The following is a 57,671-nucleotide window of genomic DNA, read 5'->3' as shown; positions in this document are numbered from 1 at the left end:
TACATGCTCCCGATGACACCTGCACCAAAAATTAAAATTCTATCTTGTTTTCCCGACATATAAACCACCTCTACTTATTAATATTCCCTTTTTATTATCCGACAACATGTTGTATGATGTGATTATAAATCTTCATTATTCCTTGATCAACCATCAGTTTTTTATGATTTGTCGGATGATATTCTTTTTCACTAGTAGGAGGGACACATGAAAAAGCAACCCCAAATAACGGAGAAAACGAGACAAAAATTTGTAGAAGTTTTTTGTGAGCTATATAGCCAAAAGCCGATTGAGAAAATTTCGATTCAGGAAATTTCGAATAAGTCAGGATATAACCGCAGCACCTTTTATCAATACTTTACTGACATTTACGAATTGTTAGACTCTGTTGAAAATGACTTATTGAATGACATGAAAAAAGAATTGGCGAATAAAGAGCTATCGAAGGATACGGTTCAAGATACGCTCAATTGTCTGGACAAAAAAGAACATCTCCTGGTTCTCAACGCCCTTTTGGGTGATTATGGAAGTGCCCGTTTTTTAAAACGCTTAAAAAAAGAAATCGCTTTGGATCAATTAGAATTAGACGTTCCTCAAAACCAATCCTTAACGCCATACTTCATTGAGTTTTACCTGACAACTGCTCTTTCTTTGTTTCGTCTTTGGCTCCAGCGTCAAAAGGATTTATCGTCAGAAGAATTTTTCAAGTTAGTGGAGAACCTATATTCAAGAGGGATTACGCCCTATTTTAAAGAATGAGTCTGTCATTCAAACCAAATCCATATGTTCTATAACAATAAAAAAGCGCGCAAAAGCTTGTTTACACAATATACTCCATAAAAACTGACCTAACTTACTCTTAAGGTGGACGATGTTATAGACCACGAGATGGGGCGTTATTGCTTATATATGTACGGAGTGAGAGATATGAACATCATTAATCAATATAGCAATGAGGATTTAGCAGATTTTCTACACAGTGCTATTATGCATCATTAATCTCAATTGTGAACAGGAAAATTGGGCTGAAAATAGGAAAACCACAGATTGAACTAACGGGAAACATGGGGAACTTCATCGTTATAGGACCCTTTATGAAGTATATTCATGCTGGCAATGGACAACGCTTAAGGTTAAGTATTATCTTATGCGGGAGGTCATCACTTCTTGAAATTTGAACTAGGACGTTGCTTACTGAATGAACGATTGATGGAATCCGGGAAGTCTGCGGAATGGCTGGCAAAAGACTTGCTTTTTAAACCGGAACGAGTTTACGACTTTATTGAAAACAAAAGAGTGATGCCACTCAAAATTGCCATATCGATCGCCGATTCCATCGGTTGTGATGTTCGTGCCTTGTATGAATTAATTCCGAATGATAATGAAGTAAAGGGAGATTAATGGAATAAGTGGTAGGTTGCATTAAGACTACGAATGTGATCTATTAAGCTAAGATAATGGGAAACGATAGCTCAATCAAAATAAAAAGGCAGCCGGTCAAATGATCGGCTGCCTTTTTATTAAGCTAATAAGCAGTTTACAGAAACGAAACTGATACATTTTGGATTCAGAAACCGTCTTTATACTGAAGCAGCAAAAGGAGGGGGGGGGGTTAGGCTAGCTAGGTAGGAATGATTGGAACAAATGAAAATGAATTTTTTTTAAAGGAGACTTGAGATGAGATTGTTTGAATTATTGCTATATTTGTCAAACATCAGTTTATTTGTATTAACAGTTGTATTAAAAAAAGGTCAGCGTATTATTCCAGTATTCGTTGCAAGCGGGATCGCCGCAGTTTTGCTGGTCATTCATTGGACGGTAGAAGGATACAGAGTTCAGCTGTTTTTCCCATATTGCATAACGGTCATTTTTTTAGCCATTTCAGGTTATAGTTATTTTAAAAAAAGCAGTTTCCAAAAAATCCCTCGATTCCTATTGGGTTCAGCTTATACCGCTATAGCGATCATGCTGGTCGGAACAGCTGTTCTCATGTATGCTTTTCCTGTATTTAAACTCCCTGAACTGACAGGGGAATTTAAGGTAGGAACGCAAACGTTTCATTTTGTGGATACCAATAGAGAAGAGATTTTTGATAAAGCAAGAGAGGGTAAAAGAGAATTGATGGTTCAGGTATGGTATCCGACTCAAGCTGGTAGTGGCAAGCGAACTGCTTTTATTCCCGATACGCGGATTTTAAGTTATATGGCCGCAAACTATGGTCTTCCCGGGTTTACTTTTCAACACCTGAAGTACGTATCCAGTTATGCATATTCGGTGGCGGAAATCTCTACGGCACAGACTTCATACCCACTGATCCTTGGGAATCCCGGCAACGGCTCTTCTAGATTCCTCCACACTTCGCAAGCCGAATATCTCGCGAGCCACGGATATATCGTGGCAATGATCGACCACACCTACAACACATTTGCAACCGAGTTTCCGGACGGTCGAATCACGACCAGCACAACCAACAACTTATTCTCGCCTGACCATAATTATCGGACGGAAAGCAGAAATCGCGACAAGTTAGGGAAAGTTTTAACCGACGATGTGGTGTTTGTGCTGGACCAATTCGAGCTTATCCAATCGGGGCAGATTCCAAGTCATCTAAAAGGCTGGATTGATCTCGACCATGTCGGGGTGTTCGGTCATTCTATCGGCGGAGCAACGGCTTATGACGCTTCTTACGATCCGCGAATCGCGGTTGGCATAGATCTGGATGGAGGGCTTTATCGTCTGCGTGAAAGAGAGGGACTGCGAAAGCCGTTTTTGTTCCTCAACTCGGAAAGCTATTTCGAAAAATTAAAAATGGTGATGGATAACCGGGTCTACACGGATGCAGAAATTAACCGTATGGGCTCAACCAGAGAGTGGGAGGATCAAGTAACGGAAGATAAAAAGTTGGAGCTTGAACGGATGCGCAAAGCGGTCGACGAAGGGGGACAAGTCCTCTATATCGAAAATACGGAGCATTTGAATTTTACCGACGTACAGTTCATTTCTCCGATTTTCAAAATGCTGGGCATTACAGGAAAGATTGAGCCCGATAGAGCGGACTCTGTTACCAATACCTATATGCTGAATTTCTTCGATATGTATCTGAAAAATCAAGACGGAATCTTAATGAAAGGACCAGATAGCCGCTTTCCGGAGGTGAAGTTCGTAACCTCGCTATAAATTACCGAGCAGGTTAATAAGATTGCAGTTCTTTTTGACTGAAGCAACATCATTACGCTTATGGGGAACGATCAATCCATACACGATCGCAGCCGTCTAGATGATCGGCTGTCTTTTTATTAAGCTAACGGCCACCCGTTAACTTTACCCTTTTAAGTACCGTAGCCGAAGTAGACAATCTTCTTGTCCACCGACATGTATATAACGAACTGTCCAAAGACACAAAAGTGCCAACATAAGCTACTCGACAAAAGCTTGTTAAATCAGGCTTTTCTTTTTTTTATGTAGGTACATTTGTGTCAAAAAAAATGCACAAATGTATCTACATTGTGGTTTATTGACTTAAAGTTACCTACATAGTCGCGCTATGATGGGGAAGGGATCCGTTCGGAGGTAAGTCACCACAGACCAGTCGGAAGGAGTGAAGAAGAAAGCTAAGAGAGCACATCGTTAACAGTGATTAGAAAATCTATTCTTTACCGATCGTTCTCAATATGTTACATTTACTATTAGGGAGGGAATCGAATGGCAAGAAGCAAAGAATTCGAAGAGAACGAAGTATTAGATAAGGCGATGAAGCTTTTTTGGGAACAGGGTTACGAGAAGACATCTTTGACAGATCTTGTAGAGCATATGGGAGTTCATCGAAGAAGTTTATATGACACATTTGGCGACAAGCATACGCTGTTTTTGAAAGCCATGGACCGTTTTCGCGATAAAGTGAATGCTGAGCTTTCAAGAGAAGTTAAACGTTCCAAGACTGCAACTGAGGCACTTCAGCTTATCTTTAGTTTCATAATAAATGGTGAAGAAGATTCGCCCTCAGGCTGTTTGATGGTGAATTCAGCGGTGGAATTAGCAATGCGCGATGCCAATGTGGATTTGAAGTCCATTGAATCGTTCACATTATCAGAGAAGCTGCTCAAAGATATTATTCTGTGGGGCCAGCAGGATGAAGAATTTAGCTTGGATTTCAATGCCGACGATCTAGCGGAACATCTGCATTCTGTTTTTGTGGGATTAAGGGTAATGACTAGGACCTCAGTGCCTAAAGAAAAATTACATCGAATAGCCGATTTATCAATTAAACTTTTATATAAGTAATTATTATTTAAATATAATTGCTTATGCATATTCTAGAATGATTGTTCTCATAACTGAGTCTTGTCTCGTTTAAAGATCTCTTTAAACGATCCTTCTTATATTTTTTTTAGAATGATCATTCCCATATAGTGAATAAACGATGAATAAAAGGAGTAACAAAAATGATAATTTCTGAACAAGTAGCATTTGTCACTGGAGCAAATCGAGGTTTTGGCCGCCATCTTACGCTGGAGCTTTTATCCAGAGGGGCTAAGGTTTATGGTGGTGCAAGAAATCCGGAAACCATTAACATTCCAGGCGTTATACCAGTAAAGCTTGATATTACCAACACTCAAGAAGTTGAAGCAGCTGTTATCCTCGCTAAGGACGTGACGCTTTTAATCAACAATGCAGGCTCAGCTACTGGCGCCACTTTGCTGGACGATAAGGTAGAAAAAATACATTTGGAGTTTGATACGCATTTCTTCGGTACGCTGTCCATGGTTCGTGCTTTTGCACCAATAATTGAAAAAAATGGGGGAGGATCTATTTTAAATGTTCTTTCCGCATTATCTTGGTTTAGTTCAGGAACTGTAGGTGCTTATTCAGCTGCAAAGGCTGCAGAGTGGGCATTGACGAACGATTTACGTTTAAATCTATATCCTCATAATATAAGAGTATCAGGATTACATGTGGGCTTTATGGATACAGACATGACAACCAGCTTAGAAGTCCCCAAAGCAAGCCCTGCAGATATCGCAAAAATAGCTATTAATGGCATAGAATCTGGCAGCTTTGAAATTATTGCTGATGATAACAGCCGAATGATACAAGGTGGACTTGCAGGTGGCGTTCCTGCACTGTACCCTCATCTTTCTTAATAACAATTTCATTTCTAATTTAATTCATAAAGGGGAATAATAAATGAACAAATTGTGGAGTAATACGAAAATTGGAAATATGGAATTACCTCATCGTTTAGCAATGGCACCTATGACACGTAGTAGAGCACAGAAGGACGGCACACCTGGAGAACTAAGCTCTCTTTACTATGCTCAGAGAGCATCAATGGGATTAATTATTAGTGAAGGTACACAACCATCTGATGATGGTCAAGGTTATTTAAATTCACCTGGCATCTATACTGAAAAGCAAATAGAAGGTTGGAAAAAGGTTACGGATGCGTTGCATGAAGCAGGTGGCTTTATGTATATACAATTAATGCATGTGGGCCGTATATCGCACCCCGACAATACTCCGCATCATCGACAAGCAGTTGCACCTTCTGCGATCGCACCTGGTGTAGAAATGTTTACTGCTAAAGGAATGCAGGAAATACCCGTCCCACGAGAGCTAAGTGAAGAAGATATTCAAAATACTATTGCAGACTTCCGAAGAGCAGCTGCAGCAGCTATTAAAGCAGGTGCTGATGGGGTTGAAATTCATGGAGCCAATGGTTATCTAATTAATCAATTTATTAGTGAAAATTCTAATAAACGAATCGATAAATACGGTGGATCTGTGGAGAACCGTGCTCGGTTTGCAATTGAAGTAACAAGAGCAGTCGTTGAAGAAATTGGAGCAGAAAGAACCGGTTTCCGTATTTCACCAGGAACACCTCTTGGTGGGATTGTTGAAGGCGCACAAGGACCAGAGGTTTATCGCCATCTTGTAAAAGAATTAGCTAATTATAATTTAGCATACCTCCATGTGATGCATTTAGGGAATGAAATACTGCTCCATGAAATTCGTTCAATTTGGACAAATCCATTATTGGTCAATCGAGTAGGGCGGGCACTTGAAGATATTAGTGTAGATATTGATAGTGGTACTGCTGATGTCGTACCAGTCGGTATCTGGTCTTTAGCTAATCCGGATTTTGTGGAACGACTAAAAAAAGGAACACCTTTAAATGAAGTTGATCCTAAAACATTATACTCTGGTAACGGAAGCTCAGGTTATACAGACTACCCTAGAATGGAAGAATTAAAAACTCAACATCAATAAGAATATGTGGAATCACAACTGGCGTACAACTGAAAATTGTACGCCATAAAATTTTCAAATGGAGAGGAAGCTGGTAGAACATGAGAGCTGCTCAAATACAATACTCAAAAGAAATTCATTTGGAAATAAACAATGTTAAGATACCGGAAATCGATAATCGTGAGGTACACATTAATTTTAAATGGCAGTATCCGAAGGATTACTGATTATGATTTCCCATTAACATTAGGTAATGAACTATCTGGTGTTATAGAAGCATGTGGTAAAGATGTTGTTAATTTTCAGGTTGGTAACCGAGTTTATACGAGGTTGCCGGTGAATAAAATAGGAGTTTTCGCTGAATATGTGGCGGTCAAAGATGAAGCTATATTTAAAATGCCTAAATATCGGATTAACTCGAACTTGTATCTCGAATATAAATTGACTGAATTAGAACAACATAAAAAATCCGTAGGCTATTACCTAATAGATATAGTACTTTTAATTGAAGAATTTTTTTGAAGATAGATTTTTTGTTATCATTATAGGGAGGATGACATCTATATTTATGTAGGTAACTTTTTGTCATTGTATGTCGGTGGACAACAACATAGTCCCATTAGAGCCCGCGCCAAGCGCGGGTTTTCTGTTTTAAGGGAGCAAGTTCTTGTCCTTTGCTCAGGACAAGAACTTGCTCCCATGCCGATAATGGACAAGAATATGGTACTATTGCCGATTTTATGTTCATCTAATTTTCTGATCTGATTTTTGCAGGCTATACCTTAGAACATCCATAGCAGTAAAAACAGATCTTTGTTACAAGCAGAAGAAAAGTTGAAACGTTTCCAAAATAAATATTGAAACGTTTCCATTTTGGTGATATTATAATTTCCATAGAGAGGTCGGGGGTGTTAAATGACAAGTATTAAAGATGTTGCAAACTTAGCAGGCGTTGCTGTAGGAACCGTGTCCAGAGTCATTAACAACTCTGGCGCTGTAAAACCCAAGACACGCAAAAAAGTGGAGGAAGCTATACAAGAACTGAATTACTTCCCTAATGAAGTGGCCAGGAATTTCAAGATGCAGAAATCTAAGATGGTGGCTCTACTACTTCCAAGTATCTGGAATCCATTCTTTTCTGAATTGGCTTATTACATTGAGGATGAGTTGGACCGGGAAGGCTTTAAGCTTATGTTATGTAATAGTGGAGGCAAGCCTGAAAAGGAGCTATATTATCTGGAAATGCTCCGGCAGAACAAAGTGGCTGGTATTGTTGGCATAACTTACAACGATATCGAGAATAATGTAAGCAACGACATTCCGATTGTAAGCATCGACAGGCACTTTAACAAGAAGATTACCTGTGTTACCTCAGATAATTTTGAGGGAGGACGTCTTGCTTTAAGAGAGCTGGTGAAAGCAGGAGCCAGGAAACCGGCTTTTATGGGGAGTGTCACTTCCGTTTTCAGCGAAACCATGAACCGCAGGCAAGGATTTATTCATGAAGCGGAGGCTTTAGGCATCGATTATGTGATCTACGAGAAGCCGGATCCAATAGTAGATGACAATGCCTATATTAACGAGTTCCTCAACGAACATGGCGATGTAGATGGTATCTTTGCCATTACCGATATGCTCGCTGCCAGCTATATTGACAAAGCACGCAGGAAGGGCATTCGTATACCAGAAGATGTGAAGGTCGTCGGTTATGATGGTATTCAGGATAATCCTTATTTTCATCCTATTCTATCAACAATCAGGCAACCGGTGGAAGAGATGGCACGCATGACAATTAGACTGCTCTATAACAAGATTGATGGCATTCCTTTAGATAAACAAGTTTATCGTATCCCCGTTAAATTCAAACAAGGTGAAACTACATGATCCCCTTTAATCGAAAAACTTCAGCTCATTCTGTGGAAGCACGTTACTAACTGATGTTTTTCACACTAAATTGGAAACGTTTCAAAAATAATTAAGATAGATCAGTTCTTATAAAAAGTTTTGGAAAACATGTGCACATCCGGGTGATTCTTGATAAAGATCTATCCAATGTTTTTTTCTAAATTTAAATTGGAAACGTTTCAAAAGTAATTAATTGTACACGAAAGGGAGAATACGCGTGAATTCAACAACTAACAGGGCGAATCATTCCATGATCAAACCAAAACGCAAACCATGGAGCAGGTTCAAACGCGACTACGAACTGTACCTGTTTTTACTGCCAATCATTATTCTTTACCTCGTATTTAAGTACTATCCGATGTATGGGGTGCAAATTGCATTTAAGGATTTCTCACCCAGCCAGGGGATCTGGGGAAGTGAATGGGTAGGATTTCAGCACTTTGTAGATTTCTTTAATTCCTATAACTTCTGGACAATCATCACAAACACGCTCTCACTCAGTTTTCTTTCGCTGTTATTTGGATTCCCGGCTCCAATCATTATCGCAATTATGCTGAATCAGATGCTGGGCAAGTCCTATAAGAAATTTGTACAGACTGTGATTTATGCGCCGCACTTTATCTCTACCGTAGTACTCGTTGGCATGCTTAATGTTTTTTTATCTCCAAACAGCGGAATCGTGAATCATATTATTACCTCGTTTGGCGGACAGCCTATTCTCTTCATGGCTGATGAGGGTTGGTTCCGTCCCTTGTATATCTTATCAGGAATCTGGCAGGAAACAGGCTTCGCCACGATTATCTATCTTGCTGCACTTGCGGGAGTCAATCCCGAGCTGCATGAAGCGGCCATTATGGATGGGGCGAGCAAATGGAAGCGTGTCTGGTATGTAGATATTCCCAGCATACTGCCGACGATCGTTATCTTGCTGATTCTCGCACTCGGCAACATTATGAGTATCGGTTTTGAAAAGGCTTTTTTGATGCAGAGTGATCTAAACTACGCCACCTCCAATATTATCCCTACCTATGTATATGAGATGGGGATTCAGAAAGCCCAATACAGCTTTTCTACGGCAGTCGGCCTATTCAACTCCCTTATTAATATTATCTTGATCTTCACCGTTAACCGGATCGCTAAAAAGATGACAGAGACCAGTCTGTGGTAAGGAGGAGACGATTATGAATCAATTATTGAAGCGAAAGAGCAGAGGGGATGTATGGTTTGACATCATCAATTACATTCTGTTGACCATTATTATGCTGCTAGTATTGTACCCGTTGTATTTTGTACTGGTTGCCTCATTCAGTGACCCCAATTACATTTACTCCGGTGAGGTCTGGCTATTCCCGAAAGGCTTCACGCTGGACGGTTATGAACGGATATTCAGTGACTCCTCCATTTGGATCGGATATGGCAACTCCATTCTTTATGCAACGCTGGGAACATTAATTGGAGTAGCCGTGACAGTATTTGCAGCCTATCCGTTAGCTCGGAAGGATCTGGCCGGGAAGTCTTTGATTATGTGGTTTTTGCTGGTTACCATGTTTTTCAGCGGCGGGCTGATTCCCACCTATCTGCTGATTAAAGATCTGCACCTGCTGAATACGATGTGGGCGCTGGTCATTCCCGGGGCAGGCGGTGTCTTTAACGTCATTATTGTAAGAACCTTTTTTCAGTCATCCATACCAGACGAAATGTGGGAAGCGGCTTCAATCGACGGATGTTCCAACACCAGATTCTTCTGGAGCATCGTTCTGCCGTTGTCCAAGTCCATCCTGGCGGTAATGGTGTTATACCATGTGGTCGGCTTCTGGAACGGATTCTTCGATGCATTGATTTACCTAAATGATGAGAGCAAGTATCCGCTGCAATTAGTGCTACGCAACATCCTTGTCCAGAATCAGGTCAACTCCGGCATGATGATCGATGTGGAATCCTATGCAGCCAAGATGCGTGTGACGGAACTGATCAAATACGGGGTAATTATGGTATCCAGTCTTCCGCTGTTGATTTTGTATCCTTTCCTTCAGAAGTACTTTGTTAAAGGCGTAATGATTGGCTCCATCAAAGGATAATACTTTGACGCGGTACTTGAAAGGGGGGATGCACAGCGTATTCAGAGCAATATATGAAAACAAAACAGGAGTAATTAGCTGGCGGGATGAACAAAAGGGAGGTTATCGAAAATGAGTTCTTTATTTAAAAATGCGGGGATTCTGGTATTAGCAGGAGCGTTTGCGCTGAGCGGATGTTCGGGTAACGGTAACGGGACAAACAATCAGGCGGAAAATTCCAATCAGAAAGACAATTTCAATGCAACCGGTCTTCCCGTTGTAAACAAACCAGTGTCGTTAAGAATGGTAGCCCCGAAGGCGGCCCTGGCACCAGAGTTCTCAGAGATGGAAATCTTCAAGCGGCTGGAGCAAGAAACCAACGTGAAGATTAATTGGGAGAACATTCCGGATACCGATTATACAGAAAAGAAAAACCTGCTTCTCGCAAGTGGCGATTTGCCGGATGCCTTCTATGCAGCCGGATTCACTGATTACGAGCTTATCAATTATGGTGAAGATGGAACGCTAATTCCGCTGGAGGATTTAATTGATCAATATGCGCCTAACCTGAAAGCGCTTCTGGAGCGTCGTCCTGATATCAAATCATCGATCACAGCGCCGGATGGGCATATCTACGGTCTGCCGTCCTGGGAAGAAAACAACCTTGGAACCAACCCTTTCTTTCACGTCATTAATAAAAGCTGGCTGGATAAGCTTGGCCTAAAAGTACCGAAAACGCTGGATGAATACACGGAAGCGCTGCTTGCCTTCAAAACAAAAGATCCGAACGGCAACGGCAAGCAGGATGAAATCCCGTTAAGCTTTATGCACATGCAGTGGTGCATGGATATTGCCGGACTATTCGGGGCCTTTGGTCTTCCGGATAATCTGGAACACCGTGTCGTCCGCGATGGAAAAGTCATTTTCACCGCAACTCAGCCTGAATATAAGGATGCTTTGAATTATTTCCATGAAAAATGGTATAAGCAGGGCCTGATTGATCCGGAATCCTTCACTCAGGATGCAGCACAGTATCTGGCCAAAGGTAAAACGACAGATGAGACGCTGGGATCTTATGTCTGGTGGGAAGCCGAAGAAGTTGTCGGAACCGAACGTGCCAAGGATTATGTGCTATTGTCTCCGCTTAAAGGCGCGGATAGCGAGCAGACGATTGGACGCGCTAATGGCGGCGGTCCGGGGCGCGGGTCTTTTGTCATTACCAAAGAGAACAGCAATCCAGAAATCACCATGCGTTGGATTGACCAGCAGTATGAACCTTACATGGCTGCTCAAATCCACTGGGGACCACTGGATGTCGTGTACAAGAAGGACGAAAACGGAAAACTGGTGAATTTACCGCTTCCTGAAGGAGCCTCAGCAGGTGAATTCCGACAGAAGGTTGCTCCGGGATCAGGTGCACCCGGTATCATTACTTTCGATGACTTCGGAAAAGTGGTAGATATGGAACCCCGGGCTCAGCAGCGCGCTGAGGACCTGGAGAAATACTACAATCCGTATATGGAAAAAGAAAACTATCCGAACATCTTCTTTGAGCCGAAGGAACTGGACACCATCAATAAGATTGAGCCGGAACTGATTAAATATGTAAATACCCAAAGAGGAAAATTCATTGTGGATGGCGGCGCAGATGAGGCGTGGGACAACTACATTAAAACACTGGAAAAGATGGGCCTGAATGAACTGATGGAGATCTATCAAAAAGGGCTGGATCGCTATAATGAAAATCTGAAAAAATAAATAGAAGTTAGGTGGGGAGAAACTATGCTTGATGTCATCGCTATAGGGGAAGTATTGATAGACTTTACACCGGCAGGCAGGACGACTGGGGGGAATGATCAGTTTGAATGCAATCCGGGGGGAGCTCCGGCTAACGTAGCCGCAGCGCTATCCCGCCTGGGGGCCAGATCAGCACTGATCAGCAAAGTTGGGGAAGACCAATTCGGTTCATTGCTGCAAAATGCTCTGCGTAACAGCGGGGTAGATGTAACAGGAGTTTCGGTTACCAATGAAGCGAGTACAACGCTGGCCTTTGTCCATCTGGACGATCAGGGGGACCGGTCCTTCAGCTTCTTCCGGAAACCGGGGGCGGATACCTTCTTACACTCGCAGGATGTTCCGCTGGCGCGGATTGAAGCATGTCAGGCGCTGCATTTTGGTTCGTTGTCGATGACCCATGAACCTGCTCGCACGGCTACCAGGACGGCAGTTCTTAAGGCGAAGGAAGCAGGAGTTCTACTGTCGTTCGATCCTAACATCCGGTTTTCTTTATGGGAGAGCAAGGAAGAAGCCAGACAGAATATTTTTTGGGGCCTGAATTATGCTGATATTCTGAAAATCTCAGAAGAAGAGCTTTCTTTTATAACCGGAACTAGTGATGTTGAACAGGGTTCACAAGAGCTCCAGCAGAACTTCGATATCATGCTCATTATCGTCACTCTAGCGGAAAAAGGCTGCTATTACCGTTTGGCTGGTCAAGAGGGATATGTACCGGGCTTTAAGGTCAAGACCATTGACACAACAGGAGCCGGTGATGCTTTTCTGGGCAGTATGTTATTTAAGATTCTGGAAAGCGGAAGCTCTTTACAGGATTTGACCAAGCTGCAAATCACCAACATGCTGACCTTTGCCAATGCCGCCGGAGCGCTGGTAACCACACGAAAGGGGGCTCTTGGGTCCATGCCAACGACAGATGAGATTAACGATATGATAGAGTCCAGCAAACAATTCAATGATGAGCGGTTCAGACCGGGGTTTCATTTCACACCTCCCTCAAACTGGGCAAACGATCCCAACGGATTAGTCTATTATGAGGGAAGCTATCATCTATTCTATCAACATCATCCTTACGGTAATAAATGGGGACCAATGCACTGGGGCCATGCTGTCAGTGAAGACCTGATTCAATGGGAGCACGCGCCTATTGCTCTATTCCCGGATGAGCACGGAGCGATCTTTTCGGGATGCTGTGTAGTGGATTGGAATAACAGCAGCGGCTTATTCGAAGATTCAGATGGACTGGTCGCGATCTTTACGCATGCCGATAACCATTCGGACACGGGGCAGCCGCGCCAGCGGCAGAGCCTGGCTTACAGCAGCGATAAGGGCAAGACCTGGCATAAGTATGACGGAAATCCGGTGCTGATCGAGGAAGAACTGATAGACTTCCGGGACCCTAAGGTGTTCTGGCATCCGCAAAGTGAACGGTGGATTATGGTGATTGTCGCTAGAGATCATGCCCTGTTCTACGCATCCGAGAATTTGCGTGAATGGTCGCTGACCGGTGAATTTGGTATAAATGAAGGGTCACATGATGGCGTCTGGGAATGCCCTGATCTGTTTCAACTGCCGGTGGATGACACCGGGCGTTCAAAATGGGTGCTGATCATCAGCATCGGAGATAATCCCAATTGTCCAGAGGGATCGCGTACGCAATATTTTATTGGAGAGTTCGATGGAAAGACGTTCATCAATGACAATCCTGCGGATCATATACTGTGGCTAGACTATGGAAGAGATAATTATGCGGGAGTTACCTGGTCCGATATTCCGGAGCAGGATGGACGCCGCGTAATCATCGGATGGATGAGCAACTGGAAATATGCCAACGAGACGCCTACCGGCTCCTGGAGAGGTGCAATGACTTTGCCCCGCGCCTTGTCCCTGACTAGTAAGAACGGAAGTGTCGTGCTGAGCCAAATGCCTGTCCGGGAAATAGAGCAGCTGCGTAATGAATCTATGAGCTGGAACGATGTCACAGTTACGCCGAAGACTCCTTTTATACAGCAGACGAATAGTGATCTGTTAGAAATTAAAGGAGAGATTGATATCAAATCCGGGGACGAGATATGTATCCATCTGCAATCTGGCGGACAGCAGAGCGAAATTATTATCGGATATGACCCTGCTAAGGAATGGCTGTTTACCGACCGTTCAGAAAGTGGTCTGACTGATTTCCACCCGGCGTTCGCAAGCCGTCACGGTGCCAGCCTGGCCGCTACGAACGGTAAGCTTAAGCTGCACATCTGGCTGGATCGCAATGCAGTTGAAGTTTATGCGGCTAATGGTCTGGTTGTGTTAACCGATCAGATTTTCCCGGATGCTCCGATTGAGAATATTCAGATAAGTACACAATCAGGACAGGTTGTCCTGAACTCGCTTCAAATCCATACGCTAAAGTCCATACAGATTCCGAGTGTTAGCACAGGGCAGTCTTCAGGGAGGAATGAGGCATGAGTAGCCAAGTCGGTAACCGGGGACTAATGATGCATTGGGCTTTTGATGAAGGGACCGGAGCGAGCGCTATGGAGAGCGTCACTAAGACGGTAGATGAGATTCATTATGTATTCAACAACGCAGAGTTTACCGACCCTTGTACTCCGCTGTGGAGACAGGGGGTAACAGGAAGTGGTCTCCTCTTCGATGGTTACTCAACATATATTGCTCATTCTGTCCACGGAGAAGAGTGTAACGGAGAGCCGGAATTTCTATCGGCTCTCAGCATTGGGGTTTGGGTTGCCCCGCGCACCTATGAGTGGGGACATGAAGGCAAACTGGCTGCTATAGTGAACCGCAACAATAACAAGGCTAAGCAGGGATATCTGCTTGGCATGTTCCGTCACGGCTCCTGGTCCTTCCAAATCGGGCTTGAGGGAGGAGAATGGAAGGAAATCTGGTCGCCGGACGGCTATGAACTTCCTAAGAATGAGTGGTCTTATGTGAACGCTGTATTCGATGGAGAAGAGGGTGAAATCAAGCTGTTCCTGAACGGCACCGAAATCATATCGGCAGCGGTGCCCCGCGGTTCCCGCCTGGCTGAGGCTTTGGACACGGATCTGTTCATCGGCAGGAATAATCACAGCAGCAGGCTTGCCGAAGTGTTCAGCCTTCATATGTTCAGCGGGATCATGGATGAGTTGAAGATTTATAACCGTGCCCTAAGTAATGAGGACGTAGCAGCTTTTTATCAGGAAGTGTTGGATTCCGCACATGGAGGCGTCCGGCCGCAATTGAGATATGACGACATCAAGCTGGATCGTACACCTCTGCTTACGGATCGGCACAGACCGCAGTATCATGTCAGCCCGCCGGCACATTGGATGAACGAGCCTCATGCGCCAATTTATTTTGAAGGGCAGTATCATTTGTTCTATCAGCACAATCCGCAAGGACCGTACTTTCATCATATCCATTGGGGACATTGGGTGAGTGAAGATCTGGTGCATTGGCGTGATCTTCCTGTAGCGCTGGCACCTGAGAAGGATCAGCTCGCACCGGACGGGATATGGTCTGGAAGTGCAACCTATGATGCAGAGGGACTGCCAGTGCTGTTCTTTACGGCAGGCAATGATAGTGCTTCACCGAATCAGAGCGTCGCGCTTGCCCGTAGCACTTATCCGCAGGATGGAGACCCGGATCTCATTACGTGGATTAAACACCCGGTGCCGCTCATCGTGCAGCAGAAGGGAATGGGTGCATTCGGAGATTTTCGGGACCCGTTTGTGTGGAAGGATGAGAACGGCTGGTATGCCCTGGTCGGGTCAGGGATTGAAGGCGAAGGCGGGGCAGCGCTGGCATTTACCTCGCAGGATATGCTGAATTGGACATACAAAGGGCCTTTCCATCAGGCGGATATTCAGAAGTTCCCTTATCTTGGACCCATTTGGGAGTTGCCTGTACTTCTTCCCTTAGGCACTGACAACAAGGGGGAAAACAAGCATCTTCTGCTGGTTAGTCCTGTAGGAAAGGGTGCCGATGTTGAGGTATTCTATTGGATCGGGCAGCTGGATCAAGACAATCTTTCATTTATCCCGGATCTAGAAGAACCGCAATTGATAGATGTCGGTGATTTCCATTTTACCGGTCCGAGCGGCATGGTTGATCCGAAGACTGGTCGAAATATCGTCTTTACGATTGCACAGGGTGATCGTACTTCTAAATTGGAATACCAGTCAGGCTGGGCTCATAACGGCGGCTTGCCGCTAAACGTCTATTTGCGGGAGGATGGGCGGCTCGGAGTCGAGCCGGTTCAGGAGCTAGAGTCGCTGCGCGGTGGGAAACGATTATCGCTCCAGGACACGTCATTGGCTGAGGTAAATGTACAGTTGAGGGATGTTCAAGGCGACATGCTTGAGATTCAATTGGAACTGGATCGAGGCAGTGCCACACAACTCGGAATCAAGGTCCGGTGTACACCGGATGGAGAAGAGGAAACGTTGCTGTATTATGATTTTAATGAAGCTAAGTTCCTTGTCGACCGTACGAAAACGACACTGCATCTAGGTGAAAAGTGTAGTGGGGTTCAAGGAGGGAAGCTGGAATTGTTAGGTGAGAATCTGAAGCTGCATATCTATTTGGATCGCTCCATGGTCGAAGCCTATGCCAACGGTTTGAAAAGCTTGACGACCCGGGTTTATCCCAGCCGTAAGGATGCATTAGGGCTTGAGCTCTGGGGAGATGGTAAGTCATTGGTGAAGTCCATGGAAATATGGGATATGAAGTCTATTTGGTAACGCGGGGCGCCCAGGCGCTCCTTACCCCATGAAGAAAAAAAACGCCTCAAATAAGTAAATCACTATTAAAGAAATTCGCACAACATTGTCATGGTAGTACGCAAAACGAATTGGGTATCTGAACTTCATGCAATTAATAAAGGGACTGCTACCTTGACTGTCAATATTGGAGATAAGTTTGAACCTTATGTATTCACTGTTCAAGTAGTGGATGATTATACAGTCATTTCTGAACCAACAAAGCCGGTAGTTGTAAAGGAACTTACACACGAAGAAATCATGATGCAGGAGATGGTAGATTACACTGAACAGTTGAAGCCGCTAGTAAACAATGAAGAGAAAGCTATAACTGCATTACATCAAAATAGAGGCCCAAACAATTCAACAAGAAAAACATTCTTCCTGTCTTTAAACAATACTGTAGTGCCCAACTATACTAAGTTTGTATCCGGGTAAAAAACCTCAAGCCCAATAATGCTGAGTTAAAAGAAATACATAACTACTATCTGGCAGGGGCAAAACTCCAGCTGGAAGGGTTCATTATAATGCGGGACAGCCTGAAGACGACCAAAATTAATTATTCCAAATTCGAAACGGGTAACAAGAAGGTTATAGAAGGTGCTAAGCAATTGGATAAGATGTCGGTGCTTCTTGACAAGTATAAAAGTAAATACTTCAAATAAATAGTTTAATAAAAAGAACCCAAAGTACTTTAAGGGTTCTTTTTTAACGGTTGACACGAACTTTGTTACATTCCCAATATGATTTCATCTACTGCAGAAAGTTAAAAGATGCCATTGTTCATAAGCTGACGGGCAAGCAATATGGCACTATTTAGGAGGAACTGAGATGTCTAACCCCATATTTGTTCATTCATGGAGGGACTTATGAAGCTGTTGATCGTAGAGGACGATATTGGAATATCGCACACAATTGCAAGAGTTATGCAGGATGAAGGGCATAAGGTTACGGAGTGTCATAACGGAGAAGAGGGCTTGCATCACGCATTGTACGGCGAGTTCGATTAAATTATTTTGGATATTATGCTGCCTAAGGTTGATGGAATTACGTTCATCCAAGAGCTGAGGAAGCAAAGAGTGGCTACCCCGATTCTTTGTCTGACGGCAAAAGACGGATTGAACGACCGGGTAAAGGGGTTAACGATCGGAGCGGACGATTATGTGGTGAAGCCATTCGAAATTCCAGAGCTGATTGTCAGAGTTAAAGTGCTGTTGCGCCGTTATGGCAAGGTTAATCAAGAAGAGCAGATTAGCTACGGCCCGATTGCTATTCAAGTTCGAAATCGAACAATAACGGTCACAGGAGAAGAGCTGACTTTAACAGAAAAGGAATATGAGCTGCTTGAGTACCTGCTCATGAATAAAGAGCAGATCGTGACGAAAGAGCAAATCTATAACCGAATTTGGGGACTGGATTCAGAAGCGGGAATTGGCATCGTCGAGCTCTATGTCCATTATCTTCGAAAGAAGCTGTCTTAAACAGCAGTTTGTCGGATGCCACGCCCTACTTGTCCGATTGGTTTGAAGAGGAGCTTATCCCGGACCATCCCGTGGATGTGCGGGCGTATTCGGCTCTTTTCGCATCGGCAGGTGGAATGTATATCCCCTTATCTATAGATGGTGATAGGAGCGGGAGATTTGTCATTCCACTCGAAAATCCGACCTCCGAAGAAATAGTTAAATTGCTTGCCTTGCATGAGGGTATTCCAGGACATCACTTTCAATTCTCGATTCAATATGATCAACCATCCATTCCATTAATCCGCAAAATAACGATGACGGCTGGATACGTAGAGGAATGGGCGGTCTATATGGAAAGCTTATGCGCGGAGAAGGGGTTGCTTGATCGGAATATGGTACTAAACCGTTTGCTGGGCAATTCCATGGGTACCGTGATAGATACGGGTATCCATGGGCTGAAGTGGACAAGAGAACAAGCTAATGAGTATCTGGTTAGTGTTACCGGAACGGGGAACGATGCTTTGATCGACAGTGTCATTGCCTATCCTGAACTTAACGAAAACTATGCGATCGGATCGGAGCAATTCCAATCCCTTCGGGAGAAGGCGGAAAGCGAACTCGGGGATCGCTTCGATATCAAGGCATTTCATTCCGTTCTTCTTCGAAACGGGAATATGCCATTTCCAATATTGGAGCAGCAAGTGAATCAATACATCAAATCCGCCAAATAAAAGAAGAGCAAACCCCGGTATGATTAAACGCACGTTAGTACGAATGACGATATGGAACAGCACGGTCGTATTTTGCTTGCTCGTCACACTGGGGAGAGCGTTATATGGGTTGGCACATTATCGGATCTATTCCGATATTGACCGTCATCTGGTGTTTAATAATGACCACATGCAACAAATTTCTCTAAGTAACGGGGAGCAAGTACTTAACATTGATTCGAAGGAACTGGAACGTTTATGATGTCATTTTATTGGGATTCCAACGATGCATTGATTCAAAGCGTATATTATAAAGTACCATATATCGAATTGAGTTCGATGCTTCGGGAAAAACAAAACCACATACGGCCCGAGTCGATACTCGTGGGTAAGAAAACCTATCGATTCGTGAGCAGACCCTATCAGGGGAAATTGCCAATAGTCGAGAAACTGTCGAACATTCCTTTGAAAACAATTCAGATATTTACGGAAATTTCCGCCGAGGTGTATTATTTGAACCGGTTATTATGGTGTATTAGTATTGGAATCGGTGTCGGCGCGTTATTATCTATCATCGCAGGTTACTCTTTGGCTAGACGGGCGCTCATACCAATTCAGAAGGCTTGGGATAAGCAGCAGCAATTCGTTGCAGATGCCTCTCACGAGTTGAGAAGTCCGCCCTCGGTCGTCCGAGGGCAAACACAAATATTGTTACGCCATCCCGATCATACGATCGAGGAAGAAAGTGCTCCAATTTCAGCCATTCTGAAAGAAACCAAAAGAATGAGCAACATGGTAGACGGCCTACTTCTTCTGGCAAGAGGCGATTCACATGAGGAAGTTATCTCATGCAAACCTGTGCGAATTGACGAGATCATTAAAGAGATCGCCAAAAAAATGGAGCAAATAATGGATTACAAGCAGTTGCGGGTACAGCTTCATGTCGAAGGCTCGGAATTGCTCATGAATGGAGATGAGAATCGTCTCATACAGTTGTTCATGATTTTGTTGGACAATGCCATTAAATATACGCAGGCGGATGGGGAAATCGATCTTGAGTGTCTTAGGCAGGGGAAATCAGTTCTTGTAACCGTCAAGGATAACGGAGTGGGTATTTCGGAACATGAATTACCACTCGTATTTAATCGCTTTTATAAGGGAGATTCCTCTAGAAGTAGAGGGGATCACTGAGCAGGTTTAGGGCTATCGATCGCACGTTGGATCGTCAATCAACATCAAGGTACTGTCCACATTAGCAGCGGGGTAGGGTGTGGTACGACAGTTATGATTCGTTTTCCGCTGATTAGTTAAAAAATAATAGTACTCTTCAAAAGAGACTTACAATTGTTGTCGGAACTTTTGGGGATATCTATAGAACGCAGCAAAGATCGCAAGGCTCTAATTAATGATGTGGTTATTGCTCGGAACTCGGAAGAGGAAGTGATAAATAGATCAAATAATATAAACTTCTAGATTGTGAGACAATCCTGTCGAGGGACAAGAACATGATCCCATTGAAGTCGCTATTATAGCGGCTTTTTTGTTTTATCGGTACAAGTTCTTGTCCCAAGCCAAGGACAAGAACTTGTACCGATTACCGGAATGGACAAGAATATAGCCCAATTACAGATTAGATGTATATCTAAGTAGATTATGAGTCTCTATTGAGTGGCTACCACACTAAAGGTTGGATTATGACAGAAAGTGCGGAGAACCGCATCACAGATAGAGGTGAGTTCTCTGAAGCAAAAGTCGCTCTAAAAATACGGTGATAATCAATAAACCCTGATGGTTCTTCATTTCTACAAAGAACGTAAATAAACGAATACGAGGGAGTCTCATATTGGGAGATCTCTCGTATTCGTCTTTTTAATCGGCATACTTGTTTATAATCGTATGAGCAGCCTCATCCGCTATTTGAAAAGCCTGCTCTCGTGAAATACTGAAATCAAGCAGCAACATTTTTGGCCATAGCACCTGCCCGGAAATGAGACTCATAAATTCGTTGGCCGTTTTTGATGCATGCGGCAGATTTATATTACCCAATTGAACTTCATCTACTAAATATTGCGTCAATTTCTGATGCACGGCGCCTTCGCCCAGTTCATAATGAAAAAGACTGAGCTCGGGGAACTGCTTGGCTTCTGCAATGACGACCCGGAATAAAGGAGCCATTCCATCACGAGTCAGCACGCATGCGTAGTCTCGTCCGAACTTTATTAATCCTTGCAGGGGAGAGCCGAGCTCCGGTGGAAAGTCCCATTCGGGATCAAGCTCCCAAAAATGCTTGACAATGGTTTCAAAAATCAATTCCTTCGTCGGGAAATGATTGAAAAGTGTACCTGTTGAGAGACCAGCAAGTTTTGCAATCTGAGCTAAAGTAGTCCGCGCATACCCTTTTTCAAAAAACAGTTCTTGTGCAGCGGCAATCGCGCACGCCCTTTTTTCTTCCTTTATACGTTCATGGTAAGTTGATTTAGTTCCCATAATTCCACTCCAAAGTTGGATTTAAGTCTTATCAGAGGGATAGCACCCTCTTCTCTACTATACAACAGTTGATCGTGTTCTAAAAGAAAAAGCTGCCTAAGCACCCTCGGAGGGCTTAAGCAGCAATAGGGCTAACCTATTAGAGAATCGTTTGAGCGCCATCCAGAACCAAGTCAACGCCAATGGTGAAGCGTGACTCATCCGAAGCCAGATAAACAACAGCTTTGGCAATCTCTTCGGCAGTACCCATGCGTCCAGCCGGAATCCCGTCACGAATGCGGTTAATAACCATCTCACGAATTTCGTCAGACACGCCTAGCTTGTTCTTATCGTAAAGCGGGGTATCAATCGGTCCAGGACTCACAGTATTGAAGCGAATTCCGTGAGACGATAATAAGTCGGAATTCCAGGCTTTGGTCAGAGTGGAAATGGCGCCTTTAGTAGCCGCATAAGCATTGGAATGTGCATATCCGGCATGAGAACTGCTCGATCCCATTAAAACGACAGAGGATGGGTTCGCCATCACTGGAGTTAATGCCTGCATTAAGAAAAATGGAGCTTTTACGTTGATGGCAAACAAGCGGTCAAAGGCTTCTTCATCGATTTGCTCGAATGGACGCCAGTCAGATACGCCTGCGTTTAAAAAGGCAATATCCAGTTTGCCAAAATGTTGTTCAACTCGATCAGCCAGTTGACGTTGAGCATTGAGGTCTCGGGAATCTGCCTGAAGCACAAGGACTTGATTTCCAAGTTCCTTTTGCGTTTTTTCTACATTTGCCGGAGTTACTCCGGTGACAATCAATTCAGCACCTTCAGCCAGAAATTGTTTGGCTGTCTCCAAGCCAATTCCGCTGGTGCCACCCGTAATAAGTGCTCGTTTACCATTAAGTCTAGTCATGTTAAAACCTCCATCGCAAGATACTTACAAGGACAAATATAAGCGAACAATAATATAAAGTCAAGTAACTCAACTTTATATATTTTTTCTTATGTGATAAGATCATTTTGAGCACAAGAGACTGTGAATACAGAATTAAAGAAGTTTTTTATTCGTTTAGAGAAAGTGAAAGATGGACACTGACAAATGAGGGAGGAGTAGTCCTGATGGGACATCAGCTAAATAGGTTCAATGTCTGAAGATCGTTATCAAGTAGGAGAAGCCGGGAGGGCTTCCACTGTCTAAATTAGATACAAATAATCGTACAGAAGAGTATTTGTATCTATAGGAAATTGACTCCCATTTGCGATTGAAGTCACGAAAACCAATCGTTTTGTTTCAGAGAATAGAAGAAGGTTGATATGGTTTTGAACTCTTATGCAACTCTTTTTGGCAATGTTGGGCTATATCATGACTATTAATGTCTCTATGGAAGGTGAGTATACATTGAAAACAATGGTTATTATCGGTGCAGGACCAGGTCTGGGATTCTCGCTGGCCAAGACTTTTGGAAAAAACGGTTTCCGTATCGCCCTAGTTTCAAGAACACAGGAGAAATTGGACAAATATGCAGAGCAGCTTGGTGAGATGGGAATTGAAGCTCAGGGTTTTGCTGCCGATATCACTAACAAAATGCAACTTATGAGAGCTTTTCAAGAAATTAAGAATACGTTCGGTACAATCGATGTCTTGGAGTTTAGCCCGCATAGTGGAAATGTTACTACAACATCTGTTCTGGAAACGACTGATGAGAGCGCACTTCAATTTTTTAACAATGTTGTCATCGGAGCTATTAATACAGCTAGACAAGTCTTTCCAGAAATGATTGAACGGGGTGAAGGAGCACTTCTTTTCACAAGCGATCTTTCCGCAATGAGTCCAAGCTCGATGTTTGGAAATTCGGGTATCGCCATGTCTGGACTCCGAAACTATATTCTTAGTTTACACGAGCGTTTGCTTCCTCTTGGAGTATTTGTGGGCCATTTATCCATTAGTCCTTTAATCAAACAGGGTACAAGTTTTGATCCTGATCAAGTGGCTGAGGCTTGGTACAATCTGTATGATAAAAGAACAGAGGTAGAGGATACTTTTCCTAAAGGAATCATGCAATTTATCAAAAAATAAATAATTGCTAAGGTCTTTAAAAGCGATACTTTGAATTTTGTAACCCCGGCCAAAGCGACTTTATCAAAAGCGTGCCATTCACAGCTTTCCCTATTTAGTGGATCAAAAAAGCGTTAATCTCCTTCTCCTTGCTCGTTTTCCATGATAGTTGCCTGCTTTCGGTATACGGCAAATGAATATGAAATTCCCCCGAGGCACTGAATATAGGGTGCTTGCCGAAATTCGCATCCGTACGGACTTGACGTTCAGATATAGCTTATAGTCGATAGATTGGATTTCAAACGCTTCTAACGTATACTCCGAATACGCCGTAGTAAATACAATTCGCGCTTGAGGCATGATCGTCCGAATTTTTCTTGCCGCCGAGGTCCCCCTCAAACCTAGCATCTGAATATCCCAAAAAACGGTGCCAGCAGGCGTTGTCCGGAGAGGCTCAATCGCTCGAATCCGATCCATATACCGCCCAACTACCATCAGATCCCCGATCTTCACCTGTTGTATTTTAATGATTTGGATAAGAAATATCCGAAAATCATCAAAGAGCTCGAAGATTAAAAAAAACAAGCTGACGTATAAGTAATGAAATCATCCCATAATAGACAGGAAGTAATCTGTCTATTATACGGAACATCTTATGAGTGACATGAGGAAAGACTATAATAAACCGCCAAAAGGTTGAATATAAAATGTAGTACGAGAAATGATGTCGGACGACAATAACAACAGAAGTCGCATAGTTGGTCATACACACCCAATCAAGAAGACAAACTTAAAAAGTCCCTTTTAAACAGCAACCGTTTCTCGGTATTAAAGCGGGGGAACGGTTGCTTAATTTTCTTAGAGATCTATTCTGGTTATAAAAAGAAACCAAGGATAGCCTTGATCTGAAGGAGAAAATGGGAATTTCATACAGGAGAATTCAAAGGTATCAGGACAGCAAATCTTGATGCCTTTTTGTTTTATATATAGGTCAAAAATGAAGTTAGCGAGTCAAATTATATAGGTAACTAATAAAACAGAAGCGTGCTCACTCAATCTACGACATGTAATTTTCGTATTACGCAGCTCGTCAGCTAAAAGCACTGGATGTTCTGACGCATTGCATATAACTGGAGCTGCACTCCAACGTTTTACTAGTTAGAGTGCAGCTCCATGAAAATGAGTGTTTTCAATTACTCTACGATAGGAAGATCTGCGGTATTCATCGGAACTGGTTCAGTACATGCTGGTTTTCCCGCCATAGCTTCCGATTCAAACGACTTGAGAGACCGAACAACTCAAGCGTAAAGTGGAAATGGGGGCCTTTGCGTCAGCATTTTCTATATTAACGCTGGTACTGATCTCATGGAATGCACGAAAGGAGAAGGTCCAGGAGACTGAACGAATCTCCAAATTGTCCGCACGGTATTATCGGCTTGCTCTGGACAAAGGTGAGACTATATTGCATTGGATAAGGAAGTGGAGCTTCTTCATCATTACCTGAATATCGAATGCTCCCGCTTCGTGATTCAACTAGATTATGACATCCAAATTAAGGTTCTACAGGTGATTATCGAGTCATCCCCAACATACTTCAGGTACCGGAGCACAGTATTCAATGAAAAAGCAATTTGTATTTAATCCGAATTGATTTTTTACTGCGAGAAAGGGGAGGGATCTTATAAAAATAACAGAACGAAAATCGAGCTATATCTAAGGAACCCTTAGCATCGCAGGATTATATTGGTCATCCATTTAAAATCAGAGAACTTAAAGCTACAAAAGTCAGTTGATAAATATGTAAAAAGATTAAGTTTTTAAAACCCGTTTATTTTTCATCTTTTGAAAATTAACGGGTTTTTATTTATAATAAAGAAGCGTTTTTAGTATGAAGGGAAGAACACCGTAAATCGTCAATGGGTACAAGTTCTTGTCCTCAGACAAATCCATATAGAACTATGTATAATCTAAGTAGAACGCATCTTAGTGACATATGTACAAAATACGGGTTTTGTGAGGAAGTAGTGTATAAATTAAAGGAACCAACCAATTTGATCCAAATTATTGCCAATTTACTGTCTATTAATGATTATCTAATCAATGTTCAAACCTGTTCAAAATAGCTGCCCTTTCCTAAGCAATTGATTCTTATTTAGTAATCGTATTATCTAAAACGAGTATTAAGCTTTAAAGCTCATCAAGTCTCGCATAAAACTTTAAGTACTAATAATGTTTTATTGTTTGCATTAGATTACATAACTCTCGATTATATAAAAAGTTAACTTTTCCCATTATTTAACTTTTAGAATCATCCTCATACATGTTCATCTTTAAACCTTCAATTACAAAGTAACTCTTCAGCTATCCTTAATTGTCTTTCCCGTTCTTTAGTAGCTGCCTCTGCAACTGAAGAATGATCTGATATGTAATTCACCAGTTTTACTGCATAGTCACTGCAAACCATAGCGTGTCCTCGCATATGTCCAGTTGCAATGGCTTGTGCAAAAGAACGGGCAGCATACTTACTAGCCTCGGTTGTGGACTCTTTGGCTAATTCATTGACAATAAATCCAACTTTTCTTAAGTCAAAGGCTCTAATCTCACCAGTTATACGCTTTTCTAGCGTTTCTATACCTAAATCAATCCGCGGGTCATTTACAAGCTGCTGGACCAGATGATCCAGGTGCTCAACTGCTACTTTCAAAGCCCATTTGGCCAGAAACTTCTGCGGCAGCTCTTCAAGCGTTTCTTCAAGCCGATTTCTTAATTCATGGTTATCTACAATCTTTATCTTTGGACTAGTATAAGTAAACATGTTAGTTTCTCTTAATTGCTGTTCATGTTTATTCCATGCATATTCCTCAATATTCAACGAATCACTCCCCCATTACAACACGGCACTATTTAATTGCTTCAGATCTTCTTTTATAAAAAGAGTGTACCATACTGAAAAAATGTAAATTATCCATATTCTACGCGAATAGTCGCCTTTATTACTCCGATGCTGGGTAAACATCTCTTCGATGATATTCATATTGAATATTTCTTCAATGCCACTATATCGTATTTGTTCGAACATTATATCTGAAATTGGAGTTTTGAGCCAATCACGAATGGGTACGGGAAATCCTAGTTTCGGGCGATTCACAATTGCTTCCGGAACGATTCCTTCCATAGCTTTACGCAAAGCAAGTTTTGTTGTTTTTTGCCCAATCCGATTGGACACAGGTATTTTACTAGCCGTTTCGAAAACCTCTTTATCTAAAAACGGGACTCTTAATTCTAATGAATGTGCCATGGACAGCTTATCTGCTTTTGATAAAATGTCTCCAGGTAACCAAAAATTCAGATCAATAAACTGCATTCTTGTCGTAGGGTCTAGGTGAGCTGTCTTATCATAAAAAGGCTTAACGATATCCATGGGATGTAAAAAGCTATACTGAGCGTGTACCGATTCGTGAAGCAAGTTCATTTTACCGCTTTTGTTAAAAATATTAGCATTTCCGAAAAAACGCTCTTCTAAAGGTGTCAGACCCCGAAGTAAATAATTTTTGCCATAAAAATGATAGGGATATACAGATAATGATTTTCGTAACGAATCCTTTATGAAGTTAGGCATCCAGGTTATCGGTCTTAATGCATTTGGCTCTCTATAGATTCTATACCCTCCGAATAATTCGTCAGCGCCTTCCCCTGATAGGACAACCGTTACATGTTCTTTTGCAAGCTGGTTTAGATGATAGAGTGCAATAGCGGAAGGATCTGCAACAGGCTCATCTAGATGCCAGACCGTTTTCGGGATACTTTCAAAAAAATCTTTTTGCGATAAAATGTGAAAATAATGATCTGTCCCCAGTTTGGCTGCCGTTTGATTTGCGATTATTGTTTCATTGTTCAGCCCTTCAAATCCAATCGAAAAGGTTTTTGTTGATTCTTCTGCTCTCATCATTGCAGCTATTGCGGTGGAGTCAATTCCACTGGACAAAAAACATCCTCTATCCACATCACTTTGTAAATGAAGGTTTACAGACTCTTTCAATTTCCACTGAATTTCTTCGGCATAGTCTGCTAAAGATCGTTCTACCGGTTGAAAATGGGGTTCCCAATATTTCTCGATCTTCATTTCACCATCCGAGTTAACAAATAATCGCTCCGCAGGTCCTAATTTATGAATGTGTTCAAACATCGTATCAGGATGCGGGACATACTGAAAAGTTAAGTAGCTGAATAAACTTTGATATTGAAGCTTTCTGGGTACCCCTTGCACTGCAAGTATGCTTTTAATTTCCGAAGCAAATAAAAGATTATTTTCGTCTTTGTAATAATAAAAAGGTTTGATTCCGAAATGATCTCTAGCAGCAAAAAGAGATTGTTCCCTAAGATCCCAAATCGCAAAACTAAACATTCCACGTAAATGATGGACACAGTCCTTGCCGTATTCCTCAAATAAATGCACAATGACCTCTGTATCTGATTGCGTCTGAAAGTGATGTCCTTTTAGCTTTAACTGATCTCGTAGTGTTTTATAATTATAGATTTCACCATTAAAAACAATCCAAAGGGTACGATCTTCATTCGTCATCGGTTGATTACCATCACGTATATCAATTACAGACAATCTGCGAAAACCAAGTCCAATGTGAGAATCGAGCCATACTCCCTCATGATTGGGGCCTCGGTGATTCATAACCCCTGTCATTTGTTTTAAGGTTTCTTCCTGTGGTGGCTGTCCATTATATTTTAATATTCCTGCTATTCCGCACATACTATGGTAGTCCTTCCTATAATAAAGATTAGGATATAGAGTGCCCATAATTGCTTTGATAAATTTATCATTTTTTTCTAAAGGATTCACTTATTTGAAAATACGAAAAAAAGAAAAGCCTGAATTAGCAGGCTTTTCTCATTCATTCTTACTTTATCTCTCCCATAAAGCTTCTAAAGTTCTCGACAATGTCTTTAGATCGGGTATGGTGCAAATAATGCTCCCCATCAAGCAACATCAATTTTCCGTGTAAGGAGTCTTTAATCTGTTCTTTATGCAGGGATTCCCAGCCTGGAACATCCGTATTGTCTTTCACTAGGAAGAAAATAACAGGAAGATCTTTAGGGAAATTTAATGTTTCCGTGGCTTTGAAATTACTTTTAAAATGCTCTGCTTCGCTGATGATATTAGGATTCATCATGTTTTTAAGTGAAATCATTCTATTTTGTTCTTTAGTTTCCTCATCATCACTTGGTGTAACGATTTGGGCTGGATTAAGCTTTACCAGCAATCTCATAAATCCTGAGTTTTTAAGCAGCTTATAGGTTCCTGATGGAAATTCTTCATCGTTGCCCCCTTGTGTGGGTACGCTGCTGTCTATGCCTACGAATGCACTAACCTCGTTTTCGTATTTGTTCACATAGTCCAGTCCGTAAATTCCCGCTATAGAATGTCCCATCAGAATATAACGATCTATCTTTAATTCTTGTAAAGCTTCATGAAGCTCACTCACGATATTGTCGACCGTTCGTTCTTTTGTGGTGACATCGCTTAGTCCATAACCAAACGGCTCAACTACTACAACTTTATAGAAAGGAGTCAGTTCATCTACAAGTGGTTTGAAATCAATTACGGGTGATGCGGTTCCAAACCCTGGGAGTAACACGACTGTTTCCTTGCCTTGCCCTTGTATGGTAACATTCATCTTTTTCCCGTCGACAGGTACAAGCTGACCATAGGGTTCTATTTTTCCTTTCTCCACTTTATTGCTGATCACATTGACTGTAAAAACGATGACCAGAAAAAGTGCTATGAGTATGACTATAGCGACTATTACTTTAAGTAAAATTAATAATGTTTTTTTCATACTTTCATTTCCTTCCTTGGTGTTTCTTTTAGTTTCTCCAACTTCTGCACCCCTTCATGTTATCCCTTATCTTTTGTCTATTTCATTCTAACAATCCAGTCTTAGATCCTGTGTAACGCAAGTTTAATTGATTCTTAACTTTCAACAGCTCCTAATGATAACGAATTAAGCTTCTGTTAAGATTTATATAACAAAAAACACCTCTAGATATCCGTCGATCAGCCATAGGCTAATCTAACGTTATCTAAAGGTGTAGTTTCCACTTATTAGTTCATTGATTATTTACGCGCTGCACGAAGCTTCTCAGGGGTTACGTCATTTCCATCCGGATCTAAAATTGTCACTCCAGAAAGACTGTTACGAACTTGTCCACGAATTTCACGCAGATAGTCTTCACGCAATGCGATCTGTTCAACCCATTCGCCTTGTGTCAAGCCTACTTCACGTTCTTTCTTAGCTAATTCATTGATGCGAGTCAAACTTGTAATCATCTATGTTCCTCTTTTCTTAGTTTTAATTAGCTTACTAACGGTTATGGCGATTAGTTCCAGATTCAAGCTAAATTATCGGCCATTTGTTTCATAAGTCTTCTTAATAATAAACGTTCTTCAGGTATAATTCCGGCTAGTAATTTATCCAGCTGTTTGTTCCAGATCTGTTCCACAGGTTCGCAGAGATTACGTCCGGCTGGGGTTAGATACACTCGGCTAACTCTGCCATCTTCAGAATCTCTTTTTCGAACAACAAACCCATGATTTTCAAGAGATTTCACCATATTTGTTATGGTTGGAGGCTCACAATTCAAGCGTTCACTTAGCTGTATTTGTGTCATTCCATCTGTTCTCCATAACCGGCATAATAACTGTTCTTGACCCACATGAAGATTAAGTTCTCTAAGTAGCTCTGCATAATCTCTACGCATTTCCGCTGATATTCTATCCAGTAGTTCCCTTATCTCATCTTCTATCACAGATATTTCCTCCGTACTGCCTTACAAATTACTTAGCAAGCTAATAATATCACGATTTATTAAAAATTTCAAATAAATGTCCGTAACATTCATCCTGTTTGCTGACCAAACCATTAAAAAAGGAGTAAAACCACAAGATCACATAGATCTCGGCTTTACTCCTGCTCAGTCGACACTTGACTTCGTTCTCAATTATTTTGTGGAAGCCGCACTTCAAACATCGTCCGCACTACACTGCTTTGTGCAGAAACTGTTCCAGCATGTTGTTCCACAATGTTTTTAGTGATAAATAAGCCCAGTCCCGTACTCCCTGTGGGATGCGTTCGCGCTCGATCCCCGGTGTAGAACATATCAAAAATACGCGGCAGCTCTTCCGGATCAATACAATCTCCATAGTTAATGATCTCAATAACGACTTCATTTTCTTCTAGATAACCATGGATATCAATAAATTGACCGTCGCTTCCATATCGCGCTGCGTTGGTGAGGAGATTCTCAAATACACGTGCCAGCAGCTCACCGTCACCCTCTATCTTCAGAGGTTGGGTTACATCCAAGCGGGAAGTAAGACCATTTTTCTCAAAAACGGGATATAACTCTTCATTTAACTGCAAAAGAAGCTCACTCAGGTCGATCGAGGTTTTTTCAAGCGTAAGTTTACCATAGTTCATTCTTGTGATTTCAAATAGCTCATCAATTAATTTTTCCAAACGTTGAGATTTAGTATAAGCGATCGTTGTATAATGTCTGGTCTGTTCTGGCGTTAATTCATTGTCCTTCAGGATAAAATCCAAATAACCTATAACGGAGGTAAGTGGTGTACGCAGATCATGTGCCAGATTTAATACAAGTTGATCTTTACTGCTCTCCGCAAAGTCGCCCCGCTCAATAGCTTCCTGAAGATGGTCAATAGCCAGATTGATATCATGGCCAATAAGGCCGAATTCATCTTTAGATGGGATATCTACCCGCTCCGAGAAATCACCCGACGCCAGCTGATGGATCCCTTTCGAGATTTCCTTGAAATAATTTGCATATGGTTTAGTAAATATAAAAAAGAATAAGATGGCCAAAGGAATGAAGATAATCAAAAACGCATTAACATCACCGATATCCCGCATCAAGTAGCGAACTTTAGTCAATGGATTTTCTAATAAGACCTCTGATCGATAATATCTCTGCAGAATTTTATAGATTGAAAAGGTAATTCCACCGGATACAAGCATACTGGCCATCAGCAGCATAATCATTTTTGTGCGAAAGCTATAGATCATTTTAGGCATTGGTTATATACCCTTCCCCTACTATTTATCTTTGTAGTGACAATGGTATATGAATTCATTCAAAATCTCAAATCCTTCGAATCAAAGATCTTTCCGCACAAAAATCCGCAGAGAAATGATATATGAACAGCTAAGCAAGAATACATAAGCCAGCCCTAGGATTATAAAGGGAATGACTGTACCTTTCACTCCAAAACTCAGCCATCTGTTCACATCAGGTATCCACTGGATCAAAAAGCTAAACACGTTCGGTCCAAACATTACAATCATCATAAAAACAAGATTAACCACTTGCGCTCCCTTTGCCCCTAACCAGTAATGAATCGGTAAATAAAGCATCGCAAGGAGAGGGAAAATGGATAACGTAATACCAACCTCTTGCCAAAAATGAGGGGTTACGGCTTTACCTGTTACAATAATCAGGAGATAGGTAAAGGACGTGGCTGCCAGCCCAACAAGCGCATACGGAAGGATCGAAAAATATTTGGCACGGACAAGCTCTTGTCTCCTTACAGGGAGATTAACGAGAAACCGTTGCGTCATCTGCTGAGTATCCATTGAGCAGGAGCTTATCAATAACAGCATGGGTGGCATTACCGTAAATAAACTGAAGCTATGATAGTTCGAATAAGCTATAAAAATAAAAAAAGGGATTAGCAGCATCAGAAATTTACGCAGAAGAATGAAGTCTTTTTGAATTAAAAAAAATGATTTATACACTTTACGTCCTCCTTAGCTTATAACTCTTCCTTGCTAAACAATCGTAGTGAAATCCTATAAGAGCAGTACAATATGGAGAGATAAACAATCCCTATCAAACCAATCGACAACAGATGATCCTGCAGCTTTATGTCGGTAATTGTTAAGAAAAAGGATGAATTTGAAAGTGAAGATCCAGTGTTCAGGGTGGTAATCGTTATTACTACATTAAAAAGGATATTGAAGTAATAGTTTTTGGAACCAAGCCAATAATGAATCGGCAGATAAATAGACGCAGCCAAAGGAATCATAAGTAACGTTAAAGATACCCCTATCCAATAAACCGGGCTAATGGAATATCCAAATGAAAAGGAAATTAGTAACAAAGCTAAAGAGCAAACCAAACCGATGAAACAATAAGGAACAAGTGATAAATATTTAGCCAAGATAATCTCTTGCCGTCTTACTGGTAACCCTATCACAAACTTTGTGTTGTTATTCTGTGCATCCATAGAACAGGAGTATACGAGCAACAGTAAAGATTGAAAAGTAGCAAACATGCTGGAGTTATCCAGTTGAACATATGCGATGAACAAGATACTCAAGAGAAATATAGGGATAAAATTCCGCAGGAGAATAAAGTCTTTTCGAATCAGCAACAAGAGATTAAACATACAAAGCGTTTCCCTTTACCGTAAAATACATGATTTCTTCCAGAGTAGGTGTTTCGCATATGGCATGACCTCTAAAGAAGTGTTCCCCCTCAGAGCGATTGTTCAGAAGACCCTCAAAACCAACTTCCGTCTCTCTAAGCCCGATGAACCATTTTCGTACATCCCGATCAAGCAACTCTTTATTGCCTTTTACCAGCATATATTTGTTGGCTAGAGATTCTTTCATTTCATTAAATACTAGGTGCCCTTCGTTCACAAAAACAATATAGTCCGCGATCCGGTCCAAATCAGTCGTATTATGCGTTGAAAAAAGAATAGACTTCTTCTCATCCTGGATATGCTCACTAAGCAAATCAAGCAACTCTCTTCGGAATATAGGATCAAGTCCTGCAGTAGGTTCATCCATAATAAGCAGATCTGCACCATGTGATAAGGCAATGGCGAGCGAATACTTCATTTTCATTCCTTTGGAGAGCTCCTTAATCTTTTTCCGCGGGGAAAGCTTGAACATCTCTATGTATTTCCTATACGTTTCTTGATCCCAACGACTATAAAAAGGAGCAATAATCTTACTCATCTGATCGATGGTTAATTGATCGTAAAAGTAATTTTCATCGGAGACATAGCCAATCCGATCCTTATTCTCTGCTTCATGGATAGACATCTCTTGGTCAAAAATCTTGACGCTGCCATGATCAGGAAACACCATCCCCATCATCATTTTTATTAATGTTGTTTTCCCTGCCCCATTCGGTCCAATTAGCCCCGTGATATACCCTTCTTTAATACCGAACGTAAGTTCGCATAGGCTAAAATGGCCATATTTTTTAGATATTTGGTCCAATTGAATGACTTCTTTCATTCTGTCTCCTCCTCATAAAGCAATTTCAACATCTCACTAAACTCAGCAAAATTAATCCCCAGCATTTTACTCTCGTCGATAATCTCCTTCATTTTGTTCTCCATAATCCGTAGCCGTTGTTCCCGAATAAACTCCTGATCTGCACCAGAAACAAAGGAACCTTTCCCCACAATTGAATTGATAAGCCCTTCTCTCTCCAGTTCTTCATAGGCTCGTTTCGTTGTAATTACGCTAATCTGCAGCTCTTTGGCTAATAGCCGGATAGAAGGTAATGGGGTGCCAGACACTAACTCTCCTTGCAGAATCATCTGGCGGATCTGGCTGACAATCTGTGCATAGATGGGTTCACCGGAAGTGTTGGATATCAATATGTTCATGTAATCGTGCCCTCACTCCTAGTTTATGTGTTATCAATGTATATATGTAATATATACACTATACCCATTGTTGTCAATTACCTTTCTTGTATCGGCAAAAAAGCTGATTCCTAGGATCTAAGAACCAGCTTACACAGTTATCAGATATTTTCTCTATCACAATAATCCCGCACTTTTTAAAAAACGGCTAACAATATCTATCTGATAGCGAATCCGTAGCTCACGATCAAGGCTCCAGCAGGTTTCCACAGTAAATGCTTTAGCCCCTAATATACGGGTAACGGCTGCCCTTGAGGAGCCGGGGCGCTCCCGTAAACGGATATTAAAATGATAAGCGGTTTTGGGAATCGTTCGATTAATGCCTTTGATGACACGTTTTGCTGTACCTGTTCCTCGGCTTCCCGGAGTGACGATGATCGACTGGCCAAGTCGCTTCGGATTTTTTTGTGACAACCCATTTGCTTCATGAAGATCCAGAAACCAGGTGGGACGATATCTTAGTACTAGCTGTAGCAAAGCTGAAGCTAATGGATGTTTTGCCGCTGTTTTGCTAGAACGTGGAAAGGTGCGATTTAAATCGGGTACACCTCTGATCCGTTTGCGGTAAGCTTTTTGATTCATTAGAGGTACTACAATGATCGTGCCCCGGTGTATATACAACCTTCTCTGGTTAAAATGTTCTACAATGATCTGTGCGGCACGAATACTTCCTGTCTCATTCCCATGTATCCCCGACACCACCATAAAGACAGGACCAGGAAGCTCACCTCTAATCACATAATAAGGAGTAGCATAAGCTGTGGACGATGCTAAGGTATAGCTTTCAACGATCATAAAGGATCACCTCCACATTTAGATAATCCATATATGTGTATTCCGATGTCCCCCAGTTGTCCTAGACAGATAAGCAAGAAGAAACGACGTGGTCTTTTTTAAAGATAGCATTCGGTTTTCGTAGAAATACAATCAAAAAAAGCCTGATTTCTCAGGCTTCCTTAGTCCTAACTAGTTAATTTATTTATACGCCGGGAGCCAGTCTCCATGGGCTGTGATCAGCTCGTCGCACATATTTGTAATGTCATCCATCGACAATTCAGCTGCTGTATGTGGATCGAGCATTGCGGCGTGATAGATATGCTCTTTCTTATGGGTAATCGCTGCTTCGATCGTTAACAACTGTGTATTAATGTTTGTACGATTCAGTGCGGCGCACTGTGGAGGCAGATCTCCCACGTAGGTCGGAGTTACTCCGCTTCTATCTACTAAACAAGGGACCTCTACACATGCTTCTTTTGGCAAATTAGTGATAAGACCTGTATTCATAACATTGCCACCTATTTTGAAAGGCACATTAGTTTCGATAGCTTCCATAATATAAGACGCATATTCATGCGAACGTTCATGTTTAAGTTCTTTGTTATTAACCAATTCTTCACGCATTTGTTGCCAACGTTCAATTTGATCTACACAGCGGCGTGGATACTCGTCGAGTGGAATTTGAAACCGTTCGATAAGCTCTGGGTAATTACGTTTGATAAAATAAGGATGATACTCTGCGTTATGTTCCGAAGATTCCGTAATGTAGTAACCGAATTTAAGCATCATTTCATAACGGACCATGTCTCCGTGATGTTCTTGTTGCTTCTCAGCGGCACGGCGTTTAATTTCCGGATACAAATCCTCGCCGTCTTTAGTAACCTCCAATAACCAAGCCATATGGTTAATCCCAGCGATCTTAGCCTGAACACCTGTCTGATCCATACCCAGATGCTCGAACAAGCCCGGAATACAATGCTGCACACTATGACATAATCCCACCGTCTTTACACCGCCATAGGTATTCATCACATTGGTCAGAACTGCCATAGGATTCGTATAGTTCATAAAGAGTGCGTCCGGACAAACCTCCCGTACATCCGCAGCAAAGTCCAGCATCACTGGAATAGTACGCAGGTTACGGAAAATCCCACCTATGCCAACTGTGTCCGCAATCGTTTGCCGCAAGCCATATTTCTTCGGAATTTCAAAATCTGTGATGGTGCAAGGATCGTAACCTCCCACTTGGATTGCATTAATAACATATTTAGCTCCACGCAAAGCTTCTTTACGATCCGTATAGGATTTCACAACACAAGTGCTGCCGCTGCTCTCTTTTATATTATTTAGCATATTCTCGGAATCTTTCAGGCGTTGTAGATCAATATCATACAGGGCAAGTTCAAACCCTTGCAGGGCTGGCGTTCTCATACAATCTCCCAACACGTTTTTGGCAAATACGGTGCTACCCGCTCCGATAAATGTAATTTTAGACATGTGAAATATTCCTCCTTATAGGTGAGGTGAACGGTGTTAACATCGCAGTTTTATGGAATAGAGTAAACTATAATTCCCTTATAAACACTAGGATGTCAGATCATAACCGTCTGCTCTCTTCACTAATCACTATAAATGAGAGCGGTCCCAATGAGTATGGAGAAATACAAGAGATATATGGACGTTTGTTGCATTTGTATATTCAATCCTATAATCTAAATGTATTATAAAAGCAATCTTGGGGAGGTTCTAAGTAAATGGCTTCAGAGCATTATCATTTTACAGCAGGGTTTAATCTGGCTCCCGATGATCATGACCTATCTGTATTATTCAGCGGAGAAGGCAAGCCCGTTCCTGGCCATAAAATGGGCCCCTCTGTTCATGATTACTATCTCATTCACACAGTAATTGACGGTGAAGGTGTTTTTCAAAGTGGCAGTAATTCGCAGGGATGTAGTAAGGGGGATACCTTTGTTATTTTTCCGGGGGCGTTATTTAGCTATCAGGCAGACATGGATCGTCCGTGGACATATGTATGGGTGGCCTTACAAGGGGAAGCGGTTGAACAGCTACTACACGAAGTGGGAATTACAAGGGACAAGCCAATAATCCACTTAGATAACCTAATAGAGATACATAAAGTATATGAACATATTCGTTTATCCTTTCAGCAATCTGCTTATCCTCGACTGGAGAGCTTAGAAGCTTCGGGTTGGCTGCGGCTGCTAGTGCACAAATTCGGTGTTGCGAACATAAGTTCGCTTCCCTCTCAATCGATAGAATTACCGGATGTTATCGACCGTCAGATCGATCAAGCGATCCGTTGGATTTCTCTACAGTTTCATCAACAGATCAGTATCGACCATATGGCATCGTCTCTAGGCTATCATAGGGCGCACCTCTCTAAAGTCTTTAAACAAAAGATCGGCATGTCTCCCAAACAATATTTATTAAAGGTTCGTATGGATAAAGCAAAAAAACTGCTAGGAGGCACGCTGACCATCGACCAGATCTCTTCCTCGGTCGGTTTCAATGACGCGTTATACTTCTCCAAGCAGTTCCGTAAGTGGAGCGGCATGTCTCCCAGTGAATTTCGAAATCATCTTCGAACGGGCAAGTGATTGATGTATCTTACGTTTCTTTCATGGCTTTAGATAAAATTGAGCTAACAAACGTTGTCTTTCCTTCACAATAAGCATCAATGTCATAACGATGTTGTTCTGCCAAGCGTTGTTTGACCTCTGCATACGCTTGACGCGCTGCTGTATTCGATCGCAGATAGTCTCTGAAAGCGATATGCTCCAAGTAGCCTTTTCCATCCTTAGGACATACATACAGATGATATTTCATAAATCCATCATCCTGAAGTCTTTGAAACGCTTCTCTTCCCTCTATTCCCAAGTTCCCTTGGTGTTCATATCCATGCTGTTGTAAACGTTCTATGATTTGTGGGAGTACATCGTAGCTGTCCATCACAAGATCAAGGTCGATGATAGGTTTAGCAGCTAGCCCTTCAATCGAAGTACTGCCCACATGCTCGATAGAAATAATAAGATCTCCGACATAAGATAAGAGCTGTTCTTTTAATCTATTGAATTCTGCCTTCCACTCTGGGTTATACGGGACAACCTCTATAACTTTCGTCTTCTCAGCGATGATCAAACACCTCCCGGGTATAATAAAAGGTACTGTAATACGTTTCTAGCTAGTCTCTGGTATATCCTCTTTCTCGATCACTCTATAGACGATCCATATGCATAAAGCGGCTACAACTAGCGTTCCCCCCATTAAGCAGACACCACTCCAGCCCCAATGCTGCCATGCAAAACTTCCCAGCGTGGATCCAATCGCTCCACCTGTAAAAGTGCTGACCATAAAAACAGTATTAATACGACTGCGAGCCGCTGGTTCAAGTGCATATATCCGTGTTTGGTTACTGACCTGTGACCCCTGTACCCCAAGATCCAGAATAATAACTCCAGCAATCAAACTCCAGATCGTAAATCCGGCTAAACCAAAAAATCCGTAAGCAATTAATGTAATTAACAGTAGGATTCCTACAATCTTTTTGGGAGCAATTCTGTCTGCTAACCTCCCGATAAATGGAGCACCAGCAGCACCTGCTACACCAATAAGACCAAACAATCCTGTAATAGAGCTACTGTAGTGATAAGGTTCTCCTTCCAGAAAGAAAGCTAGAGAAGTCCAGAACACACTAAAGCCGCCAAACATGCAAGCCCCAATTAAAGATGACTCACGAAGCGTCGAATATCTGCGAATCAGTTGTCCCATTGATTTCAGCAGATCTGAGTACGAGGAATTATTGTCTGGTTTCGTTGCCGGGATTAGCCGATAAAGAATAAGGGATAACAATAACATGACTACTGCGGCAATCCAGTACATCGCTCTCCAGCCGAACATATCCCCTATAATTCCGGATATTGTTCTTGCTAGCAAAATACCAAAAAACAATCCGCTCATTACAGTGCCTATAACCTTCCCCCGCTCCTCCGGTAAAGCTAACTCAGCCGAGAGAGGAATGATGACCTGCGGCACCACCGTAGTTATGCCGATAGCAAAGCTGGCGATATACATCCAAGTGAGGTTTTGTGCGGTAGCGAAACCAATTAGTGACAGTGATACAGCAATAAGAAGTCCTGATATCAGTGTTCTGCGTTCACGAATGTCACCTAGTGGAACAAAAAATAACATTCCCAGCGCGTAGCCGATTTGAGTAAGCATCGATACATATCCCACTGCGTTAGAGGAAGCATTAAATGTGCGTCCTATCTCAGCTAGGAGCGGCTGATTATAATACATATTTGCCACGCTTAGTCCTGATGCAATGGCTAGAATTAGGATGAATTGCTTAGATAGACCTTCTCCTACACGAACAGCAGCGCCTGTGATAGATTGTGTCATGAAATTATGTGCCTCCGTTCACGTATGCTGCTTCAAACAGCGAGCTTTATTTTCCCTAATATATTATAACAGTCAATGTCAACCTTCCTTCTTCAATAGATTAATGATTAGTAAAGGGAAAAATATAAATATCTGCATAAGTACAATTTATAGTAAAATATATAAATCTGAGCTAGGAGTGGATGAACGTGCACCAGAACGAACGAATCATAAACAAATTACAAACGAATCCCTTAAAGAATGTAAGCTTGTTAAAAATGTTAAACTCCTTCCACGAAGTCATGGAAACACATCTAGTTGAGCATGGTGATCAGTGGGGTATTGTATTACTTCTTCCAGCCACAGCATACGCATATGATCATAGGGTATATCCTCAAGCGGATTACATCGTATTTTTGGATTACAGCTGCCCCGATATATTTCCAGCTTTACTACCACTGCTCCCAGCACAGGCGAAGCTTGTTTTTAAACTACAGGATGTGAAGTACCAAGAGGCACTGTCTGCGCATTTTTCTTTAGAAAAAACTCGGGGGTTTTTCTCTTACAGCACAACTGAGGGGTTAAGGTATAGTAAGGACAAAGAGGTGTCAATCAATCATTCATTTGACGACAGACTACTTCCACTTTGGGCTGCTAACCATTACAATAAGGAAGAAATTGAGGAATATTTCCAAAAAGGAGCGTTTTCCGTTTCAATCTTTCAGGGCGACAATCCGGTTAGTACCTGCCTAGCGTTCCGAAATGAAGAGCAGATTTGGGAAATCGGCGCTGTTCATACTTTAGAAGCATTTCAAAGATACGGATACGCGAAAATGGTAGTTCGCACAGCCATACAAGAAACGTTAGAACGAGGCTTTATTCCACGCTATCACGTCCTTGAAAGAAATCAAGCGTCCATTCGTCTAGCTGAATCTATTGGGCTTGTCCCTTGTGTGCAGCTAGAGCACTGGATTAACTACATTCAATAACAATTTCTATTGGAGGTGATTTTAATGAGCTATCCACCAAACGACAATTTGAACTATTATCAGCCTCCACCCCCTCCGGCACCGACGAATGGTAAATCAATCGCTGGTTTTGTCTTGGGAATCCTCTCTATTGTTGTGCCTTATATTGGTTTTCTGTTAGGAATTATTGCGATTATTCTATCCGCCTTATCGCTGAAGGAAATCCGTAATCGTTATGAACAAGGCAAAGGCCTAGCGATTGCAGGCCTGGTATGTGGAATTGTGGGCACGCTGATGTACGCAATTATTATATTATTCGTCGTTGTGTTTGTTTTTGCAGCTTCTACTTACTAACCACGAAAAGGATCTCAATAGCCATCATCGGCTGCTGAGATCCTTTTCGAGTTAACACGCTATCAAGTGAACCCTTCATTCAGTCGTGGAACCAAAATCGGTGATTTTAAGCTTAACATCAAAGGTCAATGGCATCCGAATAAATTCCTCGTCCCAATGATCCTTGATCTTTTTCCAAACCTGCGGTTTTTCTATGCTGAACCAATTTCCGAACCCTGCTATATCCACTTTGTAGGTAGAATGCATTTTGTGAATAAGAGCATTGATTTTTTCGGTTAATTTTTCCTCGAATATCTTCTCCAATTCTTTGAAATAGGCAACTTCCGCGGAATGCTCATTATCATCCCAATTCTCAATAAGACGTCCATCAGACTCAATGGCTACATGAATAGAGAACTTCTCATCCGCAGTCTCCTTCAGCGTAATCTTGCTCTTAACTGATTTAATTTCATAAGTAATCGCTTCATTCAACTGATTATAGGCTTTAATGCTCCCACCTTTTATGTCCCCTTTGATCCAGGCAATACTCTCCACATCCTGTTGATCAATATTGCCAATCCACTGTCCTGTGTCTCCCTTGATAATACCTGCTCCGGAAAATTCCACCTCACCTTGTGCCTCCACAACGTTCTGTAAAACAAAGCTTTGCCTGGAGTACATAAGTGCATCTAGATTAGACAACGTTATGCCCTTCATAACTTTACTGGTTCTGAAGTGGTTATGAATCATGTCTGCCAGACGAAAAGAAGGAATCTCCTCCGAGGTTGTTTTAAGTGTGTCGGATGCAGGCCCTTGGCTAAGAAATATAAGACAGCTAGGGCGGATATCATTATCTCGCAGTAAAAAGTCCATTAGCCGTCTGATCTTCTCCTGTTGCACCAGTTTCTCAGATATGACAACAACCTTGAGGTGATGACCTATAATCGGACGGTTCTTACGTATTGAGATTTGGCGGAATATCTCAAGCAGAGAATCCCCTGTCTCAGAAATATTGTGATAATGAGTTTGTGGTGTTGCGCCATCTTTGCCAGAGTTTCCGAGTATTTTTTCAGGCACAATTTGTACCGTAGCCGTCAATTTATTTTTCTTAAAATAGCTTCCTCCGAGTTCCTCAAACTCCCGTTCGACTCCTTTCGGCTCCCCCTTGTCAAGCGCCAATCCCGTATAAACACTCAAGTCTTCAATCTCCTTACTGCTCCAGCAGCCAGACTGCGTAAGCAGAATCACGAATACCAATAGTAGGCGAATAACCCGCTGTCTAAACATTCTGCTTGAGTCCTTTCTTCCTAATGATTAATACAATCGACAATAACAGTGGCAGCATTATAAAGATCAGCACACCCATATAGCCAATCGCATCACCAAGACTAAAGACATCATTGATGCGCTGAGGGATCATCGTACAGATGAAGATGATGGGCATTAAAGCGAACATAACCGGATGGATCTTTAGGTGGAATACCTGAGAGATGCCAAGTGACGCATTAAAGAAAAAGCTACAAAAATTACAGAACATCTGCATCAGCCAAATGACGAGCAACGGAAATTCAAATCGTTCAAAAAAGAACCCTGATATTTCAAAGCTCCGTACCAAATCTATCGTAGGCCAGGTGCTGGTGATTACAGAATTGATGGATAGGCCGCCGATAACCATCACAACAGTAACCAGATACAATACCAGCGGGATACTTAAACCGACCATCATTCCTTTGACCGCTTGCTGCGGATGCTCCATAAAGGCCGTCATTGTCATCACAACCTCACAACCAGTAAAAATCAGGATGCTCGACTTCATGCCTCGGATCACCGGCATCATGCCTTCACTCAGAAAAGGACGCAAATGCTGGATATCAAATATTCTAGTACTTAAGATATAACAAATAATCAGAATAAAAATACTGATCGGAAATACAATCTGAAACACGCGGGCCATGGAATTAATCCCGCCATACACCAAATAAGTGCCCACCCAGATGAACGGCATCACAATCGCCCAGATCGGTGTCCCTTCCAGAAGAAAGAACAATGTTACTTCCGCCAGAACGCGGATTTCGAAACCCGCAATCACAATAAAGTAAAGAATCAATATTGTACTCATTACACTGCCTGGAAAATTCCCAACAATTCTTTTAGAATACTGAAAGACAGTCTTCCCTGGAAATTGCTGGCTAAGCTTCACCATAACCAATATGACCAAAGATACGACGATACCTCCCAGCACTACTGAAATCCAGGCATCGGGAGTCTGCACAGCCTTTACAACATTTCTGGGCAAAGTCAAAATTCCCGCACCTAGCATTGAATTGGTCAAGATTATGGAAGCCTGCGAGGTTGTGATCTTGTCATCAGTTCGTTTAAACACTGTGGTCTCCCCTCTGCTCCTGCTAAGAATACATTCTCTAGGACCTGCGCTTTTTCTTCTGGGTCTTCAGCATCTCCGGTCTTCGCTTCATGATCGATAACGGTGCACGAACGAACAAATCCTTCCAGTCACTTAAGCGGAAAGGGGAAATAGGGGTGACGTAAGGAACTCCAAAGCTTGAAAGCCGAGTCAGATGGCTGCAAATAAGCAGGAAGAAAAGGATGGTTCCGAACATGCCCAGGACCGCCGCAAATAACATGCCTGCGAATCGTAAGATCCGGAGAGTAATCCCCGCACTGTACATCGGTATGGAAAACGAAGAGATCGCTGTCACGGCTACAACAATTACCAAAAAAGGACTTACAATACCAGCCTGTACCGCGGCATCTCCAATGATTAGACCTCCGACAATCCCCATTGCCGGACCTATGGGCTTCGGCAGCCGAATTCCAGCTTCACGCAAGATTTCAATGGAAATTTCCAGAATCAACACTTCAATTAATGCAGGAAAGGGTACACCTTGGCGTGTTTCGATAATGGAAATCGCCAGTTGTGTAGGAATCAGTCCCGGATGAAAAGAGATAAAGGAAATATACAGCGCCGGAGCCAACAGAGCCAGAAATGATGCGCAAAACCGGAGTATCCGCAAAAGTGTACCCGGAATCCAGCGCTCATAATAATCCTCAGGAGACTGCAAAAGCATACTGAACGTCACTGGAACAACGAGTGCAAACGGTGTGCCATCCAGCAAAATAGCGACTCTTCCCTCTAACAAGGATGCAATTACCCGATCGGGTCTTTCCGTATTCTGTGTCTGCTGAAACGGGCTTAAATAATCATCCTCGATCAACTGTTCCACATAGCCGGATTCCAGAATAAAGTCCATATCAATTTTGGAGATACGTTCCTCCACTTCCTGGAGCAGATCAGGATTTACAATGTTTTTCATATAAGCGATAACCAGGTTCTTCTTGATTTCGCTGCCTACTTCAACCATTTTCATTTCCAGATTCTTATTAAGCCCTTGGCGCCGCAGCATAGAGGTATTCTCACTAAGCACCTCGGTAAAGCCAATCCGAGGCCCACGCAGTAAAGCCTCCGAGGTCGGCTCAGTAATCGCGCGCACGGATCCATGCGGAGAACCCACCAGCAACATCTCACGCATGCCTTCGACAATCAGCGCAGTGTATCCGAATAGGACAAACTCCTGCAGTTGGTCTAAATCCTTGGCTTCACTAAGCTGAGCTAAGGGGAGCATATTCTGTTTCAAGTAGTTGTATATTCCTTCTGAAGCCTGCGTTTCGCCGGCATACATCAGATTCTGCAGCACCTGCTGATTGATTAGCTCCTCGTGCTGCATCCCCTCTACATAGACCAATGCGGCACGTGCCTGTATACCTTTAACTGAGAATTCACGAAAATGTACATCACTGTTCTCCCCCAATGCCGTTTTTATCGCTGTCAGATCGGCATCATAGTCCTGGGTAAAAGCAGTAGACACAGGAGGCTGCGGATTTACTTCCCGATTGTCATTCTTCTTCAGTTCCGCATCCTGTGATTTGGCCTCTGTTTCCTTGGAGCGTCCGCTTCCAACATAAAAATACAAATGCCTGTAAAGATAAAAAATCCCTACGGGAAAGAGCAGCGTAATCGCCGCCTGCATAAAAATTGTCCAGTCCGGAATATAAGAGACTATTTTAGGCCACATCGCAATCATCCTCTATAGGAATCTGTTAGTACTATTCTCCTTCCACCCTATTCTTATGCAACATTTGAAACTTAAGGAAAGTTCATATATCAGCATTGGTCCGGACATAACAAAACGCCCGCATAAGCGGACGTCTGCAATTTAGAGTATTTTCAACAGGTACTGCTTAAGGTTAATTAGGTTGCTGCCACTGCTTTAAAACTTCAATCAGACCCGGGACATCTAATCCATCCAAGGAAAAAGCTTTGCGCAGCAGCTCATGCGGTATGAACTCATCGTATTTTCCGAGGTAGGGTGCTTCATCTGGGGATAACAATGATAATGGATCTGTGGCAGCCATACTTTCGGCAATGATCTCTGCTTCCAGCGTTTCTGCATCTGTTTTACCCGCAACGACCATATAATAAGGTTCCATGGGAACGATAGAACGCAGTCCCAGAGGGCTCTTCAGGTTGTTCTTCAGAAGGCGCTCCAGCGTACGGAATTGCCGACTACCGGCCCAGGGCAGAATGAACATGGAATCTCCACCCGCCGGCATAACGGATCGCACAAGCATTCCGCTTTCCTTCGCTAAACGACGGGCTCGTTCAAGCCGCGCAGCCGCACTCGGAGCTAAATACGGATACAATGAAGTGGCTCCTAAGATTTCACGGATCTTGTTCATGATGCGTGTATGTACATCCCCACCCGCACCAAGCCACAACGTATCTACTTTACCGCGTGAGGTTTTCACATAAACGGCTTTATGGCGATTATCCACCTCTTCTACCTTCCAAAGCTTACCTGCCAGAGTAAAACAGTAGCCTGGTGGTGGAACCGTTGTGATCGATCCGATTTCCTCAGTCCCGTTATAGACCACATGCTCTTCATCATCTTTGAAGACCGCGTAGAAGCGGAAGTTATTCACGATCTTCTCTCCCGCCATCCCGATGATCAAGCTGCCTTCGTCCATCTTCTCAATTTGTCCCATGCCTAACATATAGGTCATGAAAATATCATAATCAGTAGGATCTATGGTTTTAAACGAAGGCAAACTCAGAACCGCTTCTTTTAAATCATCCGGTTCGGCCTCACCCATACTTTTCAAAATGCTCATCGTCTGATGGTACAGCAGTCCAACTGGCAGCTGACGCACGACCAGGGGTTCCACCCATTTCTCGCGCACATATAGCTCAATTACCGCTATCGCTCGAAGCAGTGTCCACGGCATCCGCGCCGGAAGCTGAGCTTCCTCGTCCTCTTCCTCGGGCGTGACAAAGATCATCTCGGATGCAGCGTCTCCACGCCTGCCCGAGCGGCCTAACCGCTGCACAAAGCTTGCGCAGCTATAGGGAGCGCCGACCTGTAGCACTCGCTCCAGCTCGCCCAGATCAATGCCCAGCTCCAGCGTCAACGTCGCTGCGGCAACAGCCGGTCCGGTGCCTTGCCGCAGCGCGGCTTCCGTCTCTTCACGCAGCATCGCGGAGATGCTGCCATGGTGAACGTGAAATACATCCCGTTCACCACGCTTCGCGGCCGTTCTCCGCATCTCTAGGGTCGCCGTCTCCGCATCTGAGCGGCTGTTGGTGAAGATCAACGCCTTCTTCAGATGCGTATGATCATAAATGAAATCGTAATAAGACTGCTTCGCACGTTCTAAATGCTCCGCCTGCACCTCATCCCGTGCATCCGGGAAAGAGAAATGCTCCACACTTAAACGGAGCTTACGCCCGCCTTGTGGAGCGGACACTTCAACGCTCTCCCGTGTGCCCGCCGCCAGCCACTCTGTGACAGAAGCGTAGTCACTCAGCGTAGCTGATAGACCGATTCTGCGAGGATGACATCCCGCCATTCGTGAGATTCTCGCCAGCTGGCTTAACACCTGGATCCCCCGGTCAGCTCCCATAAAGGCATGCACCTCGTCAATGACAATAAAACGTAGATCATGGAACAACGCTGGAATAGCATTCGGGCGGTTCATCAACAATCCTTCAAGCGATTCAGGGGTGATTTGCAGCACGCCTGAAGGATTCTGCACCAGTTTTGTTTTATCGGCTTGTGGTACATCTCCATGCCAGTGCCACACCGGAATGTTGCCTTCACGAAGCAAATCATTCAAACGTGTAAATTGATCGTTGATCAAAGCTTTCAAAGGGGCGATATACAAAATGCCAACCGAACCGGAAGGACGTTCATACAGCTCAGTAAGCGCTGGGAAAAAAGCTGCCTCTGTCTTACCTGAAGCGGTACCTGAGGCAATCAGCAGATGATGCGGGGTATCAAAAAGCACCCGGCAGGCATCCACCTGTGCCTCACGCAAAGTCTCCCAGCGGTTCTTATAAATAAACTCTTTAATGAAGGGAGCCAGCCTATAGAACGGATTATCACTCATAATTCAAACTCCGCCAGGAATCCATCCAGTTCATTTTGCTCGGTCTCAGCTGGCTTAGCCGTTTTTTCGCCGACTAGCTGTTCAAAAGTAATCTCCGGATGCTGGTGGAGCGTATGCAGCAGATCCATGAAATCACGTACTACCTCCCGTGGAGTCAAGAGTTCCTCAGCCCCTAATCTTCCAACCGCTTCCTCCATAAAATGAACCAATTGTTCCTGTGATAAACGTGCTTCATAACCATAATGTAGGGCGTGAATCTCTTTAAGCTTTTGCAGCAGTACAAGAATTTCCTCGTGTGATAACATGTCCAGTGCAATGATAGGTCCAGTATAATTGTTCAGACCCGCCGCCACGTACCGGCCAGCAACCAATCGCGATCGCAGTGCCTCATAACTAAATAAACCACGCCGTCCATCTTCCACAAATTGCGGAGTTCCCCCTATAAAAATCCCTAAGTTCTCTGCCTTCCCCTGCATCGTATCATTGAACATGGTAAGCAGCTTTTCATAGTTGCTCTGACGGGAAATACTGTTCGTAATTTTATAAAGATTGACACCTTCATCAATAAACAGCAGCAGACCTTTATAGCCAATAGCCGCAGTAAATTCCGCCCAAAGCTTCATATAGTCATACCAATTATCATCATCAATAATCACGCCAACTCCAAGCGCTTTGCGGGCTTCTGTCCGAGTTGCAAATTCTCCACGCAACCAGCGAAGCGAATCCTGTTTCTGGTCATCATCGGCCAGCTTGTGTGCATTCCAATAAGAGGCGAGCACTTTGGCAAAATCAAAACCATGTACCAAACCACGCATTTCAGAGGCTACAGCGTAAATTCGCTTCTCTACTTCTTCACCAAGCTGAGGGTGATCAGGCCCATATTCCTTCTCCTGCATCACGGACTGCTGTAGCGTAATAATCCATTTCTGCAGGATGATCTCCAACGCTCCACCATCTGGACGTGTGCGGGTCGATAAATGGCTCATTAGCTCCCGGTAAGTCGCTAGGCCTTGTCCTTTAGTTCCTACTAACCTACGCTCAGGGGACAGGTCAGCATCTGCTACTACAAAATCCCGATCCATCGCGTAATTACGGATCATCTGAAGCAGAAAGCTTTTGCCGCTGCCGAATTTGCCTGTAATCAGCTTAAAAGCTGCCCCACCCTCTGCAATGTTCTCCATATCTCTTAATATGGCCTCAATCTCCGGCCGACGGCCAACGGCTATGTGCTCTAGTCCGATACGCGGAACAACACCAGCCGTCAACGAATTGACTAGCGCAGTTGTCATTCGTTTAGGTATTTTTAATTCACTCATCCAAAGTTCACCTCATTAAATATTGCGCAGCATAGAGATATATTCCTCAACAATGTCTTCCCCCTCAATGATCAGATCACCAAGAATGTCCATTGCGATTTCATTAATCTCATCAATTAGAAGCTCTGACATCGTGCCATTAGCAGCAGCCAGCTTCAGTAAAGCTTGACTTCCATCCTCATCCAAAAGAGCAAGCAGTGCTTCCCGTTGTAGTGGACTTAAAGCATTGGCAAACTGTTCTGCCTCCGATCCTATGCTAACCGCTTGAGCTTCTTCAATCACCTCTACAGGCAACAATTCTTCCTTACTATCTTGTATTGGATCAATTTCACCGATAGTTGCTTCGAGCTTGCTCTCCTCGTAATCTTGCTCGTCCATATTCTCAACCGTAAGCATCGTCCGTACAATTTCAGAATCACTTTGCAGGCGTTCTAGTTTCTCCGGATCTATGACGACTGTCGGCCCTTTGTCTTCCTGCGTCTCTTTAAGGTACTCACGCTTTAGAAAACGAGTGATCAAATCGTCCATATCGGCATCTACATTAATACCTTTAAGTCGTCCGCGGTAGCCCATCAGTTCCCGGAGTTTATTCTCAGTCAGACGAAATAACCTTGTAATCAGACTGCGAAGTGGTGGAGATTTACTAATACGTACAACCGGTATAAGAACAGAATAGCCATATAATGAAATATCATATACGGCACTTCGGAATAAATAACGCTCCCGCATCACCGCTGGTCCAGGCGGAAACATTTCAACTAGATTGGAGCCGTGTTTCCGGGTGACATAAGCATTAATTAACGCCACGACCTGCGGAATGTATTGTTCAAGAGCTTCTTTGCCTTCTCCGATGTAGAACTTGGATTTACTAATATCATTGTCCGACATTGCCGTTAATACTGCGAAGGTTAGCTGCTCAGGAGCAGTCGTCAGTCCTCTCATTAATTCAAGCTCCGCCAGATCCCCAGCAAGACCACGTGAACGAGCCACAATGATAGAAAGCGGGACATCCAAATGATGTACAAAAGAGAAGTCCGCGATCCAGCCGCCAAGATATTGATCCAAACGTTTATAACTTTCCCGGTAAGCTTCCCAGATCAGATTTAGCTGCCTATAGCCATCATTAGGGTCAGTCCACCCCACGCCATTAATAAGCTCATATACATGCAGAAAAATATAAGAAAGATCTGTTTTCAGATATCTGCCTTGTCTAACTTCATTCCGCCAATAAAAATACCATCTGCTTTGCGTGCCTGTCATATGGCCATATGTAGGCCAGTAACTCTTAAAAGGAACAAAAAGCGCTGAGTCCTCAGTTTTTTCAACTAATTCCTTCGCTCTTGTTACGAACTGCCCTTCGGTGGTAGTCACAGGCTCCGGCGTTTCCATCTCTGTATCCCAAAGCTGCAGCTGTAATGAAGGTTCAGGGGTTGAATTTGTTTTGCCATTATTCTTAGAAGATGACTTAGGCAGCGCAGGTTCAGGGGAATTTCGCGGCGGAATCGGTACATTTTGTTCCGTACTTTCCCAGACTAATTCTGTGAAATGCGGCTGCTTCCTATCATTACTCATGTGCGATCGCTCCGTCCTTATAAATAAGGATTAATGTAAAAAAACGGTCCTGTTCACAACTGTGAAGGAACCGTTTTGTTCTTACGTGAATAGTGGTCATCCATACAGGACGACAACATCGTTTCTTCTTGATATTTTAGCATTGTTGATAGATTAACATCAAGTATGTAATGCAGAATCTCACTTTAGAGAAGCTCGGTTCCCTTTGTTTCTTTGCCAAGGAACAATACCGCTAATGCACCGATAATAATCGTTACAAAAAATAGCATAAAGATCGAGCCAATCGCCATAGATTTACCTACTAGAACCCCTACCAGCAAAGGTGCGATAATGCCCCCAATCCGGCCAAAGGAAGTTGCTAAACCAGCGCCTGTGGAACGAATAGCCGTTGGGTACAGCTCTGGCGTATAAGCATACATGCCACCCCAAGCGCCAAGATTGAAGAAGGATAAACAAATTCCTGCAGCCATCAGCATGCCTTCAGTAGTCGCATTTCCGAACCATGCAGCGCTAACTGCAGTGAACAGCATATAGATGACTAGGACAAATTTACGTCCGAACTTTTCAATAAAGTAAGCGGCAGTAAAATATCCAGGCAGCTGAGCGAGCGTCATAATAAGCACATACTCGAAGCTTTTGACCAAGCTGAAGCCTTTAAGTACCATAACTGTAGGCAGCCATAGAAACATGCCATAATACGAGAACACCACCGTAAACCATAAAATCCACAACATAATTGTAGAACGGCGATATTCTGGCGACCATACGGTAGCGATTCGTTTCTTTAAGGAAACGGGTGCCTTTTTAATCTCAGCAAATTTCGGTGAATCATCAATCGCCCGTCTTAGATATAAAGCGTAGAGTGCAGGTACAGCCCCAATTCCAAAAGCTATACGCCAGCCATAATCAGGGATAATGAAGAACGCGATTAATGCCGAAGCAATCCAACCGACTGCCCAAAAGCTCTCCAAAAGCACAACCGCACGGCCTCTCTCCTGAGCAGGCATGCTCTCTGAGACCAAGGTAGAAGCGACAGGCAGCTCTCCGCCAAGACCAAACCCAGCAATAAAACGAAGCACACAGAGGATCGCAAAGCCTGTTGCAAATGCAGATAATCCGCTTGCCGCCGAGAAAATAAGGAGTGTCCACAGCAATACCGGTTTACGGCCAAAGCGGTCTGCTAATATCCCTGCCGCTGCAGCACCTACTGCCATACCGACGGAATTAATACTAGTCAATATACCGATCTGCTCCGGTCCCAGATTCCAATCCTTAGCTAAAGCTGCTACAACAAAAGAAATCATTCCGACGTCCATCGCATCGAACATCCAGCTCAAGCCAGCGCTGAAGAGTAATTTCCTTTGTTTCGGATTCCGCAGCAGTGTCATTTGATTCACTTCGAAGCCCCCTTATTTCAACCTGTTAACCAATAAACTTACTTTTGATTGTTTCACTTATACATTTTAAAATTGAAGTGCTCAAAAATCAAGAAATAAAGCAGCATTAAAGTATTGCCTAGCCAGCGATTGAAAATAACAGGTCTGCACAGAAATTGTGGCGATAAGCAGCATATTACGAACGGATTCTCTCTGCGCTCTCGATAAATGTGTCAGCCGGTTAATTACACGATCTATAGAGCTTTTTAACGAGGTATCTTCTTTCCAAGAGAACTCCTTGTGCAACACTTGATCTACTTTACATTGCGTCTGAATCGATGGATTGCTTTTGATCTCCTCAAAAAGCCCTGCATAGGCGTAATACAGCTTGGCCGGTTCAATTAGATCATCATCATCGCGATCCGGCTTTAGGAACATTAGCTGGAACAGTTGGCGGATACTTTCAAAGTTAAGAGCGGATTTGAGATCATCGATAATAAACAAAAGCGCCGCCTGATTAACCGAATATTTCTTTCCTTCTTTAGGCGAACCGAGATATTCCTTGAAGTCGCGCTTGACCCAATTTTGCATAGCTGTGACGGTCAATGTGGAATACTCTATAAGATGGCCCAATGAAGCAATTTCACCAAGTGAAAAGCCTTTTACATGGCCACCTTTAATGATCTTTTGTAATATGGGTGGAACATTGGTTGATAAAAAAGCGGGTAACGAAGTCCCCTTTTGTAATTCTTCACGGTGAAACTTTGCCCATGCCTCTTGGAGGATATTCAGCGGTTTCCGGTCTGACAATCCGGTCAATGAGAGCAGTAGACTGGACATCTCCACACGAGTCAATGCAAATGATTCCATATCTGTTTCCCTCCACCATTTGATATTTTACTAAAAAGTTCGTAGAATAGTTCATAAGAACTCATAATAATGAGTATAACCTATTTTAGGAACGAAAGGGATGGTAAAGATTATATGGGTATAGGACTTAGTTTGACGTTGGTGGTTATTTTGATTATTTTAACCGCTTTTTTTGTAGCAACAGAATTTGCATTGGTGAGACTTAGAGGTAGCCAGATCAGTCAAATGGTGCTTGACGGAAAGAAGAATGCCTTGGCAGTACAGAAGGTATCCGCTAATCTTGATGGCTATTTATCCGCTTGTCAGCTCGGGATTACTATCACTGCGCTGGGTATTGGTGCACTGGCAGAGCCTGCATTCGAACAGTTATTGCTTCCTATTTTCGACTGGGCCAATATCAGTTCTAGTGTGAGTCACCCTCTTGCGTTTTTACTCGCATTCATCATTGCAACATTCTTGCACGTCGTTGTCGGAGAACTTGCTCCGAAGACGGCAGCTATAAACATTCCGGAAAAAATCGGTCAAATTACTTCACCGCTGATTATTTGGTTCTACAGAATTTTGTACCCTCTCATTTGGTTCATGAACGGTTCCGCTAATATGCTTGTTCGTCTTTTTGGGATGAAACCAGCTAGTGAGCATGGAGACGCGCATAGTGAAGATGAGATTCGTTTGATCCTGTCCGAGAGTTACGAAAGCGGGAAAATCAATAAAGCCGAATATGGCTATGTTAACCGAATCTTTACTTTTGATGAGATGCTCGCCAAAGAAATCATGGTTCCGCGAACCGATATGGTATGTCTTTTCACCAATCATTCGTTGAAAGAAAATTTCGAAATTATCCGCAAGGAGCAATATACTCGTTTCCCTGTGGCACAAGGCAGCAAGGATAATATTATCGGAATGATCAACACGAAACAGCTCTATTTGCAGTATGATAACAATCCTGATTTTGATTTCCATAGTTTAATTCAACCCGTACTGACAGTATCTGAGGTGACACCGGTCAAGAATCTTCTAACTCGTATGCAGTTGGAGCGTGTGCATATTGCCTTGCTGCTTGATGAATATGGTGGAACATCCGGTCTCATCACGATTGAAGATATTTTGGAAGAAATCGTTGGTGAAATCCGTGACGAGTTTGACGGTGATGAACGCAGAGAAGTCGAAAAAATAAGCGATACCAACTATCTGTTCGACGGTAAGGTATCTCTGTTAGAGGTCAAGGATCTTACAGGGCTTGATTTCGAAGATGAAGAAGTGACCACAGTTGGAGGCTGGGTATACAGTCATATCGCAGATCCAGCCATTGGCAAAAGTATTGTTCGTGACCATGTAACATTGACCATCCGCGAGATGAACAGATACCGTGTCCGCAAGGTTGAAGTTGTTATCGAACAATCAAGCAACACTGAATCATCATAAATCACGAAATCATAACCTTTATTCATAAAAAAAAAGGATAGGGTCATCAGATTAAATCTGACACTCTATCCTTTTTTCTTTTTGGAGAATTTTGCTCATATAATACTCATCCACCCAATCACCATCGACAATAAGAGATTTCCGCTTCGTCCCTTCGATTTCAAACCCGCTCTTGGTATACAGCCCCAAAGCAGCTTGATTATGGGTCATGACGGATAACTCAAGACGAACAATCCCATTGTTCATAGCCCAGATGTCCATCTCACGGAACAGGCCAGCCCCAATCCCATTCCCCTGATATTGTTTCTGAATCCCAATCACTATGTACGCGCTATGTCTATTGCGTCTAACACTTCCACCTCTAACAGACAAGTAACCTGCCAAATGATCGTCAACCTCTGCCCCTATAAGAATTGAAGTTTCTGCTGCCAGAAAGCTTTCGAGCATTTCTTTGACCTGACAAAGACTAGCTTGTCTTTCATCCGGTTCCAATAACATAAATTTGGACTCTTGGTCTAACTGATGCTGAAGTCGAAGCAATTCACCTGCATCCTCCGGCACCAGTTCTCTAAGTGTAACCATCATATCATCACTTCCAATCGTAAATAACTATAAGTACTTCTTGAATACCTTACTGGAGCTGCTATCATAACCAAGAATTTCGTAGAAACGATGCGCTTCTTCTCTCTTTGCAGCACTTGATAACATAATCTTAAGGGCTCCCTTGGAGATCGCTACATTCTCGGCATGTCTCATTAGCATTGCGCCATACCCTTTTCCTCGTACTTTTTCAGCCACAATGACTCTTTCTATGACAGCAAAGGGCCTATCGTCACACAAAGCATCCATACAAAAATGAAGATGTAACGACCCGACAATTGTTTCTTGTTCTTCGCACACATATAGAAAACTCTCCGGATGATCTGCTATCTGCTTCAGCCGCTCAGGAGATACATGAATAGCTGGATGCTCAGGCAGCAAAATCCGATAAAGTTCTTCAATGTAGGTAGCGTCTTCGGTCCTAGCTTCTCTTATCATTCGTCTACTCCCTTCTATACAACGATTAACAACGACAGACCATGATCACATTTCCATCGGGATCTTTAAAATTAAACCAATGATCATGCTCAATATCCGTGAGAATCTCTCCTCCGTTGGCCTTTACATAATCATAAGCAGCATCAATATCCTCGGTGTTAAGATGAAACGAAGGGATGTTTAGAACAGATTCAGCGGTGTAAATCTTACTGTCCAAAACGATGCCCGGTCCCTGCATAGGGACAACATATAAATGACCGAATAATACCTCTCCATCTAATGGGAGTCCAAGCAATTGGCAATACCATTGTTTTGATTTCTCAATATCCTTTACCGGAATAAAAACAGCACCAATCTGATTCAGAATCGGACTTATCATCATTAAGAAAGCCTCCTCTTTTAAGTTGACGGATAGGGTGTTATTCTAGAATAATTCGATAAAATATGTCAATTACCTCCCTCCATTTAGGGAAGGGCTGGTAAGTTGTGTTATAATTCTGTGAGCATTACTCCAATATCACGTACGTCAGGAGAATTACATTGGCTAACCTGAACTTCGGTGGTTTTAAAATGACCCCGCCCAAAGTTTTATCACTAGGATTCTTAATCCTTATCACTGCCGGGACTTTTCTGCTTAGTCTCCCGGTCTCCTCAACATCCGGACAAATATCCTTTATCGATGCCTTATTTATGGCGACTTCAGCCACTTGTGTAACAGGCCTTGCGGTCATTGATACGGGAACTCAGCTAACTACCTTCGGACAAGTTGTTCTACTCATTTTATTTCAAATCGGAGGATTAGGCTTTGTAACGATGGCTACTTTGATTACCTTGGTCCTTAATAAACGGATATCCTTGAAAGAGCGAATCCTTTTGCAAGAATCCATGAACCAAAATTCGATGCAGGGAATTGTACTCTTAATCCGTAGAGTCCTGATCTATTCTCTTGTTATTCAGCTGTCGGGGGCCGTGTTGTTTGCTGGAAGGTTTATGATGGATATGCCCTTTGGGAAAGCAGCATATTATGGGATTTTTCACAGTATATCTATCTTTAATAATGCAGGCTTTGATCTCTTCGGTGATATTCATGGGCCGTTTAGCGGACTTACTCGTTTTGTAAATGATCCCATTGTTAACTTCACCTCAATGAGTCTCATATTTCTTGGAGGGATTGGTTTTATCGTTCTGTCTGATCTTATGGACTTTCCTAAACGCAGAAGACTCACTCTTCATTCAAAGGTTGTTCTTTGGACTTCTCTTATATTGATTGTTATTGGTGCGGGGCTGTTTTTTTTACTGGAGTTTAATTCTACGCTGAAGCCCTTGAGTGCAAGCGGAAAGTTTTGGGCGACCTTTTTACAAGCGGTAACTCCGCGATCTGGTGGTGTCACCACCATTGAAGTTCCACTTTTACGACAATCCACACAATTTCTAATGATTCTATTGATGTTTATCGGAGCTGCACCTGGGTCGACGGGTGGAGGAATCAAGATCACTACATTCGCCGTACTGGTTACTGCAGTAGCTGCGCGATTACGGGGGAAAGAAGATATTGTAATGTTCCGCCACCGGATCGCTAAAGAAAATGTATATAGAGCCCTTACTATTACATTAATGTCTCTTATGCTGCTTGTCATCGCTACGATGTTATTATCCTTAACCGAGAGCGCTGAATTTCTAACTGTACTTTTTGAAGCAGTATCTGCTTTTGGAACCTCAGGCTTATCTATGGGCCTTACTCCGGAACTGACTACGGCAGGAAAGGTTCTAGTGATTATCCTGATGTTTATGGGCCGGACCGGACCACTTACACTTGCTTATGCTTTGAAACCAAAAGGTAGTAAAGAACTGTACCGTTACCCAGAAGGTAAGATAACGATTGGATAATCATGATATGGCCAGCGGCTACCAGATAATGCCGCTGGCGTCATATCAGTAATATTATTGTTCTTCCACGATTTCTTGTTGATCAAGTGCAGCATCCAGCAACTGATTGTACACATCATCGTTATTCTCCAGCAATGCATCCGTTTCTAAGAACTGTTCCTCGCTCCCAGGCTCACCCGCAAAGCTTAGACTGTAATCCCATTCCGTTCCTCTTGTACTGAAGAAAGTAATTTCATATGGAGCCTTATGATTTTCGAGAGTGAATACAGTCCTCCCTACATAACTTTTATCTTCTTTACGGCTCATTTCAGCACTTACGATCTCTAAATTCATCCACTTATCTTCCTTCCTATCATCAAATCAGCTACCCTTTCAGTATATCATTGAAATGAATGTAATTCCTTCTCTTTGCACTGTAAATTCCACGTAATTGACTTTTTTCATCCGGCGGTTAATAATTTAGTACAATGCTTGTAAAGTACTAAACTATTAGTAAATGGAGGAAATTACAATGACTGATTTTCAGGCTAAGCTTAGTAAATATGCAGATTTAGCTGTACAAATAGGTGTTAATGTTCAACCCGGGCAAATTCTAGTGGTGAATGCACCGATTCTTGCCGCTGATTTCGTACGTCTAATTACCGCTAAGGCATATGCTATCGGAGCAAGTTTAGTTAAGGTGAACTGGAGTGATGCAAGCATTACACGCCAACAGTTTGAACACGCTGCACCAGAGGTATTCACTCAGCCTCCTACTTGGTACGCAGGTGAAATGACTGAATTCGCCGAAAAAGGTGCGGCTATCCTTAACGTGATCGCTGAAGATCCTGATGCACTTAAAGGTATTGATCCAGTACGTATCTCCAATTTTCAAAAAGTACGAGGAGCTGCCCTCACCAAATATCGTGAAATGCAAATGTCCGACAAAGTGAGCTGGAGTATTGTAGCTGTTCCTTGTCAAGCTTGGGCGGATAAAGTATTCCCTGAGGTTCCAGCCGAAGAACGTGTAGATAAACTCTGGGAAGCCATTTTCCAC

Annotated in this window: 55 protein-coding genes and 1 pseudogene (2 of these 56 running past the window's edge); 26 read left to right on the top strand and 30 right to left on the bottom strand. The window is 42.8% G+C overall.

Annotated elements, in window-relative coordinates; all coding sequences use genetic code 11:
- Nucleotides 1–59, bottom strand: partial view of a ketopantoate reductase family protein gene (locus MHH63_RS12075; RefSeq protein ID WP_340393688.1) — the start only. The gene continues 865 nt to the left of window position 1, outside the view; the window shows 59 of its 924 coding nt (coding positions 1–59); it begins with the start codon at nt 57–59; its stop codon lies off the left edge, out of view.
- A 148-nt stretch (nt 60–207) separates the two neighbouring features.
- On the opposite strand from MHH63_RS12075, the gene MHH63_RS12070 reads away from it, so the two are divergent.
- From MHH63_RS12070 to MHH63_RS11980, 19 genes and pseudogenes are all read left to right on the top strand, one after another.
- Nucleotides 208–759 (top strand): TetR/AcrR family transcriptional regulator, encoded by a 552-nt coding sequence (locus MHH63_RS12070; protein WP_340391784.1) that lies wholly within the window; start codon nt 208–210, stop codon nt 757–759.
- 408 nt (nt 760–1,167) lie between these two features.
- A complete protein-coding gene (locus MHH63_RS12065) occupies nt 1,168–1,401 on the top strand; it encodes a transcriptional regulator (protein WP_076106729.1) in 234 nt (77 codons plus the stop codon).
- A 276-nt stretch (nt 1,402–1,677) separates the two neighbouring features.
- Entirely contained in the window at nt 1,678–3,177 is a 1,500-nt protein-coding gene (locus MHH63_RS12060; RefSeq protein ID WP_341171575.1) for an alpha/beta hydrolase family protein, read from the top strand.
- Between the two features lie 525 nt (nt 3,178–3,702).
- A complete protein-coding gene (locus MHH63_RS12055) occupies nt 3,703–4,281 on the top strand; it encodes a TetR/AcrR family transcriptional regulator (protein ID WP_076133021.1) in 579 nt (192 codons plus the stop codon).
- Nucleotides 4,282–4,442: 161 nt separating this feature from the next.
- Nucleotides 4,443–5,141, top strand: coding sequence for an SDR family oxidoreductase (locus MHH63_RS12050; protein WP_341171574.1), 699 nt, complete (start codon nt 4,443–4,445; stop codon nt 5,139–5,141).
- Between the two features lie 43 nt (nt 5,142–5,184).
- Nucleotides 5,185–6,267: an alkene reductase gene (locus MHH63_RS12045; RefSeq protein ID WP_076184865.1), complete on the top strand. Its 1,083-nt coding sequence runs from the start codon at nt 5,185–5,187 to the stop codon at nt 6,265–6,267.
- A 159-nt stretch (nt 6,268–6,426) separates the two neighbouring features.
- Nucleotides 6,427–6,768 carry an alcohol dehydrogenase catalytic domain-containing protein gene (locus MHH63_RS12040; protein WP_341171573.1) on the top strand — a complete coding sequence of 114 codons (342 nt, stop codon included), beginning with the start codon at nt 6,427–6,429 and terminating at the stop codon, nt 6,766–6,768.
- Between the two features lie 393 nt (nt 6,769–7,161).
- A complete protein-coding gene (locus tag MHH63_RS12035; RefSeq protein ID WP_076184863.1) occupies nt 7,162–8,130 on the top strand; it encodes a LacI family DNA-binding transcriptional regulator in 969 nt (322 codons plus the stop codon).
- A gap of 271 nt (nt 8,131–8,401) precedes the next feature.
- Nucleotides 8,402–9,319, top strand: a complete 918-nt coding sequence (locus tag MHH63_RS12030) for an ABC transporter permease (protein ID WP_175617341.1) — start codon at nt 8,402–8,404, stop codon at nt 9,317–9,319.
- 13 nt (nt 9,320–9,332) lie between these two features.
- Nucleotides 9,333–10,229 carry a carbohydrate ABC transporter permease gene (locus MHH63_RS12025; protein WP_076302989.1) on the top strand — a complete coding sequence of 299 codons (897 nt, stop codon included), beginning with the start codon at nt 9,333–9,335 and terminating at the stop codon, nt 10,227–10,229.
- 111 nt (nt 10,230–10,340) lie between these two features.
- Nucleotides 10,341–11,966: an ABC transporter substrate-binding protein gene (locus tag MHH63_RS12020; protein ID WP_341171572.1), complete on the top strand. Its 1,626-nt coding sequence runs from the start codon at nt 10,341–10,343 to the stop codon at nt 11,964–11,966.
- A gap of 24 nt (nt 11,967–11,990) precedes the next feature.
- Entirely contained in the window at nt 11,991–14,462 is a 2,472-nt protein-coding gene (locus MHH63_RS12015) for a PfkB family carbohydrate kinase (protein WP_341171571.1), read from the top strand.
- Nucleotides 14,459–16,738, top strand: a complete 2,280-nt coding sequence (locus tag MHH63_RS12010) for a GH32 C-terminal domain-containing protein (RefSeq protein ID WP_341171570.1) — start codon at nt 14,459–14,461, stop codon at nt 16,736–16,738. The genes MHH63_RS12015 and MHH63_RS12010 overlap by 4 nt, the downstream gene beginning before the upstream one ends.
- A 90-nt stretch (nt 16,739–16,828) precedes the next feature.
- Nucleotides 16,829–17,194: a hypothetical protein gene (locus tag MHH63_RS12005; RefSeq protein ID WP_340393703.1), complete on the top strand. Its 366-nt coding sequence runs from the start codon at nt 16,829–16,831 to the stop codon at nt 17,192–17,194.
- Nucleotides 17,195–17,613: 419 nt separating this feature from the next.
- Nucleotides 17,614–17,766, top strand: a complete 153-nt coding sequence (locus tag MHH63_RS12000) for a hypothetical protein (RefSeq protein WP_341171569.1) — start codon at nt 17,614–17,616, stop codon at nt 17,764–17,766.
- Between the two features lie 6 nt (nt 17,767–17,772).
- The gene (locus MHH63_RS11995) at nt 17,773–18,237 is read left to right on the top strand and encodes a response regulator transcription factor (protein WP_341171568.1); all 465 of its coding nucleotides are present in this window, start codon (nt 17,773–17,775) and stop codon (nt 18,235–18,237) included.
- Between the two features lie 8 nt (nt 18,238–18,245).
- Nucleotides 18,246–18,950, top strand: coding sequence for a DUF885 family protein (locus MHH63_RS11990; protein WP_340393709.1), 705 nt, complete (start codon nt 18,246–18,248; stop codon nt 18,948–18,950).
- Between the two features lie 19 nt (nt 18,951–18,969).
- Nucleotides 18,970–19,191 carry a hypothetical protein gene (locus MHH63_RS11985; RefSeq protein ID WP_340393711.1) on the top strand — a complete coding sequence of 74 codons (222 nt, stop codon included), beginning with the start codon at nt 18,970–18,972 and terminating at the stop codon, nt 19,189–19,191.
- Nucleotides 19,188–20,240 (top strand): annotated as a pseudogene (locus MHH63_RS11980) (sensor histidine kinase). Before MHH63_RS11985 ends, MHH63_RS11980 begins: the two are co-directional and overlap by 4 nt.
- Nucleotides 20,241–20,798: 558 nt before the next feature.
- Here MHH63_RS11980 and MHH63_RS11975 read toward each other — a convergent pair.
- Nucleotides 20,799–21,416 (bottom strand): TetR/AcrR family transcriptional regulator, encoded by a 618-nt coding sequence (locus tag MHH63_RS11975; RefSeq protein ID WP_076302995.1) that lies wholly within the window; start codon nt 21,414–21,416, stop codon nt 20,799–20,801.
- 139 nt (nt 21,417–21,555) lie between these two features.
- Nucleotides 21,556–22,314: an SDR family oxidoreductase gene (locus MHH63_RS11970; protein ID WP_253436685.1), complete on the bottom strand. Its 759-nt coding sequence runs from the start codon at nt 22,312–22,314 to the stop codon at nt 21,556–21,558.
- A gap of 450 nt (nt 22,315–22,764) precedes the next feature.
- Here MHH63_RS11970 and MHH63_RS11965 point away from each other — a divergent pair, with 450 nt between their 5' ends.
- Entirely contained in the window at nt 22,765–23,478 is a 714-nt protein-coding gene (locus MHH63_RS11965) for an SDR family NAD(P)-dependent oxidoreductase (protein WP_339281062.1), read from the top strand.
- 102 nt (nt 23,479–23,580) lie between these two features.
- Here MHH63_RS11965 and MHH63_RS11960 read toward each other — a convergent pair whose 3' ends face one another.
- The 13 genes from MHH63_RS11960 to MHH63_RS11900 all read right to left on the bottom strand — a co-directional run bounded on the left by MHH63_RS11960 (nt 23,581) and on the right by MHH63_RS11900 (nt 36,487).
- Nucleotides 23,581–23,934: a LytR/AlgR family response regulator transcription factor gene (locus MHH63_RS11960; RefSeq protein ID WP_341171567.1), complete on the bottom strand. Its 354-nt coding sequence runs from the start codon at nt 23,932–23,934 to the stop codon at nt 23,581–23,583.
- A 1,861-nt stretch (nt 23,935–25,795) separates the two neighbouring features.
- On the bottom strand, nt 25,796–26,329 hold the full coding sequence (locus MHH63_RS11955; RefSeq protein ID WP_081387607.1) for a putative immunity protein: 534 nt from the start codon (nt 26,327–26,329) through the stop codon (nt 25,796–25,798).
- Between the two features lie 15 nt (nt 26,330–26,344).
- Nucleotides 26,345–28,222 carry an asparagine synthase (glutamine-hydrolyzing) gene (asnB, locus tag MHH63_RS11950; RefSeq protein ID WP_341172003.1) on the bottom strand — a complete coding sequence of 626 codons (1,878 nt, stop codon included), beginning with the start codon at nt 28,220–28,222 and terminating at the stop codon, nt 26,345–26,347.
- 148 nt (nt 28,223–28,370) lie between these two features.
- Nucleotides 28,371–29,309, bottom strand: coding sequence for an alpha/beta fold hydrolase (locus MHH63_RS11945; RefSeq protein WP_076281763.1), 939 nt, complete (start codon nt 29,307–29,309; stop codon nt 28,371–28,373).
- Between the two features lie 278 nt (nt 29,310–29,587).
- Nucleotides 29,588–29,800, bottom strand: coding sequence for a DUF896 domain-containing protein (locus MHH63_RS11940; RefSeq protein WP_036676956.1), 213 nt, complete (start codon nt 29,798–29,800; stop codon nt 29,588–29,590).
- 62 nt (nt 29,801–29,862) lie between these two features.
- Nucleotides 29,863–30,279: a MarR family winged helix-turn-helix transcriptional regulator gene (locus MHH63_RS11935; RefSeq protein ID WP_248548678.1), complete on the bottom strand. Its 417-nt coding sequence runs from the start codon at nt 30,277–30,279 to the stop codon at nt 29,863–29,865.
- A gap of 188 nt (nt 30,280–30,467) precedes the next feature.
- Nucleotides 30,468–31,562 carry a HAMP domain-containing sensor histidine kinase gene (locus MHH63_RS11930; protein WP_036676951.1) on the bottom strand — a complete coding sequence of 365 codons (1,095 nt, stop codon included), beginning with the start codon at nt 31,560–31,562 and terminating at the stop codon, nt 30,468–30,470.
- A gap of 81 nt (nt 31,563–31,643) precedes the next feature.
- A complete protein-coding gene (locus tag MHH63_RS11925; protein ID WP_076184854.1) occupies nt 31,644–32,282 on the bottom strand; it encodes an ABC-2 transporter permease in 639 nt (212 codons plus the stop codon).
- A gap of 17 nt (nt 32,283–32,299) precedes the next feature.
- A complete protein-coding gene (locus MHH63_RS11920) occupies nt 32,300–32,935 on the bottom strand; it encodes an ABC-2 transporter permease (protein ID WP_076184853.1) in 636 nt (211 codons plus the stop codon).
- Entirely contained in the window at nt 32,928–33,797 is an 870-nt protein-coding gene (locus tag MHH63_RS11915; protein ID WP_076126629.1) for an ABC transporter ATP-binding protein, read from the bottom strand. The genes MHH63_RS11920 and MHH63_RS11915 overlap by 8 nt, the downstream gene beginning before the upstream one ends.
- Nucleotides 33,794–34,174: a GntR family transcriptional regulator gene (locus MHH63_RS11910; protein WP_076126630.1), complete on the bottom strand. Its 381-nt coding sequence runs from the start codon at nt 34,172–34,174 to the stop codon at nt 33,794–33,796. The genes MHH63_RS11915 and MHH63_RS11910 overlap by 4 nt, the downstream gene beginning before the upstream one ends.
- Before the next feature lie 156 nt (nt 34,175–34,330).
- The gene (locus tag MHH63_RS11905; RefSeq protein WP_076126632.1) at nt 34,331–35,008 is read right to left on the bottom strand and encodes a M99 family carboxypeptidase catalytic domain-containing protein; all 678 of its coding nucleotides are present in this window, start codon (nt 35,006–35,008) and stop codon (nt 34,331–34,333) included.
- A 180-nt stretch (nt 35,009–35,188) separates the two neighbouring features.
- Nucleotides 35,189–36,487, bottom strand: a complete 1,299-nt coding sequence (locus MHH63_RS11900; protein WP_076132990.1) for an alpha-glucosidase/alpha-galactosidase — start codon at nt 36,485–36,487, stop codon at nt 35,189–35,191.
- Between the two features lie 257 nt (nt 36,488–36,744).
- Between MHH63_RS11900 and MHH63_RS11895 the strand changes: the two genes are divergently transcribed.
- The gene (locus MHH63_RS11895) at nt 36,745–37,608 is read left to right on the top strand and encodes an AraC family transcriptional regulator (protein ID WP_076126635.1); all 864 of its coding nucleotides are present in this window, start codon (nt 36,745–36,747) and stop codon (nt 37,606–37,608) included.
- 10 nt (nt 37,609–37,618) lie between these two features.
- Here MHH63_RS11895 and MHH63_RS11890 read toward each other — a convergent pair whose 3' ends face one another.
- Both MHH63_RS11890 and MHH63_RS11885 read right to left on the bottom strand, forming a co-directional pair.
- A complete protein-coding gene (locus MHH63_RS11890; protein WP_370510713.1) occupies nt 37,619–38,149 on the bottom strand; it encodes a GrpB family protein in 531 nt (176 codons plus the stop codon).
- A gap of 39 nt (nt 38,150–38,188) precedes the next feature.
- Nucleotides 38,189–39,409, bottom strand: a complete 1,221-nt coding sequence (locus MHH63_RS11885) for an MFS transporter (protein ID WP_076126637.1) — start codon at nt 39,407–39,409, stop codon at nt 38,189–38,191.
- 188 nt (nt 39,410–39,597) lie between these two features.
- On the opposite strand from MHH63_RS11885, the gene MHH63_RS11880 reads away from it, so the two are divergent.
- Together MHH63_RS11880 and MHH63_RS11875 are read left to right on the top strand one after the other, a co-directional pair.
- Nucleotides 39,598–40,377 (top strand): GNAT family N-acetyltransferase, encoded by a 780-nt coding sequence (locus MHH63_RS11880; protein WP_076126639.1) that lies wholly within the window; start codon nt 39,598–39,600, stop codon nt 40,375–40,377.
- A 24-nt stretch (nt 40,378–40,401) separates the two neighbouring features.
- Nucleotides 40,402–40,710, top strand: coding sequence for a DUF4190 domain-containing protein (locus MHH63_RS11875; protein ID WP_036676925.1), 309 nt, complete (start codon nt 40,402–40,404; stop codon nt 40,708–40,710).
- 75 nt (nt 40,711–40,785) lie between these two features.
- On the opposite strand, the gene MHH63_RS11870 is transcribed toward MHH63_RS11875, so the two are convergent.
- The 8 genes from MHH63_RS11870 to MHH63_RS11835 all read right to left on the bottom strand — a co-directional run bounded on the left by MHH63_RS11870 (nt 40,786) and on the right by MHH63_RS11835 (nt 52,285).
- Nucleotides 40,786–41,976, bottom strand: a complete 1,191-nt coding sequence (locus MHH63_RS11870) for a Ger(x)C family spore germination protein (protein WP_076126641.1) — start codon at nt 41,974–41,976, stop codon at nt 40,786–40,788.
- Nucleotides 41,969–43,072: a GerAB/ArcD/ProY family transporter gene (locus tag MHH63_RS11865; protein ID WP_076184847.1), complete on the bottom strand. Its 1,104-nt coding sequence runs from the start codon at nt 43,070–43,072 to the stop codon at nt 41,969–41,971. Before MHH63_RS11865 ends, MHH63_RS11870 begins: the two co-directional genes overlap by 8 nt.
- 37 nt (nt 43,073–43,109) lie before the next feature.
- Nucleotides 43,110–44,780 carry a spore germination protein gene (locus MHH63_RS11860; RefSeq protein ID WP_076184981.1) on the bottom strand — a complete coding sequence of 557 codons (1,671 nt, stop codon included), beginning with the start codon at nt 44,778–44,780 and terminating at the stop codon, nt 43,110–43,112.
- Nucleotides 44,781–44,952: 172 nt separating this feature from the next.
- Nucleotides 44,953–47,151: a DEAD/DEAH box helicase gene (locus MHH63_RS11855; RefSeq protein WP_076126645.1), complete on the bottom strand. Its 2,199-nt coding sequence runs from the start codon at nt 47,149–47,151 to the stop codon at nt 44,953–44,955.
- The gene (locus tag MHH63_RS11850; RefSeq protein ID WP_076184846.1) at nt 47,148–48,467 is read right to left on the bottom strand and encodes an ATP-binding protein; all 1,320 of its coding nucleotides are present in this window, start codon (nt 48,465–48,467) and stop codon (nt 47,148–47,150) included. The genes MHH63_RS11855 and MHH63_RS11850 overlap by 4 nt, the downstream gene beginning before the upstream one ends.
- Before the next feature lie 15 nt (nt 48,468–48,482).
- Nucleotides 48,483–50,039 carry a TerB N-terminal domain-containing protein gene (locus tag MHH63_RS11845; RefSeq protein WP_341171566.1) on the bottom strand — a complete coding sequence of 519 codons (1,557 nt, stop codon included), beginning with the start codon at nt 50,037–50,039 and terminating at the stop codon, nt 48,483–48,485.
- A 185-nt stretch (nt 50,040–50,224) separates the two neighbouring features.
- Nucleotides 50,225–51,427 (bottom strand): MFS transporter, encoded by a 1,203-nt coding sequence (locus MHH63_RS11840; RefSeq protein ID WP_036677382.1) that lies wholly within the window; start codon nt 51,425–51,427, stop codon nt 50,225–50,227.
- Nucleotides 51,428–51,517: 90 nt separating this feature from the next.
- Nucleotides 51,518–52,285, bottom strand: coding sequence for a DUF1836 domain-containing protein (locus tag MHH63_RS11835; RefSeq protein WP_036676915.1), 768 nt, complete (start codon nt 52,283–52,285; stop codon nt 51,518–51,520).
- A 114-nt stretch (nt 52,286–52,399) separates the two neighbouring features.
- Between MHH63_RS11835 and MHH63_RS11830 the strand changes: the two genes are divergently transcribed.
- Nucleotides 52,400–53,710: a hemolysin family protein gene (locus MHH63_RS11830; RefSeq protein WP_076126650.1), complete on the top strand. Its 1,311-nt coding sequence runs from the start codon at nt 52,400–52,402 to the stop codon at nt 53,708–53,710.
- 51 nt (nt 53,711–53,761) lie between these two features.
- Here MHH63_RS11830 and MHH63_RS11825 read toward each other — a convergent pair whose 3' ends face one another.
- From MHH63_RS11825 to MHH63_RS11815, 3 genes are read right to left on the bottom strand one after another with little or no spacing between them, the layout of a single operon-like run.
- Complete coding sequence (locus MHH63_RS11825; RefSeq protein ID WP_341171565.1) at nt 53,762–54,295, bottom strand: GNAT family N-acetyltransferase; 534 nt, start codon at nt 54,293–54,295, stop codon at nt 53,762–53,764.
- Between the two features lie 24 nt (nt 54,296–54,319).
- Nucleotides 54,320–54,748 carry a GNAT family N-acetyltransferase gene (locus tag MHH63_RS11820; RefSeq protein WP_076126653.1) on the bottom strand — a complete coding sequence of 143 codons (429 nt, stop codon included), beginning with the start codon at nt 54,746–54,748 and terminating at the stop codon, nt 54,320–54,322.
- 25 nt (nt 54,749–54,773) lie between these two features.
- Nucleotides 54,774–55,127, bottom strand: coding sequence for a VOC family protein (locus MHH63_RS11815; RefSeq protein WP_036677380.1), 354 nt, complete (start codon nt 55,125–55,127; stop codon nt 54,774–54,776).
- Nucleotides 55,128–55,318: 191 nt separating this feature from the next.
- On the opposite strand from MHH63_RS11815, the gene MHH63_RS11810 reads away from it, so the two are divergent.
- On the top strand, nt 55,319–56,635 hold the full coding sequence (locus MHH63_RS11810; protein WP_076184980.1) for a TrkH family potassium uptake protein: 1,317 nt from the start codon (nt 55,319–55,321) through the stop codon (nt 56,633–56,635).
- Between the two features lie 54 nt (nt 56,636–56,689).
- Here the strand turns inward: MHH63_RS11810 and MHH63_RS11805 are convergent, their stop codons facing one another.
- The gene (locus MHH63_RS11805) at nt 56,690–56,968 is read right to left on the bottom strand and encodes a hypothetical protein (RefSeq protein ID WP_076126655.1); all 279 of its coding nucleotides are present in this window, start codon (nt 56,966–56,968) and stop codon (nt 56,690–56,692) included.
- Between the two features lie 178 nt (nt 56,969–57,146).
- Between MHH63_RS11805 and MHH63_RS11800 the strand changes: the two genes are divergently transcribed.
- Nucleotides 57,147–57,671 carry the 5' end (the start) of an aminopeptidase gene (locus MHH63_RS11800; protein ID WP_036676902.1) on the top strand. It continues 708 nt past the right edge of the window, so 525 of the gene's 1,233 nt are visible here — the first part of the coding sequence; its start codon is at nt 57,147–57,149; the stop codon falls past the right edge of the window.

Source organism: Paenibacillus sp. FSL H3-0310 (genome assembly GCF_038002785.1).
Classification (GTDB): domain Bacteria; phylum Bacillota; class Bacilli; order Paenibacillales; family Paenibacillaceae; genus Paenibacillus_AQ; species Paenibacillus_AQ odorifer.
Note: the sequence above shows the minus strand (reverse complement) of the source record. Positions and strands in the feature narration are given on the sequence as shown.

Bases quoted from the DNA above. Each gene is read 5' to 3' on its own strand.
- MHH63_RS12070 (WP_340391784.1), top strand. From the start codon at position 208: ATGAAAAAGCAACCCCAAATAACGGAGAAAACGAGACAAAAATTTGTA.
- MHH63_RS12060 (WP_341171575.1), top strand. From the start codon at position 1,678: ATGAGATTGTTTGAATTATTGCTATATTTGTCAAACATCAGTTTATTT.
- MHH63_RS12055 (WP_076133021.1), top strand. From the start codon at position 3,703: ATGGCAAGAAGCAAAGAATTCGAAGAGAACGAAGTATTAGATAAGGCG.
- MHH63_RS12050 (WP_341171574.1), top strand. From the start codon at position 4,443: ATGATAATTTCTGAACAAGTAGCATTTGTCACTGGAGCAAATCGAGGT.
- MHH63_RS12045 (WP_076184865.1), top strand. From the start codon at position 5,185: ATGAACAAATTGTGGAGTAATACGAAAATTGGAAATATGGAATTACCT.
- MHH63_RS12035 (WP_076184863.1), top strand. From the start codon at position 7,162: ATGACAAGTATTAAAGATGTTGCAAACTTAGCAGGCGTTGCTGTAGGA.
- MHH63_RS12030 (WP_175617341.1), top strand. From the start codon at position 8,402: ATGATCAAACCAAAACGCAAACCATGGAGCAGGTTCAAACGCGACTAC.
- MHH63_RS12025 (WP_076302989.1), top strand. From the start codon at position 9,333: ATGAATCAATTATTGAAGCGAAAGAGCAGAGGGGATGTATGGTTTGAC.
- MHH63_RS12020 (WP_341171572.1), top strand. From the start codon at position 10,341: ATGAGTTCTTTATTTAAAAATGCGGGGATTCTGGTATTAGCAGGAGCG.
- MHH63_RS12015 (WP_341171571.1), top strand. From the start codon at position 11,991: ATGCTTGATGTCATCGCTATAGGGGAAGTATTGATAGACTTTACACCG.
- MHH63_RS12010 (WP_341171570.1), top strand. From the start codon at position 14,459: ATGAGTAGCCAAGTCGGTAACCGGGGACTAATGATGCATTGGGCTTTT.
- MHH63_RS12005 (WP_340393703.1), top strand. From the start codon at position 16,829: ATGGTAGTACGCAAAACGAATTGGGTATCTGAACTTCATGCAATTAAT.
- MHH63_RS12000 (WP_341171569.1), top strand. From the start codon at position 17,614: ATGGAGGGACTTATGAAGCTGTTGATCGTAGAGGACGATATTGGAATA.
- MHH63_RS11985 (WP_340393711.1), top strand. From the start codon at position 18,970: ATGATTAAACGCACGTTAGTACGAATGACGATATGGAACAGCACGGTC.
- MHH63_RS11975 (WP_076302995.1), bottom strand. From the start codon at position 21,416: ATGGGAACTAAATCAACTTACCATGAACGTATAAAGGAAGAAAAAAGG.
- MHH63_RS11970 (WP_253436685.1), bottom strand. From the start codon at position 22,314: ATGACTAGACTTAATGGTAAACGAGCACTTATTACGGGTGGCACCAGC.
- MHH63_RS11965 (WP_339281062.1), top strand. From the start codon at position 22,765: ATGACTATTAATGTCTCTATGGAAGGTGAGTATACATTGAAAACAATG.
- MHH63_RS11960 (WP_341171567.1), bottom strand. From the start codon at position 23,934: ATGGATCGGATTCGAGCGATTGAGCCTCTCCGGACAACGCCTGCTGGC.
- asnB (WP_341172003.1), bottom strand. From the start codon at position 28,222: ATGTGCGGAATAGCAGGAATATTAAAATATAATGGACAGCCACCACAG.
- MHH63_RS11945 (WP_076281763.1), bottom strand. From the start codon at position 29,309: ATGAAAAAAACATTATTAATTTTACTTAAAGTAATAGTCGCTATAGTC.
- MHH63_RS11940 (WP_036676956.1), bottom strand. From the start codon at position 29,800: ATGATTACAAGTTTGACTCGCATCAATGAATTAGCTAAGAAAGAACGT.
- MHH63_RS11930 (WP_036676951.1), bottom strand. From the start codon at position 31,562: ATGCCTAAAATGATCTATAGCTTTCGCACAAAAATGATTATGCTGCTG.
- MHH63_RS11920 (WP_076184853.1), bottom strand. From the start codon at position 32,935: ATGTTTAATCTCTTGTTGCTGATTCGAAAAGACTTTATTCTCCTGCGG.
- MHH63_RS11915 (WP_076126629.1), bottom strand. From the start codon at position 33,797: ATGAAAGAAGTCATTCAATTGGACCAAATATCTAAAAAATATGGCCAT.
- MHH63_RS11910 (WP_076126630.1), bottom strand. From the start codon at position 34,174: ATGAACATATTGATATCCAACACTTCCGGTGAACCCATCTATGCACAG.
- MHH63_RS11905 (WP_076126632.1), bottom strand. From the start codon at position 35,008: ATGATCGTTGAAAGCTATACCTTAGCATCGTCCACAGCTTATGCTACT.
- MHH63_RS11900 (WP_076132990.1), bottom strand. From the start codon at position 36,487: ATGTCTAAAATTACATTTATCGGAGCGGGTAGCACCGTATTTGCCAAA.
- MHH63_RS11895 (WP_076126635.1), top strand. From the start codon at position 36,745: ATGGCTTCAGAGCATTATCATTTTACAGCAGGGTTTAATCTGGCTCCC.
- MHH63_RS11885 (WP_076126637.1), bottom strand. From the start codon at position 39,409: ATGACACAATCTATCACAGGCGCTGCTGTTCGTGTAGGAGAAGGTCTA.
- MHH63_RS11875 (WP_036676925.1), top strand. From the start codon at position 40,402: ATGAGCTATCCACCAAACGACAATTTGAACTATTATCAGCCTCCACCC.
- MHH63_RS11870 (WP_076126641.1), bottom strand. From the start codon at position 41,976: ATGTTTAGACAGCGGGTTATTCGCCTACTATTGGTATTCGTGATTCTG.
- MHH63_RS11860 (WP_076184981.1), bottom strand. From the start codon at position 44,780: ATGTGGCCTAAAATAGTCTCTTATATTCCGGACTGGACAATTTTTATG.
- MHH63_RS11855 (WP_076126645.1), bottom strand. From the start codon at position 47,151: ATGAGTGATAATCCGTTCTATAGGCTGGCTCCCTTCATTAAAGAGTTT.
- MHH63_RS11850 (WP_076184846.1), bottom strand. From the start codon at position 48,467: ATGAGTGAATTAAAAATACCTAAACGAATGACAACTGCGCTAGTCAAT.
- MHH63_RS11845 (WP_341171566.1), bottom strand. From the start codon at position 50,039: ATGAGTAATGATAGGAAGCAGCCGCATTTCACAGAATTAGTCTGGGAA.
- MHH63_RS11840 (WP_036677382.1), bottom strand. From the start codon at position 51,427: ATGACACTGCTGCGGAATCCGAAACAAAGGAAATTACTCTTCAGCGCT.
- MHH63_RS11835 (WP_036676915.1), bottom strand. From the start codon at position 52,285: ATGGAATCATTTGCATTGACTCGTGTGGAGATGTCCAGTCTACTGCTC.
- MHH63_RS11830 (WP_076126650.1), top strand. From the start codon at position 52,400: ATGGGTATAGGACTTAGTTTGACGTTGGTGGTTATTTTGATTATTTTA.
- MHH63_RS11825 (WP_341171565.1), bottom strand. From the start codon at position 54,295: ATGATGGTTACACTTAGAGAACTGGTGCCGGAGGATGCAGGTGAATTG.
- MHH63_RS11820 (WP_076126653.1), bottom strand. From the start codon at position 54,748: ATGATAAGAGAAGCTAGGACCGAAGACGCTACCTACATTGAAGAACTT.
- MHH63_RS11815 (WP_036677380.1), bottom strand. From the start codon at position 55,127: ATGATAAGTCCGATTCTGAATCAGATTGGTGCTGTTTTTATTCCGGTA.
- MHH63_RS11810 (WP_076184980.1), top strand. From the start codon at position 55,319: ATGACCCCGCCCAAAGTTTTATCACTAGGATTCTTAATCCTTATCACT.
- MHH63_RS11805 (WP_076126655.1), bottom strand. From the start codon at position 56,968: ATGAATTTAGAGATCGTAAGTGCTGAAATGAGCCGTAAAGAAGATAAA.